The 55,810-nt window shown below is 64.3% G+C and carries 56 protein-coding genes and 2 pseudogenes; 30 read left to right on the top strand and 28 right to left on the bottom strand.

Going from position 1 to position 55,810, the window contains the following annotated elements; genetic code table 11:
* Nucleotides 1-147: 147 nt before the first annotated feature.
* The 3 genes and pseudogenes from N826_RS22835 to N826_RS22825 form a co-directional block, all read right to left on the bottom strand.
* On the bottom strand, nt 148-504 hold the full coding sequence (locus N826_RS22835; protein ID WP_052831852.1) for a response regulator: 357 nt from the start codon (nt 502-504) through the stop codon (nt 148-150).
* A gap of 154 nt (nt 505-658) precedes the next feature.
* Nucleotides 659-847 (bottom strand): annotated as a pseudogene (locus N826_RS22830) (IS3 family transposase); the annotation flags it as partial.
* A 155-nt stretch (nt 848-1,002) separates the two neighbouring features.
* Nucleotides 1,003-1,296 carry a hypothetical protein gene (locus N826_RS22825; RefSeq protein WP_044432601.1) on the bottom strand — a complete coding sequence of 98 codons (294 nt, stop codon included), beginning with the start codon at nt 1,294-1,296 and terminating at the stop codon, nt 1,003-1,005.
* Nucleotides 1,297-2,009: 713 nt separating this feature from the next.
* Between N826_RS22825 and N826_RS22820 the strand changes: the two genes are divergently transcribed.
* The 3 genes from N826_RS22820 to N826_RS22810 all read left to right on the top strand — a co-directional run bounded on the left by N826_RS22820 (nt 2,010) and on the right by N826_RS22810 (nt 3,420).
* On the top strand, nt 2,010-2,273 hold the full coding sequence (locus N826_RS22820; protein ID WP_044432599.1) for a hypothetical protein: 264 nt from the start codon (nt 2,010-2,012) through the stop codon (nt 2,271-2,273).
* 105 nt (nt 2,274-2,378) lie between these two features.
* Nucleotides 2,379-2,600 (top strand): hypothetical protein, encoded by a 222-nt coding sequence (locus N826_RS22815; protein ID WP_147040523.1) that lies wholly within the window; start codon nt 2,379-2,381, stop codon nt 2,598-2,600.
* 223 nt (nt 2,601-2,823) lie between these two features.
* Nucleotides 2,824-3,420: an esterase/lipase family protein gene (locus N826_RS22810; RefSeq protein WP_044432597.1), complete on the top strand. Its 597-nt coding sequence runs from the start codon at nt 2,824-2,826 to the stop codon at nt 3,418-3,420.
* 140 nt (nt 3,421-3,560) lie between these two features.
* Here the strand turns inward: N826_RS22810 and N826_RS45775 are convergent, their stop codons facing one another.
* From N826_RS45775 to N826_RS22765, 11 genes are all read right to left on the bottom strand, one after another.
* Nucleotides 3,561-3,695 carry a hypothetical protein gene (locus N826_RS45775; protein WP_280178459.1) on the bottom strand — a complete coding sequence of 45 codons (135 nt, stop codon included), beginning with the start codon at nt 3,693-3,695 and terminating at the stop codon, nt 3,561-3,563.
* Between the two features lie 506 nt (nt 3,696-4,201).
* On the bottom strand, nt 4,202-5,431 hold the full coding sequence (locus tag N826_RS22805; protein ID WP_044432595.1) for a sensor histidine kinase: 1,230 nt from the start codon (nt 5,429-5,431) through the stop codon (nt 4,202-4,204).
* A 798-nt stretch (nt 5,432-6,229) separates the two neighbouring features.
* Entirely contained in the window at nt 6,230-6,706 is a 477-nt protein-coding gene (locus N826_RS41870; RefSeq protein ID WP_244619545.1) for a cupin domain-containing protein, read from the bottom strand.
* Between the two features lie 440 nt (nt 6,707-7,146).
* On the bottom strand, nt 7,147-7,440 hold the full coding sequence (locus N826_RS22800) for a hypothetical protein (protein ID WP_044432594.1): 294 nt from the start codon (nt 7,438-7,440) through the stop codon (nt 7,147-7,149).
* 170 nt (nt 7,441-7,610) lie between these two features.
* Nucleotides 7,611-7,880 carry a hypothetical protein gene (locus tag N826_RS22795; RefSeq protein ID WP_044432593.1) on the bottom strand — a complete coding sequence of 90 codons (270 nt, stop codon included), beginning with the start codon at nt 7,878-7,880 and terminating at the stop codon, nt 7,611-7,613.
* Nucleotides 7,881-8,174: 294 nt separating this feature from the next.
* A complete protein-coding gene (locus tag N826_RS22790) occupies nt 8,175-9,566 on the bottom strand; it encodes an amidohydrolase family protein (protein ID WP_044432591.1) in 1,392 nt (463 codons plus the stop codon).
* On the bottom strand, nt 9,563-11,899 hold the full coding sequence (locus N826_RS22785; RefSeq protein ID WP_044432589.1) for a xanthine dehydrogenase family protein molybdopterin-binding subunit: 2,337 nt from the start codon (nt 11,897-11,899) through the stop codon (nt 9,563-9,565). The genes N826_RS22790 and N826_RS22785 overlap by 4 nt, the downstream gene beginning before the upstream one ends.
* Nucleotides 11,900-11,902: 3 nt before the next feature.
* Entirely contained in the window at nt 11,903-12,379 is a 477-nt protein-coding gene (locus N826_RS22780) for a (2Fe-2S)-binding protein (RefSeq protein WP_044432587.1), read from the bottom strand.
* Nucleotides 12,380-12,393: 14 nt separating this feature from the next.
* Nucleotides 12,394-13,245 (bottom strand): FAD binding domain-containing protein, encoded by an 852-nt coding sequence (locus N826_RS22775; protein WP_044432585.1) that lies wholly within the window; start codon nt 13,243-13,245, stop codon nt 12,394-12,396.
* Between the two features lie 179 nt (nt 13,246-13,424).
* Nucleotides 13,425-14,081 (bottom strand): TetR family transcriptional regulator C-terminal domain-containing protein, encoded by a 657-nt coding sequence (locus N826_RS22770; protein WP_044432584.1) that lies wholly within the window; start codon nt 14,079-14,081, stop codon nt 13,425-13,427.
* Between the two features lie 180 nt (nt 14,082-14,261).
* Nucleotides 14,262-14,756 (bottom strand): hypothetical protein, encoded by a 495-nt coding sequence (locus tag N826_RS22765; RefSeq protein ID WP_044432582.1) that lies wholly within the window; start codon nt 14,754-14,756, stop codon nt 14,262-14,264.
* 138 nt (nt 14,757-14,894) lie between these two features.
* Here N826_RS22765 and N826_RS22760 point away from each other — a divergent pair, with 138 nt between their 5' ends.
* Nucleotides 14,895-15,095 carry a helix-turn-helix domain-containing protein gene (locus tag N826_RS22760; RefSeq protein ID WP_044432685.1) on the top strand — a complete coding sequence of 67 codons (201 nt, stop codon included), beginning with the start codon at nt 14,895-14,897 and terminating at the stop codon, nt 15,093-15,095.
* Between the two features lie 498 nt (nt 15,096-15,593).
* Here N826_RS22760 and N826_RS22755 read toward each other — a convergent pair whose 3' ends face one another.
* The 3 genes from N826_RS22755 to N826_RS40400 are packed head-to-tail and all read right to left on the bottom strand — an operon-like array spanning nt 15,594 to nt 17,994.
* On the bottom strand, nt 15,594-15,911 hold the full coding sequence (locus N826_RS22755) for a metal-sulfur cluster assembly factor (RefSeq protein WP_044432581.1): 318 nt from the start codon (nt 15,909-15,911) through the stop codon (nt 15,594-15,596).
* Nucleotides 15,908-17,188 carry a hypothetical protein gene (locus tag N826_RS22750; protein WP_044432580.1) on the bottom strand — a complete coding sequence of 427 codons (1,281 nt, stop codon included), beginning with the start codon at nt 17,186-17,188 and terminating at the stop codon, nt 15,908-15,910. Before N826_RS22750 ends, N826_RS22755 begins: the two co-directional genes overlap by 4 nt.
* Entirely contained in the window at nt 17,185-17,994 is an 810-nt protein-coding gene (locus N826_RS40400) for a DUF2249 domain-containing protein (protein WP_052831848.1), read from the bottom strand. Before N826_RS40400 ends, N826_RS22750 begins: the two co-directional genes overlap by 4 nt.
* Nucleotides 17,995-18,228: 234 nt before the next feature.
* Here N826_RS40400 and N826_RS22740 point away from each other — a divergent pair, with 234 nt between their 5' ends.
* Together N826_RS22740 and N826_RS22735 are read left to right on the top strand one after the other, a co-directional pair.
* On the top strand, nt 18,229-18,492 hold the full coding sequence (locus N826_RS22740) for a hypothetical protein (RefSeq protein ID WP_044432578.1): 264 nt from the start codon (nt 18,229-18,231) through the stop codon (nt 18,490-18,492).
* A gap of 32 nt (nt 18,493-18,524) precedes the next feature.
* The gene (locus tag N826_RS22735) at nt 18,525-18,893 is read left to right on the top strand and encodes a Rap1a/Tai family immunity protein (RefSeq protein ID WP_044432576.1); all 369 of its coding nucleotides are present in this window, start codon (nt 18,525-18,527) and stop codon (nt 18,891-18,893) included.
* Between the two features lie 47 nt (nt 18,894-18,940).
* Here N826_RS22735 and N826_RS22730 read toward each other — a convergent pair whose 3' ends face one another.
* The 4 genes from N826_RS22730 to N826_RS22715 all read right to left on the bottom strand — a co-directional run bounded on the left by N826_RS22730 (nt 18,941) and on the right by N826_RS22715 (nt 23,591).
* A complete protein-coding gene (locus N826_RS22730; RefSeq protein ID WP_044432575.1) occupies nt 18,941-20,863 on the bottom strand; it encodes a nitric oxide reductase activation protein NorD in 1,923 nt (640 codons plus the stop codon).
* 8 nt (nt 20,864-20,871) lie between these two features.
* Nucleotides 20,872-21,681, bottom strand: a complete 810-nt coding sequence (locus N826_RS22725; RefSeq protein WP_044432574.1) for a CbbQ/NirQ/NorQ/GpvN family protein — start codon at nt 21,679-21,681, stop codon at nt 20,872-20,874.
* 66 nt (nt 21,682-21,747) lie between these two features.
* A complete protein-coding gene (locus tag N826_RS22720; protein WP_044432572.1) occupies nt 21,748-23,097 on the bottom strand; it encodes a cbb3-type cytochrome c oxidase subunit I in 1,350 nt (449 codons plus the stop codon).
* 41 nt (nt 23,098-23,138) lie between these two features.
* Nucleotides 23,139-23,591, bottom strand: coding sequence for a c-type cytochrome (locus N826_RS22715; RefSeq protein ID WP_044432571.1), 453 nt, complete (start codon nt 23,589-23,591; stop codon nt 23,139-23,141).
* Nucleotides 23,592-23,774: 183 nt separating this feature from the next.
* Here N826_RS22715 and N826_RS22710 point away from each other — a divergent pair, with 183 nt between their 5' ends.
* On the top strand, nt 23,775-24,494 hold the full coding sequence (locus tag N826_RS22710; protein WP_052831846.1) for a Crp/Fnr family transcriptional regulator: 720 nt from the start codon (nt 23,775-23,777) through the stop codon (nt 24,492-24,494).
* A 34-nt stretch (nt 24,495-24,528) separates the two neighbouring features.
* Nucleotides 24,529-25,296, top strand: coding sequence for a cyclic nucleotide-binding domain-containing protein (locus N826_RS22705; protein ID WP_052831844.1), 768 nt, complete (start codon nt 24,529-24,531; stop codon nt 25,294-25,296).
* Nucleotides 25,297-25,316: 20 nt separating this feature from the next.
* Here N826_RS22705 and N826_RS22700 read toward each other — a convergent pair whose 3' ends face one another.
* A complete protein-coding gene (locus N826_RS22700) occupies nt 25,317-26,174 on the bottom strand; it encodes a nucleotidyl transferase AbiEii/AbiGii toxin family protein (protein WP_186818082.1) in 858 nt (285 codons plus the stop codon).
* Nucleotides 26,171-27,232, bottom strand: a complete 1,062-nt coding sequence (locus tag N826_RS22695; RefSeq protein ID WP_044432569.1) for a type IV toxin-antitoxin system AbiEi family antitoxin — start codon at nt 27,230-27,232, stop codon at nt 26,171-26,173. The genes N826_RS22700 and N826_RS22695 overlap by 4 nt, the downstream gene beginning before the upstream one ends.
* A gap of 337 nt (nt 27,233-27,569) precedes the next feature.
* Here N826_RS22695 and N826_RS22690 point away from each other — a divergent pair, with 337 nt between their 5' ends.
* The 13 genes from N826_RS22690 (at nt 27,570) to N826_RS22630 (ending at nt 37,897) form a co-directional block, all read left to right on the top strand.
* On the top strand, nt 27,570-29,339 hold the full coding sequence (locus N826_RS22690) for a nitrite reductase (RefSeq protein WP_084721056.1): 1,770 nt from the start codon (nt 27,570-27,572) through the stop codon (nt 29,337-29,339).
* Between the two features lie 85 nt (nt 29,340-29,424).
* Nucleotides 29,425-30,189 carry a uroporphyrinogen-III C-methyltransferase gene (cobA, locus tag N826_RS22685; protein ID WP_044432568.1) on the top strand — a complete coding sequence of 255 codons (765 nt, stop codon included), beginning with the start codon at nt 29,425-29,427 and terminating at the stop codon, nt 30,187-30,189.
* Nucleotides 30,182-30,505, top strand: a complete 324-nt coding sequence (locus tag N826_RS22680; RefSeq protein ID WP_044432566.1) for a c-type cytochrome — start codon at nt 30,182-30,184, stop codon at nt 30,503-30,505. The genes cobA and N826_RS22680 overlap by 8 nt, the downstream gene beginning before the upstream one ends.
* Entirely contained in the window at nt 30,502-31,659 is a 1,158-nt protein-coding gene (locus N826_RS22675) for a cytochrome D1 domain-containing protein (RefSeq protein ID WP_044432565.1), read from the top strand. The genes N826_RS22680 and N826_RS22675 overlap by 4 nt, the downstream gene beginning before the upstream one ends.
* Nucleotides 31,659-32,105 carry an AsnC family transcriptional regulator gene (locus N826_RS22670; RefSeq protein WP_044432564.1) on the top strand — a complete coding sequence of 149 codons (447 nt, stop codon included), beginning with the start codon at nt 31,659-31,661 and terminating at the stop codon, nt 32,103-32,105. The genes N826_RS22675 and N826_RS22670 overlap by 1 nt, the downstream gene beginning before the upstream one ends.
* Nucleotides 32,096-32,587: a siroheme decarboxylase subunit beta gene (gene ahbB / locus N826_RS22665; protein ID WP_044432562.1), complete on the top strand. Its 492-nt coding sequence runs from the start codon at nt 32,096-32,098 to the stop codon at nt 32,585-32,587. Before N826_RS22670 ends, ahbB (N826_RS22665) begins: the two co-directional genes overlap by 10 nt.
* 4 nt (nt 32,588-32,591) lie before the next feature.
* Entirely contained in the window at nt 32,592-33,035 is a 444-nt protein-coding gene (locus tag N826_RS22660) for an Lrp/AsnC family transcriptional regulator (protein WP_044432561.1), read from the top strand.
* A complete protein-coding gene (gene ahbB / locus N826_RS22655; RefSeq protein ID WP_044432559.1) occupies nt 33,032-33,517 on the top strand; it encodes a siroheme decarboxylase subunit beta in 486 nt (161 codons plus the stop codon). The genes N826_RS22660 and ahbB (N826_RS22655) overlap by 4 nt, the downstream gene beginning before the upstream one ends.
* 29 nt (nt 33,518-33,546) lie before the next feature.
* The gene (gene nirJ / locus N826_RS22650) at nt 33,547-34,731 is read left to right on the top strand and encodes a heme d1 biosynthesis radical SAM protein NirJ (RefSeq protein ID WP_044432558.1); all 1,185 of its coding nucleotides are present in this window, start codon (nt 33,547-33,549) and stop codon (nt 34,729-34,731) included.
* Nucleotides 34,721-36,283, top strand: coding sequence for a nitrite reductase (locus tag N826_RS22645; RefSeq protein ID WP_044432557.1), 1,563 nt, complete (start codon nt 34,721-34,723; stop codon nt 36,281-36,283). The genes nirJ and N826_RS22645 overlap by 11 nt, the downstream gene beginning before the upstream one ends.
* On the top strand, nt 36,240-37,055 hold the full coding sequence (locus N826_RS22640; protein WP_044432555.1) for a CbiX/SirB N-terminal domain-containing protein: 816 nt from the start codon (nt 36,240-36,242) through the stop codon (nt 37,053-37,055). The genes N826_RS22645 and N826_RS22640 overlap by 44 nt, the downstream gene beginning before the upstream one ends.
* Nucleotides 37,052-37,639 carry a cytochrome c oxidase subunit 3 family protein gene (locus tag N826_RS22635; protein WP_044432554.1) on the top strand — a complete coding sequence of 196 codons (588 nt, stop codon included), beginning with the start codon at nt 37,052-37,054 and terminating at the stop codon, nt 37,637-37,639. The genes N826_RS22640 and N826_RS22635 overlap by 4 nt, the downstream gene beginning before the upstream one ends.
* 3 nt (nt 37,640-37,642) lie before the next feature.
* The gene (locus N826_RS22630; protein WP_044432552.1) at nt 37,643-37,897 is read left to right on the top strand and encodes a cytochrome C oxidase subunit IV family protein; all 255 of its coding nucleotides are present in this window, start codon (nt 37,643-37,645) and stop codon (nt 37,895-37,897) included.
* Here the strand turns inward: N826_RS22630 and N826_RS40395 are convergent.
* Nucleotides 37,889-38,767 carry a ferritin-like domain-containing protein gene (locus N826_RS40395; RefSeq protein WP_052831843.1) on the bottom strand — a complete coding sequence of 293 codons (879 nt, stop codon included), beginning with the start codon at nt 38,765-38,767 and terminating at the stop codon, nt 37,889-37,891. The two genes, N826_RS22630 and N826_RS40395, sit on opposite strands and share 9 nt — an antisense overlap.
* A 186-nt stretch (nt 38,768-38,953) precedes the next feature.
* On the opposite strand from N826_RS40395, the gene N826_RS22620 reads away from it, so the two are divergent.
* The 7 genes from N826_RS22620 to N826_RS22590 are packed head-to-tail and all read left to right on the top strand — an operon-like array spanning nt 38,954 to nt 47,768.
* Nucleotides 38,954-41,131 carry a NosR/NirI family protein gene (locus N826_RS22620; protein ID WP_084721054.1) on the top strand — a complete coding sequence of 726 codons (2,178 nt, stop codon included), beginning with the start codon at nt 38,954-38,956 and terminating at the stop codon, nt 41,129-41,131.
* 6 nt (nt 41,132-41,137) lie between these two features.
* Nucleotides 41,138-43,090 (top strand): TAT-dependent nitrous-oxide reductase, encoded by a 1,953-nt coding sequence (gene nosZ, locus N826_RS22615; RefSeq protein WP_211099351.1) that lies wholly within the window; start codon nt 41,138-41,140, stop codon nt 43,088-43,090.
* Between the two features lie 11 nt (nt 43,091-43,101).
* The gene (locus N826_RS22610) at nt 43,102-44,478 is read left to right on the top strand and encodes a nitrous oxide reductase family maturation protein NosD (RefSeq protein ID WP_044432550.1); all 1,377 of its coding nucleotides are present in this window, start codon (nt 43,102-43,104) and stop codon (nt 44,476-44,478) included.
* Nucleotides 44,475-45,404, top strand: coding sequence for an ABC transporter ATP-binding protein (locus N826_RS22605; RefSeq protein WP_044432549.1), 930 nt, complete (start codon nt 44,475-44,477; stop codon nt 45,402-45,404). The genes N826_RS22610 and N826_RS22605 overlap by 4 nt, the downstream gene beginning before the upstream one ends.
* Nucleotides 45,401-46,231 carry an ABC transporter permease subunit gene (locus tag N826_RS22600; RefSeq protein WP_044432548.1) on the top strand — a complete coding sequence of 277 codons (831 nt, stop codon included), beginning with the start codon at nt 45,401-45,403 and terminating at the stop codon, nt 46,229-46,231. Before N826_RS22605 ends, N826_RS22600 begins: the two co-directional genes overlap by 4 nt.
* Nucleotides 46,228-46,779, top strand: coding sequence for a nitrous oxide reductase accessory protein NosL (locus N826_RS22595; protein ID WP_044432547.1), 552 nt, complete (start codon nt 46,228-46,230; stop codon nt 46,777-46,779). Before N826_RS22600 ends, N826_RS22595 begins: the two co-directional genes overlap by 4 nt.
* Nucleotides 46,776-47,768: an FAD:protein FMN transferase gene (locus tag N826_RS22590; protein ID WP_044432546.1), complete on the top strand. Its 993-nt coding sequence runs from the start codon at nt 46,776-46,778 to the stop codon at nt 47,766-47,768. Before N826_RS22595 ends, N826_RS22590 begins: the two co-directional genes overlap by 4 nt.
* 129 nt (nt 47,769-47,897) lie before the next feature.
* On the opposite strand, the gene N826_RS22585 is transcribed toward N826_RS22590, so the two are convergent.
* The 4 genes from N826_RS22585 to N826_RS22570 form a co-directional block, all read right to left on the bottom strand.
* Entirely contained in the window at nt 47,898-49,466 is a 1,569-nt protein-coding gene (locus tag N826_RS22585) for a class I adenylate-forming enzyme family protein (protein WP_044432545.1), read from the bottom strand.
* Nucleotides 49,463-51,211 (bottom strand): thiamine pyrophosphate-binding protein, encoded by a 1,749-nt coding sequence (locus N826_RS22580; RefSeq protein ID WP_044432544.1) that lies wholly within the window; start codon nt 51,209-51,211, stop codon nt 49,463-49,465. Before N826_RS22580 ends, N826_RS22585 begins: the two co-directional genes overlap by 4 nt.
* Before the next feature lie 108 nt (nt 51,212-51,319).
* Nucleotides 51,320-53,212: a TRAP transporter large permease gene (locus tag N826_RS22575; RefSeq protein ID WP_044432543.1), complete on the bottom strand. Its 1,893-nt coding sequence runs from the start codon at nt 53,210-53,212 to the stop codon at nt 51,320-51,322.
* A gap of 4 nt (nt 53,213-53,216) precedes the next feature.
* Nucleotides 53,217-54,248 (bottom strand): TRAP transporter substrate-binding protein, encoded by a 1,032-nt coding sequence (locus N826_RS22570; protein WP_044432542.1) that lies wholly within the window; start codon nt 54,246-54,248, stop codon nt 53,217-53,219.
* A gap of 193 nt (nt 54,249-54,441) precedes the next feature.
* Between N826_RS22570 and N826_RS22565 the strand changes: the two genes are divergently transcribed.
* Complete coding sequence (locus N826_RS22565) at nt 54,442-55,155, top strand: GntR family transcriptional regulator (protein WP_044432541.1); 714 nt, start codon at nt 54,442-54,444, stop codon at nt 55,153-55,155.
* 321 nt (nt 55,156-55,476) lie between these two features.
* Nucleotides 55,477-55,810: pseudogene (locus N826_RS22560) on the top strand (hypothetical protein); the annotation flags it as partial.

Below are 55,810 nucleotides of genomic sequence, written 5' to 3'. Positions count from 1 at the left end.
TGGAAGAAGCTATCCTTCGGGCACAAGATCGGGCGGAGAAAGCTGAACAGCGATTAGCCCATGCGGAGAAGATGTTGCGCCGGCTCGACCGAAGGATTTGAAAATCCTAATCTTAAGATAAATTTAGTTGCTTGAAAAAAAACCGTATCAGTTGTCTGTATTACGGAACAACTCCAGTCCTGGCGGCACGGGTTCAGGGTCTTCCCCATTGATCAGCCGGTGCGCGACATCCTTATTCTCCCGAGCTTCTTTGATTTGTCCCGAAACGAACAGCGATGGCACCGCGCAATGGTCTAAAAGATCACGGGCAAAATCGATACCAGCTCCTTTTCCTTCCTTGAGATTGATATTGACAAGGGCAAGTTCCGGACAAGAATCTTCGATCATCCTGCTCGCCTCGGAAAAGCTCATTGCAATACCTACAACTATGTGTCCGGCATTTTCAAGTGTGCTTTGGATATCCCAAGCAACAATCATCTCGTCTTCTACAATCAAAATGCGCATAATAGCTCCACAGCGGATTTACATAATATATATCGTTGATTTTCATATCAAGAATGTCATGTGGATATTCGGAGTACTAATTTACCGATACGCACATTGAATATGAGATCTTCCCCATCGCGGCCGTTGGACACTCCATGATCGGTCTGTAGATGCGCTTGCCCTGATCGCGCGCGGCCTGCTGGATCCAGCCCCGCAGCGTCGTCGCCGTGCGGCCGATCTCGGTCGCTATTGAGCTGACAGCCGTCCACTGCGAGTCGTCTCCTCCTTCGTGATCGAGCACCATCCGCACCGCGCGTTCGCGGGCTTCAGGGGCAAGTTTGGGTGATGCCCGTTTCGTCATGACGAACCCAGTCTCTCAAGAAACGGGGCCTTCGGTAAACTCGATACGATTCACCGCGCGGGATGGCGAGTGGGCTGTGAGGGCAACGCCGCAGCCTACAGGTCATGGACATTAGAGCGTGCTGGACTACCGCCGGTTCACAACCTACATCGCTGTCAATGTAAGGGGAACAGCAGCTCGTCGCCTTCACCTGGAGTGGCGTCTTCCATCTCGATCAGGTTTGCTATCACAGCGATGGTTTGGCGCAGCCGCGTATCCGCATCTCCAAGCCTACCCAGCGTTATCAACAACCCTCGCAACGGCGGCTCACCCTCACCATTGGCGACACCAGCGGCAACCTTGCGCAAGATATGGGCTAAGGACTCAAGATCATCCGCCTGGGATCCAATATCCGATGATGCGCCTTGGTCCTTCAGGTGTGAGTTCAAGAATCCAAAAACATCATCCATCGGCTTTCATCCTAAATAAAGATCATATGCTCATGATCTTGGTGGCGGGATAGTCCTTCGCGCTTGATCTGATGCCTGCCTAGTCCGAAGGGTAGCTTTGACGCTACACCGACACGACGTAATCGATTGACGCCGAATATTGTTCCAGCCGGTAAATATGTGATGATTTTTATCGCTGGATTCTTGAGAGATTTGAGCCTCCAATTTGGCGCCCATCCGGCGTGTCTAAGATCGTTCCAGCACTCGTGATGAGTGCTGAGGTCACAGATCGACCCGACGGCTTTTCAGAGTTCCTCGATGGTGCGGACGCCGATAGGTCGCAGACGAGCCTTCCTGGCAAAGGCCACGTCGATCGGATTGAGCAGACGAATACCTCTGGGCCATGATCCACATCGATACATGGTTAAATACACCCGAGTACCGGGCGCACCATCGATTCAAGTTTCACGGGCGCCGCTTTAATCCTGCTGGTCGGCAGCAATGATGCCCTTCAGCCGCAGCCTTGAACTGACGCGTACCGTCATTGCGTGAATTCCGCAATAGCTCCTGATGCCAGCGGATCCGGTATGACTGCCATGCGTGTCCTCGATCTTTTTGTTGATATTGCAACTAATTTCATCGCTGCATGTTGCAGTGCACAATAACCATGACGGCTAAGGCCGAAGTGGCAGCATGGGAGTGAGGCGCCGTCCACATAAGATTGAAACGGCACGATGCCTGATACGATTTCCAACAGCCTGATCCCGAGCATGTCTGTAAAGGCGCTCTGGCACCGCCTGATTGACAGCCTCGCCATCCGGCTTGAAGAGCGGTGTGCACAGGCCCAACTCGCATTGATGACCCCACACGACCGCTTCGATCTCGGCATTGCGCAGGTCATTCCCACAGGCTCGAAGCTTGTCGACATGACGCAGCGCAGAGAGACGGGCCCAACCGGCATTCCGGCGGAACTTCGAAGCCGCATAACCGACGGTTGAGGAAAGCTCCTGCGCGATTGAAGACAATGTCCATTTTCAGGCCCGGAAGATCCGGACTGTCATGGAAGGGAGCGAAGCGCCGCCCATCGTTAAATGGAGCGGACAATGACGACATCTATTCGATCACGGGACCTGATCCAGCCGGTATTCTCCGGACGGGTCGATCACTCCCGGCTCGCCGCTTGCCCGGAGCAAGCAGAATGGCAGGCGGCCGACGGCACCGCCGTCAAGCTTGGACTTCTCACCAGGACCGCTTCTGTGTCCGCCTGGATGATCCTCGGTTTCCTGGTTTATGCCTTGAACCTCCAGAGTACAGCCGGTTCATGATGCAGCCGCTCAGGGCGCGGCGTCCACCCGGATGATCCTTCGGCGGTCCCAGCCGGCCTGTCGGAGGTCTCCAACCCCAACCGGTGCGCGAGAACGCTGACGCCCGACCCGGCGGCTGCCTCAAGGAATTTGCCGCAGGCACGCTTCGACCTGCGCAGTCGCCCCCTTACGCCAATGTGTCGCAGCGCGGAACTTGATCCGTACTCAATTGAAGAATGAATGAATGACCCAGAACATCCTGTACATCCACGGCGCCTATGCGTCACCGACCACCTTCCGCCATCTGATCGAGCACCTGCCGGATCATCGGGCGGTTTTTGCCGACTATGATTGCCTGACCACCTCAGTCGAGGGTGTTGTCCGTCACCTCAAAGCGACTGCGGCGGACAACTTCGGCGGCGAGCCCTACAGTATCGTCGCCCATTCGCTGGGTGGTCTCGTGGCTCTCCGCCTGGCGGCGGACGGTGAACCGATCGAGCGGGTGTTCACGATGTCGACGCCATTCGGAGGCAGCCAGATGGCCAGTCTGCTGACCCTGGTGTACTTTAAGACGCCGGTTTTCGCTGACATCAATCCCCAGGGGTTAACGATCCGGGGCGTTCTCGCCAGCCGGATCAGCGCTCCGGTCCGCTCCATCGTCTCGACCAGCGGCGGCAGCCCGCTGATGCACGAGGCCAACGACGGCGTCGTCACCGTCTCATCGCAAACTCGTCTGGCCGGACCGGAGTACCATACAGTCGAATACAACCATTTCGAGGTCCTGCTGGCTGATCCCGTCATCGCTCTGGCCCAGCAGTTCCTGTTTGAAGCGGCCGATTAGCCAAGTTGATCGCCAGGCACGCAAACAGGGGACGCCCATTTTGACAGGTCTCTCCGATACCCGGATAGAAAATCAATGTCATCGGGAACATCGGTCTCCCGCGCGCCGTGGCGAGCCTCTCCTATTCCTGATACCGCCGATCAGGCTTCGTCATACCCCGGCTCGCGCTGGTGACCCTGCTGGTTCTGTGCTTCCTTGGCGCCATCCTTCTTTTCTGCTTCCTTTTCCGGGCGGCCGGGCTTGCCTGGTTCCTGCTGATTGCTGTTCTCGGTCATGATTCACTCGCGTTTCAAGTCCGGGCCATTCCCGGACGTCGTGAACAGAACAGCCAGCAGCAGCGTGCGTCTCAAGTATTTCACCCAGCCAACCAGAAATGGCGGCAGCCGACGCCCGAGCGGATGACTGAGAGACAAAAATTCATTCACGGCGCAGCCGCACGATTGTACTATGTAGCAGTATTTGGCGGCCCAACTTCGGTCACGGCATGTTGCTGAACATCAGCAGCAACTTGGCGTAAACAACATGGCATCTCGTGAAAACACACCCATAATCCGCAGCGTGACGGAGGCTCGACCCCGCCTGCCGGTTCGGTCGGTTGGCGCAAAGGTTCAAGCCCCTTAAGCCGACTGTTCCAGCCAATCCGCATCAGCCCGATAATCCGATCACCTTCGCCAACGATGCCTTTGTTCAGGCCGACCGGCTATCGGCTTGAACAAGTCCGTGGCGGCAGGCGCCGCTTTCTCAGCGGGATGGAAACATTCGATGTCGGAAGCCTTGGCCTTCAGTGTCTTCCGTGGTTCATGACAGGGAAATTTACCACAACGATGGTTCCATCACCGCCTCGCCTCCCCTCCAACGCTGCCTTTCCATTGATCTGGCGCGCGAACATTTCGATCAACTGAAGCCCGAGAGAACCTTTCCGGCGGTCAGGCGGGATACCGACACCATCATCCTCGATCCGCAGGATCATGGACGCAAGGTCCTGTGCGAGCAGTTCAACACGGATTGTTCCGGAACGCCCTTCGGGAAATGCGTGCTTCATCGCGTTGGTCACCGCTTCGCCCACGATCAGCCCCAGCGGCACAACAAGATCAGGTCCCCAGATCGCCTCGTCGCTGGCCTTCACCTCGATATCAACTTGCCCAGGCGTCAGGATGCTTTCAGCCATTTCCCGGCAGAGCCGGCGCAGGTAGACTGCGAAGTCGACGGTGTCCGGAGCATCGTCCCGGTAGGTCAACAGGGCATGAACCTCGCCAATCCGCTGTAGGCGCCCCCTGGAGGCTTCGAGCATGTCGCGGCAGATCAGGTTGTCAGCGCGACTGGCCTGAACTCCAAGCAGCGAAGCAGCCATTTGCAAGGCATTCTTGGTCCGATGATTCACCTCGCGGATCAGAAAATCGCGAAAGCGCAGATTTTCCTGACCCTGTTCCAGCGCATCGCGGAGCAGCGCTTCGGTACGCCGCCGTCGTTCGACTTCCTCCTCCAGCCGGGTGTTGACCTGCTTGAGACGTCGCGTCCGGGTGGTGAGGCGCCGGTCCAAAGTCTCATTGGCCTTCTTCCGCTCCTCCTCGCGAGCGACCCGGTCTGTGATGTCGAGAAACGACGTGAAGTGCTGGACTACCTGGTCGTCCTCGACGATCGGACTGACGAACATCGAAACCCAGACCCTGCGGCCGTTCTTGACCTGCAACAGAATGTCCTCGTTGATCTGGCGGTGAGCGGCCATGGCGGCATCGATGCGCCTGGCGACATCGGCGTCCGCACGTTCGCTGACCAGAAAAAGATAATTCTGACCCAGCACCTCGTCGCGCTCATAACCGCAGAGTTCCAGAAAGGCAGCGTTGACGTAGATGATCGGATTACCGGTCACGGTGGGATCGCTGACCGCCATCGGCATGCGGGTTGCCTCGACCGCCTCCACGAACAGACCCCGCTTGATCTCGATGTTTCGAACATCTTTCTCCGCTGAGGCCTGACCCGGCTGATTCCGGGGTAGCTTGTCAATCGGCATGTCGCTCTTCCGCGAAGTGATTGAATACAAGAACTGGCTCAGTTCATCGATAGCCGGCAACCCTGGCGGCGATTGGTGGGGGTTTGAAAAACCGGCACCAACGACGAAGAATCGGAACAGGATGTTTCGGCAACCTGTACTGAAAACCCACGCGCGTCGTTTTTGTGCCTGCCGACTGCGGAATACTGCCCAGTCCTGACGTACGAAGCTGCCTCACGACTTCAGGCAGAGCGTCTTGCCAAGAAAACGGGAAATCCCCAGCTCGGCGTTAATGTCCCTTCAGTGGTGCGAATGCAATTGCAATGCGCGATCTGCTTGATACTGGGTCCTTTTAACCATTCACGAGGCTGATAATGCTGCCTGAGGATCAGCCGCAATCCCGGCCGATGAATCCCGGAAGTCTGCCGCATCCGGCGCGAAGCTGGACCCGAGATGACGCGGTTATTGGAAACAGCCATCGCCTAAGTGTTGATAAGCCGGCACCGTGCTCGGCCTGGTCATGAAGCGGAAGTGCTGAAATTGCGGCAGGTTATGGATGAAGCGATGGACGCGGCGAGAGCGGAATGATGATCCAAAGGCGCCTGAGCTATCGGATCTGGCTGTGCAGCGGCAGTATGGAGCAGACAGGAGCAAGGGGGTGATCCACCCCCTTGCTAAGGCGGTCTACGGCGGATTGCGCCTAATCTGGATCGCTTCGCGGTGTAATGTCGCCCCGCAGCGCAGACACTTCGGTGTAGATGCTTCCAATTCAACGCGCGGCGCTGTAGCCACAAAGGCTCTTTGTCTGGTCTACAACTCTCAATTTGTCTTCCCGGGATTGTCGCTTGGATTGACGTAGATCAAACCAAATGGACCTGTTCCAGTTACCTGCACAACTGACTCAGTATCAGTTGTCCATACATAATGCGGCATTTGGCCCGGCAGGTAAACGAAGCCGCCTGGCTTCATCTGTTCGCCGCTTGATTTGTCCACCTTTTCACCCATGGCATGATAGAACTGCCCAGTCAGCACGGTCAGGTTCTCGGCTGTTGCATGTCGATGAGGGGCGACCAAGGTGTTGGGCGGAAACTTCACACGAAGCACGAACGGTCCAGGCTGACCTGGATCCCCGGCAAGAACTGCAATTTGCGATCCTTTCGGTAGGTCAGCGGGACCGGGTTGCCATTTGACCGAGTCCCCGTTTGGCAGCATCAGCATCGAGCCGTGCTGTTCTGCGGCTGCAACACCTTGCACGACAGCAAAAACGGCAATGCTGGAATAGATGAACCTGCGCACGACATTTCCTCCGATATAGTTGTTTGCCGTAATTTTGTTTCATTCTTACAGGTGCGCCAAGCATCATATCTGCCAAGGCAGCAGCGATGCTCCCGCGACCTCCGGCAAGCTTTGCGAATTTCTCAAATCCCGGCAATGGGAAAGTGATTGACCTGAATCTCTCCCCGATTGGCATCCGCTGGTGCACTGATGCATTCAGGGGATTCACAGTAAACCAGCGACGAAGGCACCTACTCGAGCGCCGTCACGCGGGTAGATTTCCGGTGATGGCATCGAAAGGATTTGCCGATGGGTAGAGACCTCGGCGCGGCCGATGCGCGGTTCAACCTCACCGGAAAGTAGCCCCGCCGGTCGTGGCGGAACGATGCCAAGGGACAGGTACCAGGCTTCATGCCGGCACGTCGCCCGGCAGTCGGCGCTAAAGTCACCCATGCTCCCGCTTACCTCGGCCATTTCGGCGGGTCTATGCCCGCAGCCGCCAGACGGCCCTGCATCTCGAGGCCGGCGGCATATGGCTGGCTCCCCTTGGTCCGCCGCCAGTGGGCGACAGGCTCCGCCATGTTCGGCCACAGCACACCGACCGATGGGTAGCGCTGGCCGGGGTGAGCCAGGATGCGGATCGTGCGGATACCGTCATCGACCTGCCAGTCGTCCGACCCGCTCGTCTCATGGCCATCTGTTGTCGCAGGCGCATGGGTGCGGCGCGCCGGATGCTCGACCGCGCGCTCGAGCACGCCGGTCCTGCTCAGCCCGCGACCGAATTGAGCCGTCCCAACTCAACCTGGGGCCGACGGGTTTGAGCCATACTGCCATCGCCAGTTCCTGCAACATCGCGTGGCAGCATTCCTCGGCTTCGACCGACAGGGGGGTGCCGATGTATCGGGATTGACCGAGATGGGCATCGTCACAACGGCACAGCGGCATCCAGGATCAATTGATGCCCGAATTCGATCAGATATTCCCGCGCCGCCGCGGATCTCACGTCATCGGCACCGCCAAGCTCATGGAAGGACACGGCATCCTCATACAGGGTCATCAGTGTGGTGATCTCGGTGGCGACATGCAGCTTTGAAAAATATACATGCAGAACACAGTCCAGCAGTGTGCGACAGGCGAAGAGATCCAGGCGTTGGTATTCAAGTTCGCTGAACTGGGTGTCCAGGATCTCAGACATGACCGCCCTTCCGTACCGTAAGCCTCAACGACCCCATGCACCGACAGGCAACGTCCTCATGGACAACCCACGTGAAAACACTGGCCCCCGACAACCCGGCGACTTGGTTTTGTTTTTCAATGAAGCCGCCTCCGACATGCAGCGGGCGGCTCGACTTAAAAAACTGCAATGAAGAGTCTACAAACAACCTAAAACAGTTGGATTAGCCGGTGCTTGCCTTAAGAGCGATAAGTTCCGGATTGACCTTCGGTGCTTTCAAAACCTGGATCATGCCAGGCCGGTCGCGGACTGCACTCAGAACCCCGCCGACGGCCAGGACCGGGCTTTCAGGTGCGCGATGCCGGCACGACCGGCAAGACTGTCCGCGGCGGCCTGCGCCCGCTGCCGCACCACGCGGGCATCGACGGTGGTCACTACCTGGTCGCGCATTACGATCCGGCCGTCGATCACTACAGTTTGCGCCTCGTGGCCGAGCGCCGAGTAGACGAGCGCCGATACCGGATTGTGCAGCGGCGTCATCCACGGGTCCGTGGCGCCGACCACCACGAGGTCGGCTTTCTTGCCGACTTCGATTGAGCCGATCTCCGCCTCCAGCCCGACCGCGCGCGCGCCGTCGATGGTCGCCATCTCCAGCACTTTCTCCGCCGTCATGATCGTAGCGTCGCGGTGGACACCCTTCTGGATCAGGGCGGCGAACTTCATCGCCTGGAACAGGTTGTGGTTGTTGCTGCTGGCGGGGCCGTCCGCTCCCAGCGCTACGGTCAGCCCGGCCGCCAGCATCTCCGGGATCGGCGGGATGCCGGAGGCGAGATAGAGGTTGCTGCACGGATTGTGCGACACCTTGACGTCGTGGCTCTTCAGGACCTCGATATCGTCGCTCCCGCAGTTGACGCAGTGGACCGCCAGCACGTCCGGGCCGAGGAAGCCGATATCACCGAGGAACCGGGTATCGGTGCGGGCATAGTGCCGTAGAGCATGCCCGATCTCGAACTCCGTCTCCGCGACATGGGTCGTCAGGAGCAGCCCCTCGCGCGTCGCAAGTTCGCGGGTCAGCCGCAGGCTGTCCTCGTCGAGCGTCCAGATCATGCAGGGCGCAACACCGAGGCGCACCCGCCCGTCCGGCCGGTGCCGGCTCCGCGCCAGGGCGGCCACGTCGGCCAGGGCGTCGCCGATATCCTCGATCAGCCCTTCCGGAACGCCGAGATCGGCGCCGGCCGTCATGAAGCCGCGGCAGACGAACCCGCGCAGGCCGGTCTCCTCGAAGGCATCGAACACGGCCTCCGTCAGACCCGGCTGCGGGTGGACGTACATGAAGTCGACCAGGGTCGTGACGCCCGAGCGGATCGATTCGACGCAACCGTGCAGCGCGCCGGCATGGACGTCCTCGCGGGTCAGGGAGGCTGCGGCCGGCCCCGTCATGCAGGTGAACCACTTCTTCAGCACCATGTCGTCGCCCAGTCCCTTCAGCAGGGTCTGGAACAGGTGCGTGTGGGTATTCACCATGCCGGGGATGATGATGGAGCCGGAACAGTCGATCAGTTCCGCATCGGGGTTGTCACGCAGCAGATCGGCCGCATCGCCGACCCCGGCGATGCGGTCGCCGTTGACCAGCACGGCGCCCCGGTCGAGCACCCGACGGTGTCGGTCCATCGTCACGACCCAGGCATCCGCCAGGATGAAGCTCATGCCCCCGCTCCTTTCCTGGCCGCAGCCAGCAGCGCCATGACCGCCGGCGGGGTGAACGGCCCGTCGCCCGCGACCCGGACGCCGAGCGGGACCAGCGCGTCGGCGACCGCGCCCGCGATGGCGCCGACGGCGCCAGTCGTGCCGCCCTCCCCCGCCCCTTTCATGCCGTAGGGGTTGAGCGGCGTCGGGCTCTCCATGAAGCCGGTACGGATCTCCGGCATCTCGGCGGATGTCGGCAGGAAGTAGTCCTGGAAACCGGAGACCAGCGGCCGGCCGGCCGCGTCGTAGGCGATTTCTTCCATCAGCAGTCCGCCCAACCCCTGGGCGATGCCGCCGTGGACCTGCCCCTCGACGATCATCGGGTTGATGATGCGGCCGCTGTCATGGACCACCGCGTAGTCGAGAACCCGGACCGTGCCGGTGTCGCGGTCGATCTCGACCTCGGCGACGTGGGCGGCGTTGGCAAACGAGATGCCGGGAACCTGATGGTGCGCCACCTCGTCCAGGTTGAAGGACGACAAGCCGGTCGGCAGGCTGTTCCAGGCGGTCGCCCGCCGGGCGATCTCCGCCAGGGTGACGCTGCGGCCCGGCACGCCGACGATAGCGGCGCGACCGTCCACCCACTCGATGTCGACGGCTGCCGCCTCGAGCAGTTCCGACGCGATCAGAACCGCCTTTTCCCGGACCTTGTGCGCCGCCAGCCGGGCGGCAGCTCCGGCGATGGCGCCGCCGCGGCTGGCGAAGGTGCCGACGCCGTCGGCAACCACGTCGGTGTCACCGTGCCGCACCGTGACGTCGGTGAACGGTATCTGCAGTTCCTCGGCCACCAGCTGGGCTATGGCGGTCGCCGTGCCCTGCCCGTGCGGCGAGGCGCCGGTCAGCACCGTGACCTTGCCGGACCCATCGACCCTGACATGACCGGTCTCGTAGGGTCCGATCGCGGTCTCCTCGACGAAGCAGGCCACGCCGAGCCCGACGATCCGGCCCTGCGCACGCGCCTCGGCCTGCCGCCGCAGCCTGTCATCCCAGCCGGCAAGCTCCAGCACGCGGTCCAGGCAGCCGGGATAATCGCCGCTGTCGTAGACCACCTTGCCCGCCAGCACGATGGCGGTGCCGCGATCCGACGGCAGTTCCTGCTTGGTCAGCATGTTGCGCCGGCGCAGGTCGATCCGATCGATCCCGAGGTCGCGGGCGATCCGGTCCATCATCAGCTCCATGCAGAGGACCGCCTGCGGATGTCCGGCGCCGCGATAGACCGCCAGCGGCGTCTTGCTGGTCAGGACCGACAGCGACTCCGCCCGGTAGTTGGGGATCCGGTAGGGACCGCGCAGCATCGCCGAGGAGATAGAGGCCGGCGTGGTCGCCAGCGTGAACATGGCGGCGCCGTTGCTGGTCAGGGACTTCAGCGTCACCGCGGTGACCACGCCGTCGGCATCGACCGCGGCGCGCATCGCGTGGACCTGTTCGCGGGCATGGGTGGTGGCGACGAAATGCTCCTGGCGTCCCTCGATCCACCTGACCGGCCGGCCGAGCCGCCGGGCTGCGACGACCGAGACGACCTCCTCCGGATAGAACTCGCACTTGGCCCCGAACCCGCCGCCGACATCGGGGGCGACGACGCGGATCTCCGACTCCGGGATGCCGAGCACGCCGCCGAGGAAGGCCCGGACGAGGTGCGGAAACTGGGTCGAGGTGTGGAGCGTGATGCGTCCGCCCTGGGCGGTCGGGTCGGCGACGACGCCCCGGGTTTCCATCGGTGCCGCGGCGTAGCGGTGGATGCGGAAGGTCTCCTCGAAGACATGGGCAGCCCCGGCGAAGGCGGCGTCCGGGTCGCCGACCTCCTGCCGGCATATATTGGCGACGTTGGTGCCGAACTCCGGATACAGCAGGGCCGGCGGCGCGTCCGATGCCGCCTCTTCGAGATCGAGCACGACGGGCAGGTCGCGGTAGTAGATCTCGACCAGTTCCGCCGCGTCCTCGGCGGCGTAGACGTCGTCGGCGATCACCACCGCCACGGGCTCGCCGACATAGCGCACCTTGTCCAGCGCCAAGACCCGGTGGAGTGCGGGCTTGCTGTCGGGAAACAGGTCGATGCAGGGCAGCGGCCCCAGGTCCCGCACGTCCTCGCCGGTCAGGATCAGCCTGACGCCGGGGGCGGCGAGTGCTGCGGCAGTGCGGATGTCCATGATCTCGGCATGGGCGCGGGTCGAGCGGACCACGGCCATGTGCAGCATGTGCGGCAGGACGATGTCCGCGACGTAGCACGCCTTGCCCGTCAGCAGGCGGTGGTCCTCGAGGCGGCGAACGGGGGTACCGACCAATCCGACGGCCATGGCTCAGCCCTCCCCGGCAAGGGCCGCGAGTGCGGCGTCGATGTTCCGGTAGCCGGTGCAGCGGCAGAGATGCCCCTCCATCAGCTCCGCTCGCTCATCAGCGCTCGGGTGCGGCGACCGGCGCAGCAGGCCGACCGTCGCCATGACGATGCCGGGCGTGCAGAAGCCGCACTGAAGGGCGTGGTGCTCGCGGAACGCCTCCTGGATGCGGTGCAGAGCGCCGTCCCCGGCGGCAACCCCCTCGATCGTCTCGATCTCCATGCCGTCGGCCTGGACCGCCAGCATCAGGCAGGAGCGCACCGTCCCGCCGTCGGCCAGCACGGTGCAGCTTCCGCACGGCCCCTGGCCGCACCCGACATGGGTGCCGGTGAGGCCGAGGACGTCGCGCAGGAGGTCGGACAGCAGCAGCCTGACCGGCACGGTCAGGCGCTTCGGCGCGCCGTTGACGGTGACCGTGATTTCCCTGGTATCCCTGCTCATGATCGGCTTCTCCGTCACAGTGCGGCGAGAGTGGATGCGATCGCCCGCCCGACCAGCGCCGGCAGGACCGTTCCGGCGTAACCGGCAGTGGACTGCCCCGCGAGGCCGGCGATGGTCTGCCCGGCGGCGAGAGCGCCCAGCGCCGGCAGGTCCGTGCCCGGCTCCGCCGCCTCCAGGGCGGCCTCGACCGAAGCGAGACGCATCGGCGTCGGCTGGAGGCTGCCGGCGGCGATGCGGGCGGCGCGGACCCTGCCGTCCGCCGCCTCGATCTGCACGGCGACGGCGGCAAGCGCCGGCGCGTTGCGGCGGAGTGAGACCTCGGCGAAGCCGGCGCGAGCCCCGGTTGCGCCTTTGGGAATACGGATCGAGATCACGATCTCGCCGGGCCGGATCGCGGTTTCGAAGGCGCCGAGGAAGAAATCCGCCGCCTCGACCTCCCGCACGCCGTCCCGGTGTCGCAGGGTGAGAACAGCCCGTAGAGCGACCGCCACGAGGGGCAGCTCGCTCGCCGGATCGGCCCAGACCAGATTGCCGGCCAGCGTGCCCCGGTTGCGGATGGCCGGCGATCCGACATGGCGGATCGCTTCGACCACCAGGGGACAGGCGCTGCGCAGTTCCGACGAGGCCGCGGCTTCGGCGAAGGTCACCAGCGGACCGATCCGCAAGCTATGGGCATCGGCGTCGATGCCGCGCAGGTTCGGGATGCGCCGGAGATCGACCAGCAGGTCCGGCCGCATCCGCCGCGTCGACAGGCTGGGGATCAGGCTCTGGCCGCCGGCCAGCGGACAGGCGCCGGGGCGGTCTAGCAGCGCCAGGGCCTCGTCCAGGGTTGCTGGGCTCTCGTAATCGAAAGGCGCAGGCTTCATGACCCCTCCTCCCCATGGCTCGGACGCGCGGTTTTGCGATCCTGACGGTTTAATCAGGATCCAGCAAATTCCGCGCCAGTCGCGACCGTGGATGGCTTATGGGGTGCCTGAGGCACTCGGCGTTCGGCATGCCTGCGGCGTGGGCAGCGGTGAGCATCGATGGTCAGAAATCAGGCATGTCATGTCCCGCTGCTGTCGCCCGGTTTCAAAGCGAGGCAGCCATTGAGCACGATGTCGGCGATGCTGCGGGCGGCGGACTCGAAGTCAATCGGCTCATCTTCGGCCAGACCGGTCACCGCTCGCACTTCCGGCGCGAAGTTGGCGTAGAATTCGGTAGCGCCCCAGATCAGGAAGAACAGGTGCTCGGGCGCGACCGGACGGATCCGGCCCTGCCTGACCCACGTCTCCAGCACTGCCGCCTTGCGCTCGATCAGAAGCCTCAGTTCTCCCGCTAGAAACTCCCGGACATTGCCGCCGCCGGCCAGCATCTCGCCGGCGAAGATCCGGGAAGCTTCGGGATGAAGGTGCGAGAAGCGCATCTTGGCCGCGATGTAGGCGGCAATCGCTGTCCTCGGCTCGTCCTCCGGCTTGATCGTCTCGATCTCCCGCACCCACAGGCGCAGGGTGTGGGCAAGAACAGCCTCGTACAGGCGGTGCTTGGTGCCGAAGTAGTAGTGGATGGTGGCAGTCGGCATGTCCGCTTCCCTGGCGATCCCAGCCATGGTCGCACCCGACAGGCCGAGACGCGCGAAGACCGTGGCCGCCGCATCGAGGATCCGCGTCTCGCTCGCTTCGCGCAGGCGGGCCTTCGCGGCGGCGGCTGCCGCCTGACTCATGACGGCAATCCCTTCCCACTGCGTGCCCAAGAGCCCTTACCCGGTCTCTCGCCATTGGTCCGGCAAGCTCCGCCTTGTACAGGCTTCCCGCGGACGGACCGACCACGCCGGGATCGGTCGGGACCGGGTATATCGGAATGGTGCTTCAGCACCGGTGGCAATCGGCGGCAGGGCATCCACTCACCTCGGCCATTTCGGCGGGTCGATGCCCGCTGCCGCCAGACGGTCATGCATCTCGAGGCCGGCGGCATAGGGCTGGCTCGCCTTGGTCTGCCGCCAGTGGGCAACATGCTCCGATATGTTCGGCCACAGCACGCCGACCGGCTCGGGCCGCGGCTGCCGCAGGTCCGGATCGTCGGCAAAGAACTCCCAGTGGCGTCGCAGGAAATCGAGCAGGTCCTCCTCCTCGCGCGTTGGATAGCGCTGGCCGGGATGGGACAGGATGCGGATCGTGCGGATGCCGTCATCGACGTGCCAGTAGTCCGACCAGCTCGTCTCTGGATCGTCCTTCGCCACGGGCGCATGGGTCCGGCGCGCCAGATCCTCGACCGCGCGCTCGAGCACGCCGGTCATGCTCAAGCCCGTCGCCCGCATCAGCGCCTCGAGCGTGAAGCGCGTGCGGTCACTCAGGCGCACCGTCAGCGCCTGGGTCTTGGTTCTCCCCTCCGGCTTCACCAGCTGTTCCCCCGTCCCGTTCTCCCCGGAAAAGTAGCCTACACCATCTGCCTCCCGCCGTCAGAAGAATTGCATTGTAATGCCAAAGGAAATATGATGCACTGGTGAATGTCGCCTGACTCCGCGAAGGAGATTGAAATGCTCCAGGAATTTGGATTGTCATCCCGCAAGCTCGGCTACACCTTCGCCGAAGCCGTTGCCCTTACTGGAATATCAGGCTCGCAGCTGTATCAGGAGCGCAAGGCCGGCCGGCTCAAGGTCGTCAAGGTCGGCCGGCGTGCCCTGATCACCCATACCGATCTCGAAGCCTGGATCGAACTGCTCCGAACCACGGCCTGACCAGCTGAACACCTTGCAGTTCATCAGAGATTCTGGCTGGGGACCGGCGCCTTCAGGCGGCGGCGGAAAGCCGGTCGCCCGAAGGGTGAATACCCTTGAGCAGTCTGTATACAGGTAATTAGAACCCCCAAGGGAACCTGCCAGACCTCATATGCCTGCAATGCAAAACCAAGCCTAAAGTGATAATGCATTTACCAGTAAGCGATACCTTTGCTTCGTTTCACTTTCTCGGGGTTCCCCTGCTGAACCCAGCGTACCAAGACGCCCTCGAATAGCAGCAAACGCAGGGGCATGCATCACATAGGGGAAAGGGTGTCGGAGCAGGATTCGGGTCGGGAGGAAATAGTCTCCTGGCCTCCTCGTTCCCTGGCTTATTCCGATTGTACTACATCAATCCTCTGAGCATTTCAGCATTGAGTTTGTAATCATTAATTGTGATTGAAATGTCCACTGGTGACCACGGCAATGTGCTTCCTTTTGCCAGCTGCTGCAATATGCTCAGTCACCTGCCCTGTCCAGCTGACGACGCCCTTCAGGGGTGATCAGGTCGGGGGTCCAGGGTGGGTCGAAGGTCAGCTCGATCCGGGCGGAGCAGGCGGGAGTTGAGATGGCGGCGAGAGCCTTTTCGGCTTGCTGGACGATCAATTCGCCCATCGGGCAGCTTGGATGCGTCAGCGTAAGTCGGACCAGCAGGCCGTCAGGTGTTCCGTCGATGTCGTAGACCAGACCCATATTGACGATGCTGAGTTCGGTTTCGGGATCGATGACTTGAGTCAGAGCGTCCCAAGCAGCGGCTTCCGGAGTGTTCGGTGTCATGAACCGGTCTTTCTCATGATGGCGGCGGAGCGGGCACGCGGCAGGTTCTCGATCCGCAGATAAAGGTCGATAGCGTAGATAATGAAGGCGGCGGCGCCTGCCGCCCCGGTAAGGGCACCGACACGGATCAGCCAGTCGATATCCAGCACCATGCCGGTTCCGACCGTCACCAGCGCCATGACATGGGCGGACGTCTGTATCCTGAGGATCGGGCCGGTGCTCAGTTCCGACACCTTGGGAATGCGCTGGGCTGCCCTGGCGGCGTGGATCGCGGCCAGGAACGGCAGGATGCGCTGGAGCATTCCCAGGACGAGGCTCAGCAGCCAGCCGCCGATGGCAGTCAGCGCGAACAGGGGCGGTCCCCAGGACGGTAGCAGGTCAAGCGCCAGAAGCAATCCCACGGCCAGACTGACGGGGAGCATGACCCAGGACAGACGAACCAGCAGGAACGAGGTTCCGAGATTGCGGCGATTCCGCCTGCGCATCAGACCCACCATGCCATGGACGTGCAGGCACGCGGTTCCCAGCCCGATCACGGCGGCCGGAACGAAGGCACCCGCTGCGGCTGCAATAAGCGCCGCGATTGCGGTCGCAAGGACGATGGTGGCGGGACGCTCGGCCTGGGGCGCCACCAGGGCGAACATGGGTACCAGTACCTGAACGAAACCGGCAGCCAGCAGTCCCAGGAAGCCGTAGCAGGCAACCACCAGATGGATAGCGGCAACGGTGCGGTGATCGTCGAGATAACCATGCGCGAAGTCGCCGAGCAGGGCCAGCCCGAGGACAGCCAAGGTCACCAGACAGGCCAGCGCCGCCCAGAGGTGGCGGACGATCAGGCGGACCTGCGGCTTGGACCGGTCAGTACGCCGGAGCGCCAGACCGACGGTTACGGCGAAAATGACCAGGGCCAGCGCCACGGCGCTGCCGCCGAGGGCCAGTTCCACCAGATCGGCCGTCATCATGCCCCAGTTCAGCACCGCGACGCCCGGCAGCAGCAGCCAACTGGCGAGACGGCAGGGCCAGACGGCGGGCAGGTCAGCCTGGATCGCCACCGGCAGCAGTTGGAAGCCGGCGCCCATGGCCGTGACCGTCAACACGCCCAGCGTCATCAGGTGAAGACCGGCGAGCGGCAGACCGAGGCCGCCGACGGTAGCGGCAAGCAGCGGGGCTCCGGCCGCCAGCGCGGTCCAGCCGATCAGATGAAATACCAGAGCCGCCGCCAGGAACCGGAAGGGGATCGAGGCGGGCAGCAGCCGGCCGCCGCCGGGGGAGATCATGACGATTCCCGCGCCAGCCTGATGCGGACTTCGCCTTCCAAGTTCTCAGCCGACAGGCACGACCAGCCACGCTCCGCCAGCATGGGATAGAGAAGGACGGGTTCGCGGTCGTGATGCAGCACCAGATTGTCGAAGCCACCCTGGTCGATCAGGTCGAGCACGCGGGTCATCGGTTCGGGCGGTTGCAGGCCGCGCACGTCGATATGGGTGCCGTCATCGGCTTTCCAGGGTTCGGGACCTCGGGCTGGCATGGGGGATTCCTCGACCTCTACCGGCGCCGGTTCTTCGCGGCGCCAGCAGATGCGCCAATGTCCCGGTCCCATCTGACGACCGAGCGAGGTGAACCCTTTGCCGGCCAGCACCCGGCGCAGCGGGGCGGGATCGAACGGTGCATCCACCACCAGGAAGCCGCCGGACGGCACCTTGGCCGATGCGGACATGACCTGCGCGAACGGGTCCTGACCCGATGCCAGCAACGGACGGACATCGAGGTGTGGCGCCGATTGGCTTTCGGCCTGCTCGAACCAGTCGCTCGGCGTGGCGGCTGCCGGCACGACCGGTTGGTTGCCAGCGGTCTCGACTGGCTTGCCTTTCAGAACGGCGCACAGGCTGTCGAAGGGAACTTCGGCGACACGCGCCGCTTCGCCCAGGCGGATCTGGCCGACCATGGCGTTCCTGTGATCGGGGTCCAGCAGCACGGCGAAGACCGGATTGAGCGCTATCAGCCGGTGGATCGCCTCGGCGTCTCCGGCGATTACGTCAACCAGCAGGGTGTCGGTGACTAGGGTGTGTGGCGTCAAGCTCATCATCAACTCCCGGGGGATTCACATCCGCATCATGACGGATCGCGGAGGAGTTCCCTTGACGCGGGTCAAGCCACCGGGAATTCAGGACCAGAAAAGATATTCCGGCTGGCAAGAAAAGGATGCCGTCTATTTGGTCGCCACCAAACCGATGGCGCATGACCGAAGTCAAGTCGGAGCTACCAGTCCTGTGGTCGAGTGGGTGCCATTGCGACAAACCTTCCAGGATGACCACCCATGACTTCGACCTTGAACATCTCGCATCTCGTCAGCATCGACCGCGCCGGCAACGCCTCGATCGCCGAGACCGGCAGCGTTGCCGGCCCCCCCGCCAATGGCGGGACCATCTACGAGATCCGGAACTGCCCGGCCAACGTCAGTGCCGGGGATGTCGCCGCTCTCTCACGCGGGCTGGTCCTGCCCTCAGGCGTTCATGCGGTCGATTACGACCGCCTCGCCGCCCGGCAGAGCGGATCGTGCTGCGGCGGATGCTGCGGCTGAACCTTCAAACTTCACCAGCGATGGATAGCATCATGTCGTTTCACCGCACCGCCCTGATCGCCCTGGCGGCGATCCTGGCGGGCGGCGCCTCTGCCCAGGCGGCCGTGAACCCGAATAAATCAGCCTATTTCCATCCGGTCTGCCAGAAAGCGGTCAAATCCGCCAACGGCTTGGGCGGCGACCCGGTCGAAAGCGCCAACTGCTTCGGCTTCGTGCAAGGCGTCCGGGATGCCCATGACCGGTTTGGCGTCGGCAAGTTCTGCCCGCCCAAGGTCGTCAGCATCGGCCAGCTTGCCCAGGTGTGGGTCAGCCACATGGACGCCGAACCGAAGGTGCTTATCCTGCCGCCGGTCGAAACCCTGCTCGACGCCCTCGGCGCCGCGTTCCCCTGCCACGGCTGACCGCCAGGCTACCCGGCGGAAGTTTCGGAACCGCCGGATCGTCCGCTTCAGGCGCAGGCGATCTGGCGGTAGATGGCGGGCAAGGCCGACGGCAGGCGGGCGACATGCGGGAAGATCGCATAGGCGCCCTTGCCGAACAGGTAGGGGAAGTAGTCGCGGGCCTGCTCGTCTACCGTCACGCCGAACACCTTGAGCCCGGCGCGCCGGGCTTCGCGGATCGCCATGTGGGTGTCCTCGATCGCGTAGCGGCCTTCGTAGTGGTCCATGTCGTTGGGCTTGCCGTCCGACAGCAGGAGCAGCAGGCGGTGATGGTGGGGCCGCTCGGAAAGCCGTTTCGCGGTGTGGCGGATGGCGGCGCCGATGCGGGTGTAGTGGCCCGGCTTGAGCGCCTGGATGCGCCGGTCCACCAGATCGCTCAAGGGCTCATCGAAGTCCTTGACCGTGCGGACATGCACGTGGTTGCGCCGCTGTGACGTGAAGGTGAAGATGCCGTGCTCGTCCTGGCAGGCGGCGAGGCCGTGGCTGAAGGCCAGCAGCGCCTCCTTCTCCACGTCGAGTATGCGGTGACCGTCGATCCAGCCGTCGGTGGACAGCGATACGTCCACCAGCACCGCGACCGAAAGGTCGCGCGCCACCGGACGGACGGCGGTGTAGAGGCGGTCGGAGCCGGGGCCGCCGGCCCTTCGGTCGGCGACGGACCGGACCAGGGAGGAGAGGTCCAGTTCGTCGCCGTCGGGCTGGGCGGTCAAACGCTGGCGGCGCGGGCGGAGCGCTTCGAACTGGCGGCGCACCGTGCGGATGCGGCGCTGGGCGGCGGCATCGGGGCTCCAGGTTTCACCACCCTCGGCGGAGGCGGCACCAGCGATCACGCGGCAGTGGTCGGGGTGGAGGACGCCACGGGTATAGTCCCACTCCGGATAGCTCAGTTCGGCGGTCAGTACGGACGTATCCACGGCTTCCGCCGCGAGGTCGATGTCCATGCGCAGCTTGGTCGCGGCGCGGCGGTCGTGCTGCCCGACGCTCAACTCGTCCAAGTCCTCGGCGGCCTTGCGCGCGCCGTCCTCGTCGTCGTCCTCGACCGAGCGGTTGATGTTGACCATTTCCGACAGGCCGATGATCTTTTCGAACCGATTCAGGATCAACGGATCGTTGCGGCGGGTCTGGTCGTTCTCGCGCCGGGCCGCGCGGCGGCGCTTGCCGTCGGTCGCGGAAGGAGGGGTCCCGAGTTCCGCATCCTGGGACGGTGCGCGCGGAGATGCCGCCCGCATCGGGATGACCTCGCCCCACAGAGGCACCGGCAGGAACGGTTTGTAGCCGCCGGCGGCAACCCAGTTCTCCAGCGGGACGGTCGGGTCGAGCATCGCCGCCATGCCGTCCGGTGCGCCCGGACCGCCCAGCAGGGCGATGACGGCGGCCTCGACGGTGGCCTCGATGGGCGGCAGGCGACGGGCCGGCCGGGCAGCGAGCATGGCGCGGCAAAGCGCGATGTGGTGTTTCCGCAAACCCGGCCAGATATTGAGGGCGAGCGATGTCGTGGCGCCGGCCGCGCGCAGGCGAGCGATGTCGGCTTGCAGCGGATCGGTGGGTGCAGGCAAAGGATTGGGTTCGGCGCAGGTAAACCAGGCGATCAGCCACTCGTACAGCGCCTCGTTCTCGGCACGGGTCGGAAAACAGTCGATCCGGGCGGGCAGTTCGAGCGTCGCTCCGTCGAACCGGGCGCCATCGAGCTTCTCCGTGCCAAGGCCGATCCTTTGCAGCAGGGTCAGCCGGTGGTTGGATGCCCCTGCCCCGCTGGCGGCCAGACGGACTCCGCCCTTGCCGCCGAGTGCCCGGAACATGACACCCAGGCTGGTTCGGACCTCGTCCAGGCCGATGGCGGCGTCCGCGTGATGCTTATAGCTGCCGTTGCCGCCGACCAGCCGGTGCCAAGCCTGACCGACTGTTTCCTCCGGTTCGAAAATGGAAACCATGACCCGCCTCAGCCGAGCGTGATGTCGATGACGCGCAGCAGCGCCTTGCGGATGTCGGGGTCGTCGGTCAGCGGTTCGATCATCGCCGCGAGGATCGCGCGCTCCATCCGCATGCCGGACGATATCAGGGTGGCGCAGTAGACCAGCAGGCGGGTGGAGACTCCTTCCTCCAGGTCCTGGCCTTTCAGATCGCGCAGTGCTCCGGCAAGGCGGACCAGGGGACGGCAGCGTTCGACCGGCAATCCGCTTTCGCGCGACACGATCTCGGCCTCGCGCTCGGGCGGCGGGAAGTCGAACTCGACCGCCAGGAAACGCTGCCGGGTGCTCGGCTTGAGGCTTTTCAGGATGTTCTGGTAGCCGGGATTATAGGAGACGACCAGCATGAATCCGGGCGGAGCGACGATGATCTCGCCGGTCCGTTCCAGCGGCAGAACGCGTCGGTCGTCGGTCAGCGGATGGAGCACGACGGTCACGTCCTTCCGTGCCTCCACCACCTCGTCGAGATAGCAGATGGCGCCCTCGCGGACGGCGCGGGTCAGCGGGCCATCGACCCAGACGGTGTCTCCGCCCTTCAGCAGATAGCGGCCGGTCAGGTCGGCCGCCGTCAGGTCGTCGTGGCAGGAAACGGTGTGCAGCGGGCAGCCGAGCTTCGCCGCCATGTGTGCCACGAACCGGGTCTTGCCGCAGCCGGTCGGCCCTTTTAGCAGCAAGGGTAGGTTGTGGTTATAGGCGTGGACGAACAGGTCGCATTCGTCGCCGGTCGGCTCGTAGTAGGGGACTTCGGCGGCGAAGATTTCGGGGTTCAGGCTGTCGGGCATAATTGAAGCTCCGGAAACGGCGATGGCAATGCCGGCACCCTCGGGCGGAGGATGCCGGCATCCCGGTCATTCGGCGGGTTGCAGGGCCTTGGCCAGCCGGGCCGGCCGCTCCTCACGCACTGGACCGAAGACCGAGTAGACGAACATCAGGGCCGAGATTGCCACGACGACACCGGAGCCGAGGCGCATCCAGTAGAATAGCGCAAGCTGATCCTGAACCTCCATGTAGCCCATGCCGAGCACGCGTTGCAGGTGGACCTGGACGACTCCGGCGAAGGTCAGGGAGAAGGTCATGAACGCCATCGCGGAGGTCATCAGCCAGAAGCTCCACATGTTGAGCATCTGGTTGTAGGGCTGCCGGTTGCGCAGATACGGCATGGCATAGGTCATGATCGCGAGGTTCAGCATCACATAGGCGCCGAAGAAGGCGAGATGGCCGTGGGCCGCCGTGACCTGGGTCCCGTGGGTGTAGTAGTTGATCGGGGCGAGCGTGTGCAGGAAGCCCCAGACGCCGGCGCCGAAGAAGGCCATGACGGCGCAGCCCAAAGCCCAGAGCATGGCCGCCTTGTTGGGGTGGTCGCGGCCGCCCTTCCAGACCATCGTGAAGGCGAATACGACCATGGCAAAGAAGGGTGCTACTTCCAGCGTGGAGAACAAGCTGCCGATCCACTGCCAGTAACCGGGAGTGCCAATCCAGTAATAGTGGTGGCCGGTGCCGAGCAACCCGCTGAACAGGGCCAGACCGACGATGGCGTAGAGCCATTTTTCGACCACTTCGCGGTCCACGCCGGTCAGCTTGATCATCATGAAGGCCAGGACCGAGGCCATCACCAGTTCCCAGACGCCTTCGACCCAGAGATGGACGATGTACCACCAGTACATCTTGTCGAGCGCCAGGTTGTGCGGGTTGTAGAAGGCGAACAGAAAGAAGACGGCGATGCCCCACAGGCCCAGCATCAGGACGTTGGTGACGGCATTGCGCCGGCCCCTCAGGACCGTCATGGACAGGTTGAACAGGTACATCAAGGCGACCACGACGATGGCCATCTTGATCCACATCGGCTGTTCCAGGAACTCGCGCCCCTCGTGGATGCCGAACAGGTAGCTGACGACGGCGGCAAGGCCGCCGAACATGAACAGGCCGAACTGGATATAGGCCAGCTTCGTGCTGTAAAGCTCGGTTTCGGCTTCTTCTGGAACCAGATAATAGCCGGCGCCGAAGAAGCCCATCAGCAGCCACACGATCAGGGCATTGGTGTGAATCATGCGGATGACGTTGAAGGGCACCAGTTCCGACAAGACATTGGGCAGGACGTAGACGACGCCGGCCAGCGTCCCGACCAGAACCTGGACGACGAACAGGAGGAGGGCTCCGGCGAAATAGACCAGGGCGACCTTTTGGGATTGGTATCTCATGACTGATCTCTCATGGCTGATCTCTCACGGCGGTGTGCTCCTCAGCCGGCTTTGTTGGGCGGCCAGTTCTGGGTCTTGATCGTGCCGACCCACGACAGGAACTCGGAAAGGTCCCTCATTTCCTGCTCGGTCAGGTGGAACTGCGGCATCTGCCGGCGGCCTTCGATGCCGCTGGGCTGCGCTTCCATCCAGGCTTTCAGAGTGTCGTAGGAAGCAGCTGGGTCATTCTCGACGCCCCAGCGGGCCATCACGTTGCCGACCTCCGGCGCGAAGTAAGCGCCCTCGCCCAGGATGGAATGGCAGTTGATGCAGGCGTTCTTTTCCCACACCGCTTTGCCTCGGGCGACGCCGTCGGTCAGCGTGGCGGTATTGGTGCCTGTATTGAGGATGTAGTTATGGCTCAACGCCGTAAGTCCGACGAAGACCAGGAAGAAGAAGGCCGAGCCGCCGTAAAAGATGTTACGCGCCGCGGCTTTTGTCAGGCGCTCGCTCATGGCTTGCCGCGTCCTGCGTCTGTCATGGGGAAATTTTCCTCGGGTTGGGCGCCGCCTCATAGCCCCTGAAGGACGCTTGGAAGCCGGCGGCGCAATGACGTGCCGGCAAAGTTGACCATCCGGGTGGGACATTCCTTGACCTTGGTCAAATGCAGGTGCGTTCCTGGACCCTATTGTCTACCTATGATCGATTCAGCCACCCTCACCGCGATCCGTCACAATCCGCTGCTTTCAGGATTGGACGACGCCGAACAATCCGTCCTGGTTTCCCTTGGGGCCACCACCAGACTTCCCGCCGGGACCGTCCTCTATGAGCGCGGCGATGCGGCACGGCACCTTTTCGTCGTGGTCGAGGGGACGATCGCCCTCTACGTCCCCGACGAACCCGGTACCACGGTGCCGCTGTATCCGCTGTCGCCGGGCGACAGTGCCGGCGAGGAGTCGCTGGCGCCGGATTCGCATTACGACATGTCGGCGCGGGTGATCACCGACGCCGTGGTGTTCTCGATCGAGAGCCGCCGGCTTTCCCGGCTGCTCGACCAACGGTTCGACCTTGTGCTCGGCATGCTGGTCGGCATGTCCACGAGGCTGCGCGGGCTGGTACGGGAAATCACCGCACTGAAGATGGCATCGACGGCGGAGCGTCTGGGCATCTTCCTGCTGGAACTGGTGGAAGCCCGCGCATCGTCCCGGCACGAGGGCAAGGGCGACGGCCGGATTGTCGTCACGCTGCCTTTCTCCAAGCAGATGCTGGCCCAGAAGCTGGGCATGCAGCCGGAAAGCTTGTCGCGCGCCTTCGGCAAGTTGCGCCGGTTCGGCGTTCAGGGAGCCGGTCAGACCCAGGTCGTGATCGGCGACCCTGCCGGACTGCGCGCGTTCTGCCAGCCAGAATCCCCGACCTGATCCGTGACCTGATCCTCTGCCGGAGACCGCCGCCATGGCCTGCTGCCCGATCAACTGCGCGGTTCCGCGCCCAGCCTGCGCCGCCCGCTCCACGAGCCGCCGCATCCAGCACACCACGTGGACCGGCCAGCCCCTGGACCCCGCTTTGGCAGCGAAGCTGCCGCTGTTCCAGCGCCTGGAAATTACGGTGCTGGCGGACTTGCTGACGGGAACCTCCGTGGCGCGGATGCCCGCGCAGACAAGCCTGTTCGCGTCCGGCGACGACGCCGACTGCTTCTATGTGGTGCTGGAAGGCAAGGTGAAGCTGTTCGCCCTGAACGAGGGCGGCGAAGAGAGCGTGGTCGAGGTCTTCGAGCCGGTATCCTCCTTCGCCGAGGCCGCCATGTTCGCCAGCGGCAGTTTCCCACTGTCCGCCGAAGTCATGGAGGATGCCTTGCTCGCCCGCGTTCCGGCCGCCCCATTCATGCGCAAACTCCGTCAGGACCATCGGGTCGCCTTCACGATGCTGTCCAATCTGGCGCTCTGGCACCGCCGCCTGACGCGGGAGAAAACTTCGCTAAGGGTGAAGACGCCGGTGCAGCGGGTCGGTGGTTTCCTGCTGTCGCTGACCCCGGCGGAATCAGGCGCCGTCGTCGTCACCCTGCCCTTCCGCAAGAGCCTTGTCGCCAGCCGCCTGGGCATAGAACCGGAAAGCTTCTCCCGCGTGATGGCGCGCCTGCGCCCGCATGGGATCGACATGGCGGGAATGGAAGTCCGGATTGCCGATGTGGCCGCACTGCGGGGGCTGTGCGGGAGCTTTTGAAGCCCCGCGCCTCTTTTCCATTATTTCCTGAGACCGAGGGCACGCAACCATGCGTCGATCTGACCAAAAGCATCCACCTGCCACTGTTCAGGCGTCCGTTCGCCAAGGACTTGGGTTTCCTCGACGAAGCGCCTGACACAGGTCGGGCCATGGCCGTCGACCACATCGAATTTTTCGGATATGTGCTGGTAGCCGTTCACGCCGCTCTTATGCGAAAGCAGTGGCCGGCAAGCTGCGGCAAGAGCCTCGATACCGTCTCGATAGTTTCGAACGCAGTAGTAGATGTCGTAGGCGTCCTTTTGCTTGTAGCGCCCGTGTAACGCGAAACCTTTCATCGCAAGAAGCGCTGGGATCGACGCGACCGCAGTTTCAACGCGGTTCCTGCCGCCATTCGGCATTCGGCCCTCGATCGCTATAATCTGCTGGAATCGTAGCGCAAGGTCGGCGCCGGTGGCCCGCTGCACGGCGAACTCATCAATGATCGGAGGAACGTTCCTGACGATTTCCGCATCACGTGGCATCAGGAAATCGACGACGATATCGATCGGTTCGGCATCGTCGTCGGCAGGAACCTGACGCAGGAGTTGGAAGCGGCGTAGTCCTGTCTGCTGCCGATAGCCATGACTCATCAGTGATTGGATAAGAGTGGCATACTCGCCATCGCCCAGCGCTTCGGCGTCAAGGCCGAGATCGACATCAAGCGTGCCGACATGGGGCATATCCTCGTTCTCGAGCAGAAGCCAGGGTACGGCACCGCCAATGACGGCGAATTTACCGTGGAAGCTGCCGAGAATCTGACCGATCTCAAGCAAAACCGCCTTCACGGCGGCAGTCGTGCGGTCGTCGTAATCCGCCGCCGATTGCGGTTCTTGAGTCATTTCGACCAATTCAATTTCTGAAGCCGAAGGTGTTCCGCCGCCTCCACGCCACGCTCACCGGCGCAGGAGAGATCAAGATAGGTTTGGACCGGACTGGTACAAAAGATGCCGGGCGCCGGCTCCACCGTATCGCGGAAAATGCCTATATCGGACAACCGGTTCACGATGATGTTCGCTCCTTTGGATGCGAATGAGAGCTTCAGCGCCTGTTTCAAAAGGTCGAGCCCGGTTTCGTCGGCGTAGAAGGAATGGCTTCCAGTCCGGGCATAAGGTGCGAGCCAATGCGCTGCGGAGAACGAGGCAAGGACCGCGTTACCAGCTTGGTCATCAATGCACGACGCGCGCCTTACAGCTTCCTCGAACGCTTTACCATGTAAAACCGTGTAAAACTCTGTCCGAACGCCGGCTGGCGGATCGTAGACGTCGCGCCATGCATCCAACAAAGCATCCGGAGCAGTCAGAAACAGGCCGCCGGGATCAAGGCCCGCCCAATCCCGATCGAGGAGAGCGGTCCGGACATTACTGACATGACCCAGACTGACACCGGCAGCCTCGGCAAGTTCGGTTACGCGCCAAGTATGCTGCGGATCGCGCAGCATTGTTCGAAGCACCTGTGCCGCCTTGGGCTTGAAGATCGACTTGAGTTCACGGCGCTCGGCGGCCGGCTTGCTGGCGACATGACGCTCGATAAAGACGCCGTCGAAGACCAGCCTGGCATTCCCCTCCAAGTCAAGGAAACCGGCGCCGAATGTCCTGCAAAGCTCCTGAGCTTTGGGTGGGAAGTAAGGTGCTAACAAAACTGGTGTCGAATTGGTGCCGACACTGGCAACTCGTTGTCCAAGTTTAAGCAGCGCCAGCGGCACATGATGCGATTTGACGTCAGATTTGATTTCACAAACGAGCGTATGGGGATGACCGGCCACGTCGATGCTGACCAATAGGTCGATTTCATGATTGTCGATGAGCGTCGAGGCTTTGACAGCCTTCAACTCGATTATCGGCACCTCGCCCAGCAACCCGGTAAGAGCCTCGACGGCGCGGAGTTCCAAATCTTTCATTGATTTACCGATTTCAGCATATGTTGAAAATGCTCCCTCCAGTGAAAAGCGTCAAGCCTGTTTTCATTGAAAGGAGCATTTTCAGCAAATGTTGAAAGAACGATTTTCAGTGAAAACGTAACCAAGCATCCTTCCCCATCAGCCGAGTCAAAAATGAGACTGCTTGCCATCCGCCTACCCGTTTGATCCTGGTCAAGTGGCCTATGCCCTGCCTGCGTCATGTTCCCCCTGTGCAGAGGAATTTCAGAGCGCCGTGCTTGGAAATAACCAAAGTCAAGTCCGCCCGACCGGGCGGGTGGTAGCTGATGCGGCGACTTGGTCTATGAGGAAATACCTGATGTTTAAGCTAGGACATCTTGGAACCGCTCTGGGGCTGGCGCTTCTCGCTTCGACCGCCCTGGTCGGCATCACCAATTTCAACAGCTCCGCAATAGCCGCAGAGGCTGCCGCTGCCGCCAAGGACGACGGACACGGCGACAAGAAGCAGCCCTACGAGCCCAGCATGGATACGCTTGGCAAGGCGCAGATGGAGCAGGGCGGCGCCAAAGCGGGTGTGCCGACGCTTACCGCCGCCGAGTTCGAGGAAGGCAAGCAGATCTATTTCGAGCGTTGCGCCGGCTGCCATGGCGTGCTGCGCAAGGGCGCTACCGGCAAGCCGCTGACGACCGACAAGACCCGCGAGCTGGGCTTCGACTATCTGCACGACTTCATCACCTACGGCTCGGCCGCCGGCATGCCCAACTGGGGCACCTCGGGACAGTTGACCGAGCGTCAGGTCGATCTGATGACGCGCTACCTGCTGAACGAACCGCCGCAGCCGCCCGAATGGGGGCTTGCCGAAATGCGCGGCAGCTGGAAGCTGATCGTGCCGGTCGCCCAGCGCCCGACCAAGCAGATGAACAAGCTGGATCTCGACAACCTGTTCTCGGTCACGCTGCGCGACACCGGCGAGATCGCCCTGATCGATGGCGCCAGCAAGCAGATCATCAAGGTCATCGAGACCGGCTATGCGGTCCATATCTCCCGCATGTCGGCCTCGGGCCGCTACCTTTACGTGATCGGGCGGGATGGCCGGATCGACCTGGTCGATCTCTGGATGCCGGAACCGACCACCGTCGCCGAACTGAAGATCGGGATCGAGGCACGCTCGATCGAAACCTCCAAGTTCCACGGATGGGAAGACAAGCTGGCCATCGCCGGCGCCTACTGGCCGCCGCAATACGTCATCATGGACGGCCCGACGCTGGAACCGATCAAGGTGGTGTCGACACGCGGCATGACTGTCGATACCCAGGAATACCATCCGGAACCGCGCGTCGCCTCGATCGTCGCCAGCCACTTCAACCCGGAATTCGTCGTCAACGTCAAGGAAACCGGCCAGATCCTGATGGTCAACTACGAGGATCTCAAGAACCTCAAGGTGACCACGATCGGGGCCGAACGGTTCCTTCACGACGGCGGGTTCGACAGCACCGGCCGCTACTTCCTGGTCGCCGCCAATGCACGGCATAAGGTCGCCGTGGTCGATACCAAGCTGAACCTGCTGTCGGCCCTGGTCGATACCGAGGGGCTGACGCCGCATCCGGGACGCGGCGCCAACTTCATCCATCCGAAGTTCGGTCCGGTCTGGGCGACCAGCCATCTCGGCGACGACACGATCTCCTTCATCGGCACCGATCCGGAGAAGCATCCGGCTCAGGCGTGGAAGATCGTCGACAGCGTACGCGGCCAGGGCGGCGGGTCGCTGTTCATCAAGACCCACCCGAAATCGACCAACCTCTGGGTCGATACGCCGCTGAACCCGGACGAAGACATGCGCGCTTCGGTCGCCGTGTTCGATATCAAGGACCTCGCCAAGGGCTACACCGTGCTGCCGATCGCCGAATGGTCGGGCATCAAGGAAGGCGCCCGCCGCGTCGTCCAGGGCGAATACAACAAGGGCGGCGACGAGGTGTGGTTCTCGGTCTGGAACGCCAAGGACCAGGAATCCGCGATCGTCGTGGTGGACGACAAGACCAGGACGCTGAAGCACGTGATCAGGGACAAGCGCCTGATTACGCCGACCGGCAAGTTCAATACGTACAACACCAAGATGGACGTCTACTGATCCATCGAATTCGGGGCGGGCGGACCTCCGCTCCGCCCCGCTTATTTCCCTCACTGCCTTTTTACCGACGGGAATTCCCGCGATCATGTCCATGCCTCGCGTCCATCTCGTGGGAGCCGGTCCCGGCAATCCGGACCTGCTCACCGTCAAGGCCCTGCGCCTGATCCAGCAGGCGGAGGTCGTCGTCCACGACCGGCTGGTGCCGCAGGAGATCCTGGACCTGATCCCGTCCTCCGCCCGCCGGATCTTCGTCGGCAAGGCGACGCGCAACCACAGCATGGCGCAGGAAGACATCAACCTGCTGCTGGTCGAACTGGCGCGCGAGGGCAAGCGGGTGGTCCGGCTTAAAGGCGGCGATCCGTTCATCTTCGGGCGGGGCAGCGAGGAAGCACTGACTTTGGCCGAGCACGGCATCCCGTTCGAGATCGTGCCCGGAGTGACCGCCGCCGCCGGCTGCGGCGCCTATGCCGGCATCCCGCTGACCCATCGCGGGCTTGCCACCGGAGTCCGGTTCGTGACCGGGCATTGCCGGGAGGACAACGAGCTGGTCTGCGACTGGCGCGGCATGATGGACCCGGACACGACGCTGGTCTTCTACATGGCGCTGGCCAACCTGGAAACGATCCGGCGCAACCTGATCACGGCGGGGGTGGACCCGGCGATGCCGGCTGCCGCCGTGTCCTGCGGGACCACGGACGCGCAGCGAAGCGTTCTCGCGACCCTCGGCACGCTGGAGCGGGCACTGGCCCTGCAACCCCTGCCCGCCCCATGCCTGATTATCGTCGGGCGGGTCGTGGCGCTCGCCCCGGAACTGGCGTGGTACGGCGAGCGGGAGCTGGCCGATGCGTAGCCGGGGCATCGCGGTTTTTGGCGCCCTGTTGCTGATGGGGACGCCGGCTCTCGCGGCAACGCCGTCGCCCAATCGCCAGGAAGCCTTGCGGCACATGGTCCGGCAGGACTGCGGATCGTGCCACGGCATGACGCTGAAGGGTGGACTTGGCTCGTCCCTGCTGCCGCAGGCGCTCGACGGCATCCCTGCCGAAAGCCTGACCGATATCATCCTGAACGGCATTCCCGGAACGCCGATGCCGCCCTGGGCGGCGCTGCTCAGCGCCGACGAAGCCGCTTGGATCGCGAACGAACTTAAGAAGGGACTGGCGCCATGACCCGCACGGGCGTTACCGCGCTGGCGGCATCGATGCTGCTCGGCGCCTGTGCCGCCGGTCCGGAGATCAGGGGAACCGGAGACCTGGGCGTGGTGATCGAGCGGGCTACCGGCAGCGTGAAGCTGGTCGAGCACAGCCACGATACCGTGCTGGGAGAGGTAGGCGAACTGGGCGACCTCAGCCATGCCGCCATCGTCTTTTCGCGCGACGAGCGCTTCGCCTATGTGTTCGGCCGCGACGGCGGGTTGACCAAGCTGGACCTTTTGACACAGAAGCTGGCAGGCCGGGTCATGCAGGCCGGCAACAGCATCGGCGGTGCTATCTCGGCGGATGGCCGGCTGGTGGCGGTCGCCAACTACGAGCCGGGAGGCATCAGGGTTTTCGATGCGGAAACGCTTGCACCCGTCGCCGACATCCCGACCGGCTCCAAGGTCGTCGGGCTGGAGGATGCGCCGGGCAACCGCTTCGTCTTCAGCCTGTACGACAAGGGCGAGATCTGGCTGGCGGATCTGAGCGAGCCGGCATCTCCCCAAATCACGAAGTTCACCGGTATCGGACGCCAGCCCTACGACGCGCTGGTGACACCGGACGGCCGCTACTACATCGCCGGCCTGTTCGGCGAAGACGGCCTCGCCATGCTCGACCTGTGGCGGCCGGAAGCCGGGATACGCCGGGTGCTGGTGGGCTACGGCCGGGGCGAGACGGCTCTGCCGGTCTTCAAGATGCCGCATCTGGAAAGCTGGGCGGTGGCCGACGGGCACGCCTTCATCCCGGCGGTCGGACGGCACGAGGTCCTGGTGATCGACCTCGCGACCTGGACGGAGGCTGGGCGCATCCCGGTGGAGGGGCAGCCGGTCTTCGTCATGGCCCGCCCTGATGGCCGGCAGCTCTGGGTCAACTTCGCGCTGCCCGACAACGGCGTCGTGCAGGTGATCGACGTGCCGTCGCTGAAAGTGGTCCATCGACTGGAGCCCGGCCCCGGCGTGCTGCATCTGGAGTTCACGCCGCGCGGCGAGCGGGTCTGGCTGTCGGTCCGCGACGCCGACCAGATCAAGGTCTACGACACCGCGACCTTCTCCCTTCTCGCGACCCTGCCCGCCGAGAAGCCGAGCGGCATCTTCTTCACCGCCCGCGCCCATCGGATCGGCCTGTGATGGACGCCCTGGACCAGCGCCTGCTGGACGAGTTCCAGCGCGGCTTTCCGCTAACCTCCCGCCCTTACGCGGAGATCGCGACGCGGCTGGAGGTAAGCGAGGCCGAAGTGATCGACCGGCTGCGCCGGCTGACTGACGACGGCGCCGTCCGACGCGTCGGCGCTGTCTTCCGGCCTAATCGCGTCGGGGCCAGCACGCTGGCGGCCCTGGCAGTCCCGCCGGAGCGGCTGGAGGACGTGGCAGGCCTTGTCGGCGCCTTCGCCGAGGTCAACCACAACTACGCGCGGGAGCACTGGCTGAACCTGTGGTTCGTCGTAACGGCCCCCGATGCGGAGCGGGTGGCGCAGGTGCTGGCCGAGATTGCGACATTGACCGGACTGACGCCGCTCGACCTGCGTCTGGAGCGGGACTTTCACGTGGATCTGGGGTTTCGACTATGGAACTGACTGAGACCGATCGGCAGTTGATCGGTGCGTTGCGCGACGGCCTGCCGCTGGCGGAGCGGCCCTACGAGGCGCTGGGCAACAGCCTGGGCCTGGACGAAGCTGACGTAATCGACCGCATGTGCGGCTTCGTGAAGCGGGGGATGATCTCCCGCATCGGTGTGGTCGTCGATCACGCGGCGCTGGGCTTCGATTCCAATGCCATGGTGGTCTGGAACATCCCCGACGAAGAGGTCGAACGGGTCGGCGCGATGTTCGCTGGGCTGTCGTGGGTCAGCCTGTGCTACCAGCGGCCCCGCCGGCTGCCGGATTGGCCCTACAACCTCTTCACCATGATCCACGCGCGCGACCGCACCTTCGTGGAGGATCGCGTCGCCGTCATGGCGACGCTGCCGGACGTGATGGTCCAGCCTCCCGCGATCCTGCACACCACGCGCCGCTTCAAGCAGACCGCCGCATGCTACGGCACGCCCAGGGAAGGCTGACGCCATGGACGATATCGACCGCCGCCTGATCGACCGTTTACAGGACGGTTTTCCGCTGGACGACCGGCCGTTCCGGACGGTTGCGGAGGAACTTGGACTGGACGAGGACGACGCGATCGTCCGGGTCCGGCGGCTCCGCGAGACCGGCGTGCTGACGCGTTTCGGGCCGCTCTACCATGCCGAGCGGATGGGTGGCGCGCTGCTGCTGGCGGCGCTGAAGGTGCCGCCGGAGGAATTCGAACGGATCGCGACGCTGGTCAACGAACTTCCGGAAGTAGCGCACAATTACGCCCGCGGCCATGCCTTCAACATGTGGTTCGTGCTGGCGACCGAAACGCCGGAGGGCATCTATGCCGCCATCGCGGAGATCGAGCGGCGCACCGGCCTGACCGTCCATCCCATGCCCAAGCTGGCCGAATATTTCGTCGGCCTGAGGTTCGCCGTATGACCACCATCCTTGATGACACCGACCGCCGCCTTGTCCTGGCAACCCAGGAAGGGCTGCCGCTGGAACGCCGCCCCTATGACGTGCTGGGTGACAGGCTGGGCATTTCGGGCGGCGAGGTCCGGGAGCGGCTGGCCCGGTTGCTGGACGGCGGCCAGATCCGGCGCATCGCCGCCGTGCCCAACCACTACCGGCTCGGCTACGCCCACAACGGCATGAGCGTATGGGACGTGCCGGAGGACCTGATCGACGAGGCGGGAGCCCGTGTCGGCGCCCTGCCCTTCGTCAGCCATTGCTACCACCGGCGGCCCTCGCCGCCGGATTGGCCCTATACCCTGTTCGCCATGGTCCACGCCCGAAGCCGGGATGAGGTCGAAGCGCAGGTCGCGACGATCGCGGCCCTGCTCGGGCCGGTCTGCCGGGGGCACGAGGTCCTCTATAGCACCCGCATTCTCAAGAAGAGCGGCCTGCGCCTTTCAGCCTGAACAGGCCAGACCCGAGAAAGAGAAACGCCATGTTCCGACTCAGCCAGTTCATCGCGGGACTGCTTTCCCCCGACACCAGACCGACCAGGACACGGCCGCCGGGAGGTACCGGCGTCCGTCCCGTCGTCATCTGGAACCTGGTCCGCCGCTGCAACCTGACCTGCCTGCACTGCTACGCCTTTGCAGCCGACCACGAGTTCCCCGGCGAGCTGACTACATCCCAGGCTCTCGGCGTGCTGGACGACCTGAAAGGCTACGGCGTCCCGGCGCTGATCCTGTCCGGCGGCGAGCCGCTGCTGCGCACCGACTTGTTCGATCTGGCCGCCTATGCCCGGCCGATGGGCTTCCATCTGGCGCTGTCCACCAACGGTACCCTGATCGCCGCCGACATGGTAAAGCCGATCGCGGCTGCGGGGTTCGACTATGTCGGCATCAGCCTGGACGGGTTGGCGGCGACCCATGACCGGTTCCGCCGCCGGCACGGGGCGTTCGAGGCGTCGCTGCGCGGCATCCGGCTGTGCCGGGACGCCGGGCTGAAGGTCGGCATCCGGTTCACCCTGACGCGCGACAACGCCCACGACCTGCCGGCACTGCTCGATTTGACCGCACGCGAGGGAATCGATAAGTTCTACCTTTCGCACCTGAACTTCGCCGGGCGCGGCAACACCAACCGGGGCAGCGCCGCGATGCTGGACACCACTCGGCGCGCCATGGACCTGCTGTTCGACCGGGCGCTGGCCGATGCGCAGGCAGGCTCGACCCGCGAATACGTCACCGGCAACAACGATGCCGACGGCGTCTATTTTCTGCACTGGGCCGCCCGGCGCTTTCCCGACCGGATAGCTGGCCTGCGAGCGGCGCTGGAGCGCTGGGGCGGCAACGCGACCGGTGTCGGCGTCGCCAATATCGACAACCTCGGCAACGTCCATCCCGACACGATGTGGGGCACCCATACCCTGGGCAACGTCAAGGAACGTCCGTTCAGCGCGATCTGGGCCGAAGCCGACCGCCACGACCCGATCATGGCCGGCCTGCGCCAGCGGCCTCGGGCGGTCGGCGGACGGTGCGGACGATGCGCATATCTCAAGATGTGTAACGGCAGCACGCGGACCAGGGCGCTCCAGACCTCAGGCGATGTCTGGGCGGAAGATCCCGGCTGCTACCTGACCGATGCCGAAATCGGCCTCCTCGGAGGAATGCGCCATGCGTCGTGAGATCAAGCCGGCACTTGCCGCGCTGGGGTTTCTGCTGGCGGCTTCTCCCGCCAGCGCCGCCGATCCCTCGGCGCTCTACACGCAGCACTGCGCCGCCTGCCACGGCGGCGACCGGCTGGGGGCGCTCGGCCCTGCACTCATCCCGGAAGCGCTGGGCCGGATGAAGCCGGAAAGCGCCATGGCCGTGATCGCGGAAGGCCGGGCCGCGACACAGATGCCGGGGTTCGGCGAACAATTGTCCAGGGACGAGATTGCCGCCCTCGCCGGCTTCATCCAGCAGCCGCTTGCCGCCGTGCCGTCGTGGGAAATGGCGGATATCGAGGCGACGCACGTCGTCAGTCATCCGCCGGCCAGCCTGCCGAAGCGGCCGGTCTACGATGCCGATCCCCTGAACCTGTTCACGGTGGTCGAGGCCGGCGATCATCACGTCACCATACTGGATGGCGACCGCTTCGTCCCGCTGGCCCGGTTCCAGAGCCGCTTCGCGCTCCATGGCGGCGCCAAGTATTCGCCTGATGGGCGGTTCGTCTATCTGGCATCGCGCGACGGCTGGGTCACGCAGTACGACATGTGGAGCCTCCAGATCGTGGCGGAGGTCCGCGCCGGGATCAATACCCGCAACATCGCGGTATCGGAGGACGGCCGCTTCGTCATGGCCGGCAACATGCTGCCCCACAGCCTCGTGGTGCTGGACGCCCGCGACCTGACGCCGGTTAAGGTGATCGCGGTGACGAACGGCAAGGGACAGTCCTCGAGGGTCAGCGCCGTCTACACGGCGCCGCCGCGCCAGAGCTTCATCGTGGCGCTGAAGGACATCCCGGAGATCTGGGAGATCTCGACGTCGGAGACATCGCGGCCCGTCTTCGGCGGCTTCGTCCATAATCATGAAGCCGGCATGGTGGAGGCGATCGGTATCCAGAGCGGGTTGTTCGCCATCCGCCGGATCGAGCTTGACGAGACGCTGGACGACTTCTTCTTCGATCCCGGTTACGCCAACCTGCTGGGCGCATCGCGCGACGGGGCCGCCGCCCAAGTGGTCAACCTGAATGTCGGCCGCCGGATCGCCACCGTGCCGCTGCCCGGCATGCCTCACCTTGGGTCAGGCATCTCATGGAAGTCGGAAGACCGCACCCTGATCGCGACGCCTCACCTGAAGGAGTCCGCGATCAGCATCATCGATACGAAGACGTGGCGGATCGTCAAGCGGCTGGAAACGCTCGGTCCCGGCTTCTTCATGCGCAGCCATGAGAACACGCCCTATGCCTGGACCGATGCCTCGCTCAGCCAGCGGCGCGACACGATCCAGATCATCGACAAGCGGACGCTGGAGACGGTGCGGACGCTGACGCCGGCCCCCAACCGGACGGTCTCGCATGTCGAGTTCACCCGCGACGGCCGGTACGCGCTGGTCAGCCTTTGGGAAGACGACGGCGCGCTGATCGTCTTCGACGCCGCGACTTTCGAAGAAATCACCCGCTTGCCCATGCGCAAGCCATCGGGGAAATACAATGTCTGGAACAAGATACGCTTTTCCGAAGGCACCAGTCACTGAGCCGAACACCGCCCCGCGAAGCGGCCGGGCGCTGCTGCTGTTCGCTCACGGCACATCGGACGGCGCCGGAGCCGAGATCGCCGACCGTCTGGCGGCCGAGCTGTCGCGAAAGGGATTGTTCGACGAGGTAGCGGTCTGTTTCTCGTTGCAGGAGCCGCACCCAGCGGACGTGATCGCACGCCTGTCCTCTCCCCAAATCTTCGTCATGCCGCTGCTGGCCTGCGACGGGCGGATCACGCGCGATGTCCTGCCGGGACTGATCGGGCTGGCGGAAGAACGCGACCGGAGCCGGGTGACTCTGTGCCAACCGGTCGGCCAGCATCCGGGGATCGCCCGGATCGTCGCGGGCATGGCAAGCGCCGCCGCCGACAATGCCGGGTTCGTTCCCAGCTCTACGACAGTCCTGATCGCGGCACACGGTCACCGATACGATCCGACATCCGCCAGCGCCGCGCGCCGGCTGGCTGGGCAGATCCGGGCCAATGGGCGATGGGTGGCGGTCGATTGCGTCTTCCTGTCGGAGACTCCGACCGCCCGGCACTGGCGAACGGTATCGGCGACGCGGGATACCGTCGTCGTGCCGTATTTCATCTCCGGCGGACGGCACGAGACAGTCGATCTGCCCGCCATGATCCAGACTGGTGAGAGCGATGCATCCGACGGGCGCCGGGTGGTGCTGACCGCCGCCGTCGGCCGGGCGCCGCAACTGGCTTATCTCGTGGTCGACCAGGTGCTGGAACTGGTGCGGGACCACGTCCTGGAGCTGGCATGACGGAGGCTGGCAACGCTTCCCCCCGGAATGCCGACCTGGAGCCGGCAGACTGGGGGCCGCTGTCGGGTTTGCCCAGTAACCCGATGATGTGGCTGCTGATCCTGGGTGAGCTGGTGGTATGCGGGGTCGCCTTCGTCGGGTTCTCGATCGCGCGAGAACTCGACCCTGTGACCTTCGAGGCGTCCCGGTCGCAGCTCGACGGGGTGCAGGGTGGGGTCAATACGCTGGTGCTGATAACCAGCGGATGGCTTGCAGCATTGTCGGTCCGCGCCAAGCGGCGGGGCGCTTCGCCGCGCCCGGCGCTGGCGGCGTCCATCGCGGTCGGGACGATCTTCCTCGTGGTGAAACTGTTCGAGTACCGGTCCAAGCTATCGGCGGGCATCACCGTCGATACCAACGACTTCTTCGCCTTCTACTACCTGCTGACCGGGTTCCACGCCCTGCATGTGCTGATGGGGCTGATCGTGCTGAGCATCGTCCTGAAGTGGGACAGCCTAGACAATCTGGAGACCGGAGCCGCGTTCTGGCACATGGTCGATCTGATTTGGGTCGTCCTGTATCCCCTGATTTATCTGGTGCGCTGAACCATGACGATCCTGACCCGGACCTGGGCGATCCTGGTATCGCTGACGCTGCTGAGCTTGACGACCATGAGCTTCGCCACATCAGTGCCGGCCTGGATGGTGAACACGGCCGTACTGCTGGCGGGAGCGTTCAAGGCTTTCCAGATCCTGCGCCACTTCCTCGAAGTCAACCGTGCAAGCTCAGGGTGGCGCACCCTGCTCTACGGGTATCTGGTGGCAATCTTCGGCCTGCTGCTGGCGATCTCGGTATCAGCGTGAGCGTTCGGCCAGTGCTACGGCATGTCCGACGGCGATGCCGAGAAGGCGTTGCGCTTCCAGCATGACGGCTTCGTCCCTGGTCTGCTCGGCGATGTCGGAAAATGCCTCCGCCATCTTCTCCAGCGGCAGAAGAGCCGAACGCAGGATTTGTTTGCGGCCGAGCGTTGGGTCGAAAGGAGTGGTCGGGAGATCAGCGCCGGCGCTCAGGACTGCCAGATCGTCCGCGATTCGAATCACGGCGCTGGAGTCGTCACTCCCCAAAGCCGACGCGGCGGCACGCAGGACGGCGGTTGCTTCGGCGGCCATGCCGGCTGCCAAGGGCGCAAGGTCGTGAAGATCCTCGACAAGCGGCACGGCATCCCGGTGTTCCTGCCGCGAAGCCCTCCAGGCTTGCCGGCGCTGATGGCGAAGCTTGGCGGCGTGGCCAAGTTCCTCCAGCGCCAGCGCCTGAGCCTGCTTCCGTACGGCCGGATCGGTCGCGGCGGAAACGATATAGCTGTAGAAGGCGAAGGCGCGCTCCTCGTTCAGCACGGCCAGCGACAGGGCGCGATAGGGCGTCAGGTCGGTGCGCCCGGCCAGTTCTTCCCACGATGCGGCGATCTCCGGCGGCAGCCGCCAAACGAAAGGCTCCGTATCGGGCACCTCGCCGGTCAGTGCGGCCGAGACGGATGCGACCGCCGCGACGTGGCAGCGTTCCTCCTCCATCAGGGCGCGGAAGGTCGCCGCCGTCTCGACGGCTCCATGTTCGTCCATGAGGGCTGCCAGTTGCCGGTACCGCCGGACGGCCTCCCACTCCAAGGCAAGGGCGATGCCGATCAGGTCGGCCTCCGATTCGACCGGAGCGCCCGGTTCCTGACACAGCAGTTTCATGGGACCCGCTCCATTTCCTGATCCGGCCGATGCATCAGGACCATAATTTATAAAAACAGGCAACGATTTGACCTTAGTCAAATCCAGCACCGACAATAGAGGTTTCTATCCAGCCACAAGAAATGACGCTTCAATTACCTGTCATGAGGCGTCACTTGATAAATATCAATTCTGCTGGCGCGGATCATGACATCGTTAGTGCAGCGAATACTAGGCGTAAAGGACAGCTTGCTCGCAATCTCCGCTGCGTTCCTGATCCTTGCTGGTGTTTCCTCGACCGCTCAGGCTGCCGCACCGCTGCTGGGACAATACCTTTCCAGAGTGGAGCCGTCTGAGTTGTTCCCCGGCGCCGACCGCTTCGGACCGATCCATAACAGCGTTCCCGTGGCGCCGATCCTTCAGGGCGACAAGGTGCTGGGCTACGCCTATCTCAATTCCGACTTCGTCAACACGACGGGATATTCCGGACGTCCGATCCACGTGCTGGTCGGGCTTGGAACCGATGCCCGCGTCGCCGGGGCCAAGCTGGTCGATCATCACGAACCCATCGTCCTGATCGGCATCGCGGCGGAGCGCATCAACCGGTTCATAGCGGGATATGTCGGCCAGAGCGTGGTCGCACTCGCCAGCCAGTCGTCATCCAGCCCGCCGGTGGACATCGTTTCCGGCGCCACGGTCACTGTCATGGTGATCGGCGACAGCATCGTGCGGTCGGGCCGAAAGGTGGCGCAGGCGCTGGGTCTGGCCGGGGCCGCCGCCACGACAGCGCAATCCAAACGCGTACTGGACCCGACCCAGGGCGATGTCGAGGACTGGGCGACGCTGGTCGGCGACGGTTCGGTCCGGCGCCTCGCCTTGACGGTCGGCGAGGTCAACGCGGCCTTCGAGCGGACCGGCAAGGCGGAGGCGATGGCAAAACCGGAGCCGGGCGCCGCCGACGAGTCCTTCATCGACCTCTACGCGACCCTGGTTTCCATCCCCGCCATCGGCCGCAGCCTGCTGGGCGAGGCCGAATATCAAACGCTGGCCCAAAAACTGAAGCCGGGGCAGCACGCACTGCTGATCGCGGGACAGGGGCGGTATTCGTTCAAGGGCTCGGGCTATGTCCGAGGCGGCATCTTCGACCGGATCGAGCTGGTCCAGGGCGACACCGGCGTCCGGTTCCGCGACCGAACCCATTCGAGGCTGGGCGGAGTGGCGGCCGCCGGGGCTCCAGATTTCCCCGAAGTCGGTCTGTTCGTGATCCCGGAGGGGACGGAGTTCGACCCGGCCGAGCCGTGGCGGCTGTCGCTGCTGGTGCAGCGGGCGACCGGCGCGTTGGAAAAGGCCTTCGTGTCGTTCGACCTCGGCTACCAGCCGCCGGCCAAGTACCTGAAGACGGAAGCGGTTACGCCCCCTGCTCCGACCATGGCTGCCGCGACCGCCGTCGCACCGGAGCAGGACCCGTCTGCGGAAATACCGCTGTGGCAGAGGATTTGGGAGAACCGGCTGGTCGATATCGCGGTCACGCTGAGCGCCATCGCCTTCCTCACCGGCCTCTTCTTCTTCCAGGACAGCCTTGTCCGCCGCCCGGCACTTTATCAAAGGGTCCGGATCGGCTTCCTGCTGTTCACCCTGGTCTGGCTGGGCTGGTACGCCAAGGCGCAGCTTTCCGTCGTCAACATCTTCACCTTCGCCGACGCGGTGCGGACCGAGTTTCGCTGGGACTACTTCCTGATGGACCCACTGGTGTTCATCCTGTGGTTCTCGGTCGCGGCGTCGATCCTGTTCTGGGGACGCGGCGCGTTCTGCGGCTGGCTGTGCCCGTTCGGAGCACTCCAAGAGCTCCTCTACAAGGTCGGCCAACTGCTGCATCTGCCCAAGGTGAAGGTGCCGTTCGGGGTCCACCAGCGGCTTTGGCCGATCAAGTACATGATCTTCCTCGTCCTGTTCGGCCTGTCGATGTACTCGCTGTCGGCGGCGGAACGCGGGGCGGAGGTCGAGCCGTTCAAGACGGCGATCATCCTGCATTTCTTCCGCGACTGGTGGTTCGTCCTGTTCGCCGTCGCACTGCTGGCGGCCGGGCTGTTCATCGAACGCTTCTTCTGCCGCTACTTGTGCCCGCTGGGCGCCGCTCTCGCCATTCCGGGCCGGATGCGGATGTTCGACTGGCTGCGCCGCTACAAGGAATGCGGCAGCCCGTGCCAGCGCTGCGGCAATGAATGCCCGGTCCAGGCGATCCACCCGGAAGGCCACATCAATCCCAACGAATGCATCCAGTGCATGCACTGCCAGGTGCTCTACCACCATGACCAGAAATGCCCGGTCATGATCCAACGGCGTCTGAAGCGCGAAAAGCGCGCCGCCGGGTCCTCGCTAGCCTGAAGGAGAATGAATATGCGTGATGAGAACGAGAAGCCGACGGGCATCGACCGCCGCCACCTGCTGGGCGGCACCGCCAAGGTGGCGGCCCTTGCCGGCCTGACCGGCGCCATCGGCGGAGCCGGCGCCGTAGCAGTCGGGGACAGCCTGCTGGGAGCATCTCCCGCCCATGCGGCATCCGCCGGCGGCGGCAAGCAAAGCGCAGAGGTCAAGCCCGGCGATCTCGACGAATACTACGTGTTCCACAGCGGCGGGCATTCCGGCGAAGTCCGGATCATGGGCGCGCCGTCGATGCGCGAGCTGATGCGCATCCCCGTCTTCACCCGGTGCAGCGCCACCGGCTGGGGGCAGACCAACGAAAGCCGGAAGATCCTGACGGAAGGCCTGTCGGAGAACACCCGCGAGTTCCTGAAGACGCGCGGCGGCGTCTACCAGAACGGCGACCTGCACCACCCGCACATGTCGTTCACCGACGGCACCTATGACGGCCGCTACATCTTCTGCAACGACAAGGCAAACAGCCGTGTCGCCCGCATCCGGGGCGACATCATGAAGACCGACAAGATCATCGAGATCCCCAACGCCTCGGCGATCCACGGCCTGCGCCTTCAGAAGTATCCGCGCACCGGCTACGTCTTCGCCAACGGCGAGCAGCGCGTGCCGACGCCCAATGACGGCAAGATCCTGGACGAGCCGAAGAAGTACCGCTCGCACTTCTCCGCCATCGACGGCGACGCGATGAAAGTGGCGTGGCAGGTCTGGGTGGACGGCAACCTCGACAACACCGACGCCGACTATCAGGGCAAATACGTCTTCTCGACCTGCTACAATTCGGAAGAAGGCGTCACCACCGCCGAGATGACCGCCAAGGAACAGGACTGGGTCGTCGTCTTCAACATCAAGCGTATCGAGCAGGCGGTCAAGGACGGTAAGGTCGAAGTCATCAACGGCGTGCCCGTCGTCGATGGCCGGCACGGCTCGCCCTTTACCCGCTATATCCCGATCCCCAACAGCCCGCACGGCGTCAACACCGCCCCCGACGGCATCCACGTGACGGTCAACGGCAAGCTGTCGCCGACCGTGACGGTGCTGGATGTGCGCCGGCTGGACGATCTGTTCGACGACAAGATCAAGCCGCGCGACGTCGTGGTCGCGGAGCCGCAACTGGGCCTCGGGCCTCTCCACACCGCCTATGATGGCCGGGGCAATGCCTACACCACCCTGTTCCTGGACAGCCAAGTGGTGAAATGGAACCTGGACAAGGCGGTCCGGGCGTTCAAGGGCGAGAAGGTCGATCCGATCGTCCAGAAGCTGGATGTCCATTACCAGCCGGGCCACCTGCACTCCTCCATGGGCCAGACCAAGGAAGCCGACGGCAAATGGCTGATCGTGCTCAACAAGTTCTCCAAGGACCGCTTCCTGAACGTGGGTCCGCTGAAGCCGGAGAACGACCAGTTGATCGACATCTCGGGCGACCAGATGAAGATCGTCCATGACGGCCCGACCTTCGCCGAGCCGCACGACACGCTGATCGTCCACCGGTCCAAGGTGAACCCGGTCAACGCCTACCGCCGCGACGATCCGAGTTTCGCCGATGCCGTCAAGCAGGCCAAGGCGGACGGCGTCGATCCTGAATCCGACAGCAAGGTGATCCGCGACGGCGACAAGGTACGCGTCTACATGACGGCGCTGGCCCCGGCCTTCGGACTGGAGGAGTTCACCGTCAAACAGGGCGACGAGGTCACGATCTACGTCACCAACATGGACGACGTGGACGACCTGACCCACGGCTTCACGGTGACCAACTACGGCGTCGCGATGGAGGTCGGCCCGCAGGCGACCGCTTCGGTCACCTTCACCGCCGACCGTCCCGGCGTCCACTGGTACTATTGCCAGTGGTTCTGCCACGCGCTCCACATGGAGATGGGCGGCCGGATGCTGGTCGAACCGCGCGCGGTATAAGGGAAACGGCCATGTCACGGCTCGGCACTCTGTTCATCGCGGCAGCTGTCCTGGCGGCAACGCCGGCCTGGGCCGGCGGGGCTCGCGCCGCCACGGTGACCATTGCGCCGGGCGGGCTGGCCGCAGCCCTCGGCATGGCGGCTGCCGGCGACGTTCTGGTGCTGGCTTCGGGCATCCATCCGGGGCCGGTCAACATCGCGACGCCCGTCACGCTGGAAGGGCAGCCGGGCTCCGTCATCGACGGCGGCGGCCGGGAAAACACCGTGACCGTCGAAGCGCCCGGAGTGACGCTGCGCAAGCTTACCATCCGCAATTCCGGCCTCAGCTTGTTCGACCAGAATTCCGGCATCTTCCTTGGCAAGGGAGCCGCCGGAGCGGTGGTCGAGGACAACGTCCTGACCGACAACCTGATCGGGGTCTATGTCTGGGGCGCTCCCAACGTTTTGGTCCGAGGTAACCGCGTCCAGGGCCGGACCGATCTGCGCCGCAGCGAGCGCGGCAACGGCATCCAGCTTTGGAACGCGCCGGGGACCAGGGTCGTCGGCAATACCGTGACTCATGGCCGCGACGGCATCTTCGTCACGACCAGCAAGCGGAACGAGTTCCGCGACAACCGGTTCGAGAACGTCCGCTTCGCGGTCCACTACATGTATACCAACGACAGCGAGGTCAGCGGCAACGTCTCGGTCGGCAACGATGTCGGCTACGCGATCATGTTCTCGCGCAACCTTGTGATCCGGGGCAACCAGTCGCGCGGCGACCGGGAGCACGGGCTGCTGCTGAACGCCACCACCAGTTCCCGGATCGAGGACAACCTCGTCGCCGGCCGCTACGCCACGCCGGTCGAGGACGTAGCCGAAGACGACGATGTCGCGGACAGCGACGTGCCGCACGAAGTCGGCGGCTTGGCGGAAAGCGCCCGGATCGGCACCTGGAAATGCGTCTTCGTCTATAACACCAGCAAGAACACGGTACGCAACAATCGCTTCGAGGACTGCGAGATCGGTATCCACTTCACCGCCGGGTCGGAGCGCAACAGCATCAGCGGCAACGCCTTCGTCAACAACCGCACCCAGGTCAAGTATGTCGGGACACGAGCGCTCGACTGGTCGGAGAAAGGCCGGGGCAACTACTGGAGCGATAATCCCGCCTTCGACCTGAACGGCGACGGCGTCGCCGACGAGGCATACCGGCCCAACGACATGGTGGACCGCGTCATGTGGTCGTTTCCGGCGGCCAAGCTGCTGATCAACAGCCCCGGAATCCAGGTGATCCGCTGGGCGCAGTCCCAGTTCCCGGCGCTGCATCCCGGCGGCGTGATGGACAGCGCGCCCCTGATGGCGCCACCGGATCTCCCCAACACCCCGGAAAGGAAGGCCCAGCCGTGAGCCCGACCATCGAAGTCTCCGGCGTATCCAAGCGCTACGGCGACCAGTACGCCGTCCGCGACGTGACGGTGGCGCTGGGAGCCGGCGAATGCGTCGCCCTGGTCGGCCACAACGGCGCCGGCAAAAGCTCCCTGATCAAGTTGCTGCTCGGGCTTACGACACCGACCGGGGGTACCATCCGCGTGCTGGGCGAGGACCCCGCCGGCAATGCCGCCGCCCGCATCCGCCGCCAGATCGGCTACCTGCCTGAAAACGTCGCTTTTCATCCCGCCATGACCGGGCGGGAGAGCCTGGACTTCTACGCGCGCCTGAAGCGCGTCCCGACATGCTGCAACGACGCCCTGCTCGACCGCGTCGGATTGGAAACTGGCGCGCGGAAGCACCGGATCGGGACCTATTCCAAGGGCATGCGCCAGCGCTTAGGTCTGGCCCAGGCCCTGTTGGGCGACCCGAAGCTGCTGTTCCTGGACGAGCCGACGACCGGACTGGACCCGGCTCTGCGTCAGGGCTTCTACCGGATCATCGGCGACCTGCGGGACGCCGGCACCACCGTTCTGCTGTGCAGCCACGCGCTGACCGAACTGGAGGGGCAGGCCGATCGCGTAATCGTAATGAACAGGGGCCGTAAGGTTGCGGAAGGGTCGCTGGCGACGCTCCGCAGCCTTGCCCAGCTTCCGGTCCGCATCCGGCTGACGGTGCCCGATACCGGCTTTGCCGCCTTGGAGGGGGAGTTGACCGGCATCTTCGGCCGGACCGCCACCCGGCTGGCCGGCGGCGTCGTCGAGCTGGTCTGCGCCAACGACGACAAGCTGGACATAGTCCGGCGGATCGCCGGGATCGGCACGCCGCTGGATGACATGGAAATCGTACAGCCCAGCCTGGACGAGATGTACGCACACTTCCTGCGGCAGGAGGCCGCCCAATGAGCACCATCCTGATCATCGCGACCAAGGAAGTGCGCGAAGCGCTGCGCAACCGCTGGGTCGTGGCGATGACCCTGCTGATGGCGGCGCTGGCCCTGACGCTCAGCTTCCTGGGGAGTGCGCCGACCGGCACCATCGGGGCCGGGCCACTGGAGGTCACCATCGTCAGCCTGTCCAGCCTGACGATCTTCCTGCTGCCGCTGATCGCCTTGCTGCTGTCGTTCGACGCCATCGTGGGCGAGATCGACCGGGGCACCATGGCGCTGCTGCTGTCATATCCGGTCGCCCGCTGGCAAGTGATGCTGGGCAAGTTCATCGGCCACGCGGCGGTGATCGCCTTCGCCACCACGCTCGGCTACGGCGCCGCCGGGCTGGCGCTGTGGTTCGGCGAGGCCGGGATCGAGCCGGAAAGCTGGCGGGCCTTCGCCGCCATGATCGGGACCAGCGTCATGCTGGGAGCGGCCTTCACCGCCCTTGGCTACCTTGCCAGCACGATCGTCCGCGACCGGGGCACGGCGGCCGGGATCGCGGTCGGTATCTGGCTCGGCTTCGTTATGCTCTACGACATGGGGCTGCTGGGCCTTCTGGTCGCCGACCAGGGCAGGACCATCGATGCCGGCGTGATCAACTGGCTGCTGCTGGCCAACCCCGCCGACACCTACCGCCTGTTCAACCTGACCGGCTTCAAGAACGTCAGCCTGTTTGCCGGGACCGCCGGGCTGGCGAGCCAAGTCCAGTTTGGCGCCCCCGTCCTGCTGGGCGTGCTGGCCGCCTGGATCGCCGGACCGCTGACGCTTGCCGCCGTCATCTTCTCGAGGAAGCAGATATGATGCGGAAATCCTTGTCGTCGTCGCTGGCAGCCTTCCTTCTCGCCGCACTGCCCCTGCTGCCGCTGACCGGCTGCAAGGAGGACGAAGCCGCTTCGGCACCACCCCCGCCGCGCGCGATCACGGCGGAGGCCGTCGGGCATTACTGCGGCATGACCATGCTCGACCATCCCGGCCCCAAGGGACAGATCGTCCTGAAGGGACGGGACAGGCCGGTCTGGTTCTCCTCCGTCCGCGACACCTTCGCCTATACGATGCTCCCCGAGGAATCGCACGACTACCGCGCGATCTATGTCACCGACCTGGAGGCGGCAACCGACCCGGCGCACCCGGACCTCGCCCGATGGACGGAGGCCCGCACCGCATGGTTCGTCGTCGGCAGCGGGTTCGCGGGCGGCATGGGCGATGCCGAGCCCCTGCCCTTCGCGGGAGAAGCGGCGGCCCGCGCCTTCGCCGCCAGTCACGGCGGCACGGTCAAGCGGTTCGAGGAAGTAACGGACGACTATATCCTGGCCCCACCGGCGGAAACCGACACCGGAAGCGCGCCATGACCGCGCGTCATACCCGCCGGCGCTTCCTCGGCATCGCGGCGTCGGTCGGCGGAATGGCGCTGCTGCCGCCTTTTTCGGCCTGTGCCGCCGGTCCTGGCCTGCACGTCTGGCGCGGCGTGGCGCTGGGTGCCGATGCCTGCTTGCAACTCCATCATCCCGATCCGGCAGAGGCCGAACGCCTGATCCGCCTTTGCCTCGCGGAAGTCGGCCGGCTGGAACGGCTGTTCAGCCTCTACCGTCCGGACAGCCTTCTAGTCCACCTGAACCGAACCGGCGAACTTGCCGGTCCGCCGCAGGACATGGTCCGCCTGCTGTCGGAGGCGGTCCGGTTCAGCCGCCTGACCGACGGGGCGTTCGACGTCACCGTCCAGCCGCTGTGGCAACTCTATGCGGAGCACTTCGCCCGTCCCAGCGCCGATCCGGCGGGGCCTCCGCCGGCGGCGGTCGAGGCGGTGCGTTCCCTGATCGATTACCGTGCGCTCCGCATCGAGGAGGACCGGGTCTCGTTCAATCGGCACGGCATGGCGGCGACCCTGAACGGGATCGCCCAGGGCTACATCACCGACCGCGTCGCCGACCGCCTGCGGGCGGAAGGCATGACGAACGTGCTGGTGGATATGGGAGAAGTGCTGGCGGTAGGCGGTCACCCCGATGGACGACCCTGGCGGGTTGGACTGCGCGGCCAAGATGACGATGCGCCGAACGCCGAGGTGCTTGAAATTGCCGATGCCGCAGTGGCGACATCTTCATGTCTAGCCACCCGGTTCGACGTCGCCGGCCGCTTCGGACACATCTTCAACCCTGCAACCGGCCGCAGCGCGAACGAAACACTTTCGGTAACCGTCACGGCCACCAACGCGACTGCCGCCGATGCTCTATCCACCGCCCTTACCGTCATGTCCGCTGACCAAGCCGCAGCCCTGCTCGATGAAATTCCGAATATCACTATGAGGATCTCGAGCCACGACACTGGCCAAACACCGACGTAGCGCGTTCCCGGTCACGCGGCTTCTGGATCATTTGCGGGATGGCTCCGGATGCGGCGGGTGCAAGGCCCAAGGCGATCGACGATCGCCTTGGGGTCTCTGTCACGTCCGGCATGACCACCTCATCACCGGCTACCGAGCACCTCCTTTGTCGATCATTTTCTGTCTGAGCAACCGGTGTTGAACTTTGCCGGTCGCGGTGCGCGGAAGGTCGTCGGGCGCCGCAAGGGAAACCGAGCGCGGGCGCTTGTAACCGGCGAGGAGCGGTTTGCACCACTCCATCAACGTGTCCGACGCCAGTGCCGCCCCCTTCTTCGGCACCACGACGGCATGCACGCGCTCGCCCCACTTGTCGTCGGGCAAACCGATCACCGCGACGTCCTGGATCTCGGGATGACCGGCCAGAACGGCCTCGATCTCGGTCGGATAGACATTCTCGCCGCCGGTGATGATGAGGTTCTTTTTACGGTCGATCAGACGGATGTATCCCTCATCGTCGCGGAGTGCCACGTCGCCGACCGTGCAGTAATCGCCGATGAATGCCTCCCGCGTCTTCTCCGGCTGTTTCCAGTAGCCGTCGAAACAGTAGGGGGAGCAGGAGAACAGTTCTCCCGGCTGCCCGTCCGGCACTTCCCGGCCGTTATCGTCGAGCAGGCGGATCGGCGCAGAGCCGACCACTTCCCGACCGACCGTCCCCAGCTTGTCGAACTGCTCATGAGGATGCAGCATCGTCACCCAGCCGGCCTCGGTCGAGCCGTAAAGCTCGAACAGGCCGGAGTTCGGAAACATCTTCATGACAGCGCGCTTTGTCTCCACCCGCGCCGGAGCGGAGGAGATCATCAGTTTCTCGACCCGATCGAAGCGATGGCGTTCCCGGTCGGCGGCGGGAACGTCGAGCATCATGCCGTACTGCGTCGGAACCAGAGACGTGAAGGTAGCCCCGGTCTCGCCGAAAGTACGCAGGCATAGCTCCGGATCGAAGCTTTTCCGCGAGAAGATCGTGACGGTGCCGCCGACATAGGTGAAGGCGCTGAAGAAGTTGAGGGAATTGGCGTGGCACATGGGCATGACCAGAAGTGCGTCGTCGCGGCGGTGGAGGCTCAATTCCACTTCCGTCATGAGCGCCAGCATCGACATGCCCCGGTGGCCCCGGATCGCTCCCTTGGGATTTCCGGTCGTGCCTGATGTGTACATAAGCGTCCAGGGATCTTCCGGCCTTGCGGGGTCAGCGGGCTCGCCATCGCTAGCGGCGGCAAGCAGGTCCTCGTATGACCGATACCCGGTCGGGCAGTTTGGCCGGCCGAAATGGACGTAGTTGCCGGACGGAATGGACAGCCCCTCCCGGATCGCCTCGACCTCCTGGAACAGAGCGTCCTGAACGATCAGGGCGGAGGCTTCGGCATCCTCCACGATGTATCGTATCTCCGGACCGACCAGCCTGAAGTTGATCGGAACGGCCACCAGCCCGGACTTCGCGGCGGCGGCATAGATTTCCGCCCATTCGACGCAGTTATAGGCGAGCACCGCGACGCGGTCGCCCTTGCGCAGCCCCAGTCCGAGCAGAGCGTTGGCAAGCCGGCAGCTCCGGGCGTTCCACTCCCTGAAGGTCATGGCGCGCTCAAGGTCACGCGCTCCGATCCGGTTGGGCTGGAGACGCGCCTGGGCGGCCAGCATCTGCCCAATGGTCAGCAGTCCGTTCATCGCGTCCTCTCCCCTGCTGGATGGGACGGCTGCTCGCGCCGTTTCTTCTCCGCATCGTCCCAGGCGGTAAGGGGCTGGTAATCGGGAACGAAGCCCAAGCCCTTGTTGCCGTCGGATGAGGCGACGGTCTGCGAGGTGACGACGTCCAGCACGGCCGGAGCGTTGTCCAGCGCACGGCGCAGAGCCGCCGGCAGGTCTTCGGCGTTTTCGACCCGCTCCCCATAAGCGCCCAAAGCCCGCCCCATGGCTGCGTAGTCGGAATGCCGGAGCGTGGTTCCGACGACCCGGCCACCGTAGTTGACCTCCTGGTCGTAGCGTTCGATGTTCCAGGCCGCGTTGTTGGAGACGATAAAGACGGCCTTGGCGCCGTGCCGGACGGCAGTGTCAACCTCCATCGCATTGAACCCGAACGATCCGTCGCCGTTGACCGAGATCACCTGCCGGTCCGGGAAGGCCAGCGATGCCGCGACGGCGAAAGGAACGCCGACGCCGAGGCAGCCGAACGATCCGGAATCCATGTAGGTCCCGGCGGACAGGCCGATCCGGGCGAAGCTCAGGATGTCGCCGCCATCGGCGATGGCGATGTAGTCGGGGTCGGCGGCCTGGGCGATGGCCTCGAAGATCCGGGCGGGATGGATCTTGCCGTCGGAGCCCGTCGCCGGCGACTGCTTGGCCGACCCGGTACGCTCGACATGCTTGCGGCGAAGTCCTTCGGTCCAGGCGCGGTCCACGGCGGGAGTGCGGTTGCCGGCGGCCTCGGCAATGGCGCTGAGCGCCAGACGCGGGCTTGCCAGCAGCTCCGGCTGCCCGCGCCGGTTATCGATCAGTTCACCGGCGGTATCCGCGATGCGGACGAACCGGGCGTTGGGGAACACGGCCGGCGATCCGTAGCCGAGCTGGTAGTCGAGCTTGCGTCCGACCAGGACCACCAGATCGGCCTGGGACATCGCGGCGGCGCGCATGGCGCCGACGACAGCCGGATGATCCTGCGGCACCAGCCCCCGGCTTTCCTGAGTGTCCAGATAGACGGCGCCGCTGGCATCCAGCAGCCGCATCAGTTCGGCTCCCGCTCCTCTGGCCCCGCGCCCCGTGACGACCAGCGGGCGCTTGGCCGACCACAGGGCTTCGACCGCTTGCCCGACCGTCACCGGATCGGGAGCCAGCTCGCGCCGGGGTTTTGCCTGGAGCCATTCGTCGAGCACCAGGGCCGGCGGAACCTCCACCCGCAGCACGTCGGTCGGGATCTCGATATAGACCGGGCCAGGCTCGCCCAGGTCGCCCATCGCCCGCGCCACCGCTTCGTCCAACTCGCGCAGCACCTGCTCGGCAACCCGCGCGGTTCGGGAAGTACGGGTGACGGGCTTCAGGATATCGGCGTGCGGGATGTCCTGAAGCGGTCCCATGTTGACCTGCGGACGCGGCGGGCAACCGCCCAGCAGCAGCAGCGGCACGCGGGCAAGCGAGGCGTTGGCGACGGCGGTGACGGTGTTCGTGACCCCCGGTCCCGCCGTGACCATGACGACGCCGAGCGTGCCGGTCAGTTCGGCATGGGCGTGGGCCATGTGGACGGCCGCGCCCTCGTCGCGGACGTCGATGATGCGGATTCCAAGCCGGGCGGCATGGTCCCAGATCGGCTGGATGTGTCCGCCTTGCAGGCCGAAGATGCGGTCGATGCCGCGCGCCGCCAGGAACTTCGCGATCCAGCCGGCGCAGTTCTGCTCGCCGTTTTCGATGATGTCGTTCATTTGCTTTTTCCTCCCATATCGACCGCCAATTCATCGATCGGTCTGTCGTTTCGAGGGAAACACAGGGATCGTTCGGGCGGTTCAAGTCTAAAATTGGACATCCGGTCGTTATCCCAGGAAACCGGTCGATATCCAGGGTATCGCCGCCACGATGATCAGTCCGACGGCAAGTCCGCCCATGTATCCGAGGATCGGTTTCATGCCCTCGTCCGGATTGACCCGGCCGATGGCGCAGGCCGCGTAGTACCCGACACCGAAGGGCGGCGCGAACAGCCCGATGCCCATGGCGAGGATGACGACCATCGCGTAATGGACCTCATGCACCCCCACCTGATGCGCGATCGGGAACAGCAGCGGGCCGAACAGCACGATGGCGGGAATACCTTCCAGCACGCTGCCCAGGATCACGAAAGCGACGATCGAGACCGCCAAGAAACCGGCCGTTCCGCCCGGCAGGCTCGTCATCGCCGCTGCCAGGGTGTTCGAGAACCCGGATTGGGTCAGTGACCACGCCATGCCCGTGGCCGTCCCGATGATCAGCAGGATCGCCCCCGACAATGCTGCCGTTTCCACCAGCATCGGCATCAGGCGGCGCCAGTCGAAGCGTCGGTAGATCAGCAATCCTACGACCAGCGAGTACGCGATCCCGAGAGTTGAAACTTCGGTCGCGGTGGCGACGCCTTCCACCACGGCGGCGCGGATTACGAAAGGCAGGGCAATCGCCGGCAAGGCCACCGCCAGGCTGCGCAGGATCTCCGACCGGGTGGCACGCCGCACATGCGACAGGTCCTCGTTGCGGTACCGATACCAGACCACCGCGCAGAGCGTGACCGCAAGGACCAGTCCGGGCAGCAAGCCGCCGGTGAACAGGGCGGAAATCGAAACGCCGGTGACCGAGCCCACGGTGATCAGCACGATGCTCGGCGGGATGGTTTCGGTCTGCGCGCCGGTCGCCGAAAGCAGGGCCACGAGGTCGCCGGGCTTGGCGCCCCTGTCCTTCATCTCCGGGAACAGAACAGGCGCCACGGCGGCCATGTCGGCGGCTTTCGACCCGGATATTCCCGACACCAAGTACATGGCCCCGACAAGCACGTAGGAGAGGCCGCCCCTGACATGCCCGAGCAGCGACGCCAGGAACGCCACCATGGCCCGCGCCATGCCGGTCATCTCGATCAGGAGGCCCAGGAACACGAACAGCGGCACCGACAGCAGGATCAGATGGGACATGCCTTCGTCCATCCTGCCGATCAGGACGATGACGGGCAGGCTGGTGGTCAGCGCCAGGAAGCCGTAGGTCGCCAAGCCGAACGCGAAGGCGATCGGTACGCCTGCGAAAACGGTCACCGCCGTCACGCCGACGAAGAAGACCAGCAGGTTGAGGTTGCCGATCGTCTGGAACCAGGGCGCCATCAGGAAAAAGCCCAGAGCCAGCCCGGCAACCAGCAGAACGGCGGTTCCGACCAGCCGCCAGTCGGCGACGTCGATCAGACGAAGCACCGCGAATACGGCCATCAGCGCAAGACCGGTCGGAAGCGCGCTGGCACGCCAGGCGTTCGACAGCTCGAGGGCCGGCGTGGTGATGAATGCTTCCTCCGCCGCGTACTCGAAGGACGGCTCGACGACGAAGAGCAGGAAGGTCAGCGCCGCCACTATGGCGACGACCTCGAGAAAAGCGCGGACGCGCGGCGACGCCATGCCGACGACGGCGGTCATCCGCATGTGCTCGCCCCGCCTGAAGGCGACGACCGCTCCCAGGCTGGCGAGCCACAGGAACAGGATCGACGTTACCTCGTCGGTCCAGATCAGCGGCCGGTGCAGGACGTAGCGTGCGATCACGCCGGAGAAAAGCACGCATATCTCGATGACGATGAGCAGAGCGGCAATGCGCTCAACGGCCCAGCCAAGGACCTTGCCCGCCTTGCGCAGGGTTTCGACCGGTGGGGACGCTTTGGAAACCTGGGGAGGTCCGGCCGCACCGAGGATCTTATCGACGGTGTTCATGGTCTCACCCGATATTGCCGGCGTATTTCTGAACCAGCGTCCAGGCGTCGGCGCCGAACTTATCCTTCCATTGGCCATAGAAGCCGGTGCCGCTCAGCGCCTTCTGGAAGGCGTCGACATCGACCTTGTTGAAGACCAGTCCCTTGCCTTCCAGCGACTTCTGGAGGTCCACGGTCGCCTTCGCGACGTCATCGCGCTCCTTGAGGGCTGCGGCGTTGAGATGCTTGGCCATGACCTGCTGGACATCCGCAGGCACGCCGCGCCAGATCCGCCCGCTGGCGAGCATCCAGAACCCGTCCCAGGCGTGGTTGGTCAGCGAACAGTACTTCTGGACCTCGTAGAACTTGGCGAAGTCGATCAGCACCAGCGGATTTTCCTGAGCGTCGGCGATCTTGGTCTGGAGCGAAGAGTAGGCGTCGCTCAGGGGAATGCTGACCGGCGAGGCGCCCAGCGCCGTGAACATAGAAACCCAGAGCGGCACCACGGGAACCCGGATCTTAAGGTTCTTCAGGTCGTCAGGAGTCTGGATCGGCCGGTTGCTGGTCGTGATCTGGCGGAAGCCGTTGTCCCAGACGGCGTCGAATGCATGCAGGTTGGCTTTGCCGATGTTCTGCCGGATGTAGTTGCCGACCTCGCCGTCCATCGCCGCCCAGACCTTGTCGTAGCTGGTAAAGGCAAAACCCAGCCCGGTCAGCGAGGTGGACGGGATCAGGGTCGAAAGAACGGTGCCGGGAAACGTCGCGAGTTCGAGCGCGCCGGAGCGGATCTGGGACATCATGTCCGAGTCACTGCCGAGCTGATTGTTCGGGAAAAGCGTAATCGCGACGGCGCCATTCGTTTCGGCCGCGATGGCGTCGATCGCTTCGCGAAGACGCACGTTGACGGGATGCGCCACCGGAAGGTCCGTGCCAAGCTTGAACTTGAACGAGCCGCCCTGCGCCCTGGCAGCTCCGACACCCAGATTGCCGGTTACGCCGGCAGCCGCCACGGCCCCCGCCGAGACTTTCAGAAAAGCGCGCCTGTCGAAATGCACCATGTTCGTTTCCTCCCTCTGGGCTTTTTTGGCAGGTCCGTGACCCGGATCGCCGCAGCCAGTTCAGGTTCGATCTTTTTGCATACTGAATTTGAATTCGGACTCTGAATACAGTATGCAAATTCCGGATTTTTGCAATAGGTTTGTTGTGCGTGGCGCGTTAAACTGCGCCGCGCGATATCCGGCCGAGGACCTCATGCGCGCACTGACCACCCAATCCCGCCTTGTCGAGCAGGTGTACGAAGCGATCCTTTCGGAAATCACCGAAGGAAAGCTCCCGCCCAATTCGCGGCTGATTCAGGATGAGTTGGCGGAGGTTTACGGCGTCTCGCGCCAACCGGTGCAGCAAGCGCTGCTCCTGCTGCGCAATCATGGGCTGGTCCGGGATGCGCCCCGGCGTGGCCTTGTCGTTTCTCCGCTGGACATCGACTTCGTGCGCAACCTGTACGAAATACGCGAGGTGCTGGAAGGGCTGGCGTGCCGCAAGGCGGCCGAGTGCGGCCCCGAGCGGGCGCGGGAGAAAGGACCGGAACTGATCGCGGCCGGCCGGGAGGCGGTCGAAACCGGCTCGGTCACCAAGCAGATCGCCGCCGACATGGCGTTCCACTGCTTCCTCTATGACATCTCGGGCAATTTGCTGATCGCGGAGACCATGGAGCCCAACTGGCACTATCTGCGCCGGGTCATGGGCGAAGTGCTGCGCGACGACGAGAAGATGCCGGGCAGCATCTGGGACGAGCACGCCGCCATCCTGGAGGCCGTCATCGCGGGTGAGGCCGACAAGGTGGAGACGCTGGCCCGGCAGCATATATCGCGCGCCGCCAAGGTCTACGTGACCCGGCTGCAAGCCCATCAGGAAGCGGTCATGGCGGGCCACCGGAGCCGGTCGCTGAGGCGCGATCAGCGATGACCGGGGTCCGGACGCCAGATTGACGTTCGGAGCCAAGCGGTCGGTAAACAGCCTTCAGAATGAGCAGAGCGATCACGAGCGTGCGTCGGAGATGCCGGCGCGCGGCACACCCTCCTTGGGCGGCATGGATGAATCACATGCTGTTCCATCGTCTCACCGATCATCGGATTACCTGAAAGATAGATCTCAAATTTTTTGACGGCGGAGCCCCACGGAGCCTTGATTCGAATTCGAATTCAGAATACGGTTTCCGAATTCACCAAAGAAGAGCTCGTTGCAAAGGGCCTGATGGAAAATCGGAAAAGAACACATGGAGGAAACATGCCCGGTCCCCAAACCCGGATCGACGGCAAGCCGCGTGAAGGTTTCACGGGTGATGGACCCGTGAGCGAGGGTCTTCAGCGGCGTCAGGTCCTTGCCCTTGGATCGGCGGCGGTGGCCGCCTGCTGCCTCGGCGCCTCCGGTTCCGCCCTGGCCGCCAATCCCGCCCCGGCCGCCGAGCGGCCGCAGAAGGGCGACTGGCTGGTCATCGCCGACGAGGGCGAGCACGAGGGCAAGGTGGTCACGCTGGACATGCTGAGCGTCGGCGGCGCCATGATGAACGCCTGGCCGGTCGATGCCGAAACCAAGACCACGCGGTCGAAATCCCGTTTCA

Origin of the sequence: Skermanella aerolata KACC 11604, from assembly GCF_000936425.1 — a bacterium.
In the GTDB taxonomy this organism is placed as follows: domain Bacteria; phylum Pseudomonadota; class Alphaproteobacteria; order Azospirillales; family Azospirillaceae; genus Skermanella; species Skermanella aerolata.
Note: the sequence above shows the minus strand (reverse complement) of the source record. Positions and strands in the feature narration are given on the sequence as shown.

Coding starts and splice junctions, on each gene's coding strand:
- N826_RS22835 (WP_052831852.1), bottom strand. CDS start 504: ATGCGCATTTTGATTGTAGAAGACGAGATGATTGTTGCTTGGGATATC.
- N826_RS22825 (WP_044432601.1), bottom strand. CDS start 1,296: ATGGATGATGTTTTTGGATTCTTGAACTCACACCTGAAGGACCAAGGC.
- N826_RS22820 (WP_044432599.1), top strand. CDS start 2,010: ATGCCTGATACGATTTCCAACAGCCTGATCCCGAGCATGTCTGTAAAG.
- N826_RS22815 (WP_147040523.1), top strand. CDS start 2,379: ATGACGACATCTATTCGATCACGGGACCTGATCCAGCCGGTATTCTCC.
- N826_RS22810 (WP_044432597.1), top strand. CDS start 2,824: ATGACCCAGAACATCCTGTACATCCACGGCGCCTATGCGTCACCGACC.
- N826_RS45775 (WP_280178459.1), bottom strand. CDS start 3,695: ATGACCGAGAACAGCAATCAGCAGGAACCAGGCAAGCCCGGCCGCCCG.
- N826_RS22805 (WP_044432595.1), bottom strand. CDS start 5,431: ATGCCGATTGACAAGCTACCCCGGAATCAGCCGGGTCAGGCCTCAGCG.
- N826_RS22795 (WP_044432593.1), bottom strand. CDS start 7,880: ATGTCTGAGATCCTGGACACCCAGTTCAGCGAACTTGAATACCAACGC.
- N826_RS22790 (WP_044432591.1), bottom strand. CDS start 9,566: ATGAGCTTCATCCTGGCGGATGCCTGGGTCGTGACGATGGACCGACAC.
- N826_RS22785 (WP_044432589.1), bottom strand. CDS start 11,899: ATGGCCGTCGGATTGGTCGGTACCCCCGTTCGCCGCCTCGAGGACCAC.
- N826_RS22780 (WP_044432587.1), bottom strand. CDS start 12,379: ATGAGCAGGGATACCAGGGAAATCACGGTCACCGTCAACGGCGCGCCG.
- N826_RS22775 (WP_044432585.1), bottom strand. CDS start 13,245: ATGAAGCCTGCGCCTTTCGATTACGAGAGCCCAGCAACCCTGGACGAG.
- N826_RS22770 (WP_044432584.1), bottom strand. CDS start 14,081: ATGAGTCAGGCGGCAGCCGCCGCCGCGAAGGCCCGCCTGCGCGAAGCG.
- N826_RS22760 (WP_044432685.1), top strand. CDS start 14,895: ATGCTCCAGGAATTTGGATTGTCATCCCGCAAGCTCGGCTACACCTTC.
- N826_RS22755 (WP_044432581.1), bottom strand. CDS start 15,911: ATGACACCGAACACTCCGGAAGCCGCTGCTTGGGACGCTCTGACTCAA.
- N826_RS22750 (WP_044432580.1), bottom strand. CDS start 17,188: ATGATCTCCCCCGGCGGCGGCCGGCTGCTGCCCGCCTCGATCCCCTTC.
- N826_RS40400 (WP_052831848.1), bottom strand. CDS start 17,994: ATGAGCTTGACGCCACACACCCTAGTCACCGACACCCTGCTGGTTGAC.
- N826_RS22740 (WP_044432578.1), top strand. CDS start 18,229: ATGACTTCGACCTTGAACATCTCGCATCTCGTCAGCATCGACCGCGCC.
- N826_RS22735 (WP_044432576.1), top strand. CDS start 18,525: ATGTCGTTTCACCGCACCGCCCTGATCGCCCTGGCGGCGATCCTGGCG.
- N826_RS22730 (WP_044432575.1), bottom strand. CDS start 20,863: ATGGTTTCCATTTTCGAACCGGAGGAAACAGTCGGTCAGGCTTGGCAC.
- N826_RS22725 (WP_044432574.1), bottom strand. CDS start 21,681: ATGCCCGACAGCCTGAACCCCGAAATCTTCGCCGCCGAAGTCCCCTAC.
- N826_RS22720 (WP_044432572.1), bottom strand. CDS start 23,097: ATGAGATACCAATCCCAAAAGGTCGCCCTGGTCTATTTCGCCGGAGCC.
- N826_RS22715 (WP_044432571.1), bottom strand. CDS start 23,591: ATGAGCGAGCGCCTGACAAAAGCCGCGGCGCGTAACATCTTTTACGGC.
- N826_RS22710 (WP_052831846.1), top strand. CDS start 23,775: ATGATCGATTCAGCCACCCTCACCGCGATCCGTCACAATCCGCTGCTT.
- N826_RS22705 (WP_052831844.1), top strand. CDS start 24,529: ATGGCCTGCTGCCCGATCAACTGCGCGGTTCCGCGCCCAGCCTGCGCC.
- N826_RS22700 (WP_186818082.1), bottom strand. CDS start 26,174: ATGACTCAAGAACCGCAATCGGCGGCGGATTACGACGACCGCACGACT.
- N826_RS22695 (WP_044432569.1), bottom strand. CDS start 27,232: ATGAAAGATTTGGAACTCCGCGCCGTCGAGGCTCTTACCGGGTTGCTG.
- N826_RS22690 (WP_084721056.1), top strand. CDS start 27,570: ATGTTTAAGCTAGGACATCTTGGAACCGCTCTGGGGCTGGCGCTTCTC.
- cobA (WP_044432568.1), top strand. CDS start 29,425: ATGTCCATGCCTCGCGTCCATCTCGTGGGAGCCGGTCCCGGCAATCCG.
- N826_RS22680 (WP_044432566.1), top strand. CDS start 30,182: ATGCGTAGCCGGGGCATCGCGGTTTTTGGCGCCCTGTTGCTGATGGGG.
- N826_RS22675 (WP_044432565.1), top strand. CDS start 30,502: ATGACCCGCACGGGCGTTACCGCGCTGGCGGCATCGATGCTGCTCGGC.
- N826_RS22670 (WP_044432564.1), top strand. CDS start 31,659: ATGGACGCCCTGGACCAGCGCCTGCTGGACGAGTTCCAGCGCGGCTTT.
- ahbB (WP_044432562.1), top strand. CDS start 32,096: ATGGAACTGACTGAGACCGATCGGCAGTTGATCGGTGCGTTGCGCGAC.
- N826_RS22660 (WP_044432561.1), top strand. CDS start 32,592: ATGGACGATATCGACCGCCGCCTGATCGACCGTTTACAGGACGGTTTT.
- ahbB (WP_044432559.1), top strand. CDS start 33,032: ATGACCACCATCCTTGATGACACCGACCGCCGCCTTGTCCTGGCAACC.
- nirJ (WP_044432558.1), top strand. CDS start 33,547: ATGTTCCGACTCAGCCAGTTCATCGCGGGACTGCTTTCCCCCGACACC.
- N826_RS22645 (WP_044432557.1), top strand. CDS start 34,721: ATGCGTCGTGAGATCAAGCCGGCACTTGCCGCGCTGGGGTTTCTGCTG.
- N826_RS22640 (WP_044432555.1), top strand. CDS start 36,240: ATGTCTGGAACAAGATACGCTTTTCCGAAGGCACCAGTCACTGAGCCG.
- N826_RS22635 (WP_044432554.1), top strand. CDS start 37,052: ATGACGGAGGCTGGCAACGCTTCCCCCCGGAATGCCGACCTGGAGCCG.
- N826_RS22630 (WP_044432552.1), top strand. CDS start 37,643: ATGACGATCCTGACCCGGACCTGGGCGATCCTGGTATCGCTGACGCTG.
- N826_RS40395 (WP_052831843.1), bottom strand. CDS start 38,767: ATGAAACTGCTGTGTCAGGAACCGGGCGCTCCGGTCGAATCGGAGGCC.
- N826_RS22620 (WP_084721054.1), top strand. CDS start 38,954: ATGACATCGTTAGTGCAGCGAATACTAGGCGTAAAGGACAGCTTGCTC.
- nosZ (WP_211099351.1), top strand. CDS start 41,138: ATGAATATGCGTGATGAGAACGAGAAGCCGACGGGCATCGACCGCCGC.
- N826_RS22610 (WP_044432550.1), top strand. CDS start 43,102: ATGTCACGGCTCGGCACTCTGTTCATCGCGGCAGCTGTCCTGGCGGCA.
- N826_RS22600 (WP_044432548.1), top strand. CDS start 45,401: ATGAGCACCATCCTGATCATCGCGACCAAGGAAGTGCGCGAAGCGCTG.
- N826_RS22595 (WP_044432547.1), top strand. CDS start 46,228: ATGATGCGGAAATCCTTGTCGTCGTCGCTGGCAGCCTTCCTTCTCGCC.
- N826_RS22590 (WP_044432546.1), top strand. CDS start 46,776: ATGACCGCGCGTCATACCCGCCGGCGCTTCCTCGGCATCGCGGCGTCG.
- N826_RS22585 (WP_044432545.1), bottom strand. CDS start 49,466: ATGAACGGACTGCTGACCATTGGGCAGATGCTGGCCGCCCAGGCGCGT.
- N826_RS22580 (WP_044432544.1), bottom strand. CDS start 51,211: ATGAACGACATCATCGAAAACGGCGAGCAGAACTGCGCCGGCTGGATC.
- N826_RS22575 (WP_044432543.1), bottom strand. CDS start 53,212: ATGAACACCGTCGATAAGATCCTCGGTGCGGCCGGACCTCCCCAGGTT.
- N826_RS22570 (WP_044432542.1), bottom strand. CDS start 54,248: ATGGTGCATTTCGACAGGCGCGCTTTTCTGAAAGTCTCGGCGGGGGCC.
- N826_RS22565 (WP_044432541.1), top strand. CDS start 54,442: ATGCGCGCACTGACCACCCAATCCCGCCTTGTCGAGCAGGTGTACGAA.